The 55234-nt window shown below is 70.9% G+C and carries 59 protein-coding genes and 1 tRNA gene (2 of these 60 running past the window's edge); 19 read left to right on the forward strand and 41 right to left on the reverse strand.

Features of this window, described 5'->3' with window-relative positions; genetic code table 11:
* The 5 genes from APR04_RS12360 to APR04_RS12380 all read right to left on the reverse strand — a co-directional run.
* Nucleotides 1-2341 carry the 5' portion of an FAD-binding and (Fe-S)-binding domain-containing protein gene (locus APR04_RS12360; RefSeq protein WP_253870981.1) on the reverse strand. 575 nt of this gene lie to the left of the window's left edge, so the window shows 2341 of its 2916 coding nt (coding positions 1-2341); the start codon lies at nt 2339-2341; its stop codon lies off the left edge, out of view.
* A 379-nt stretch (nt 2342-2720) separates the two neighbouring features.
* On the reverse strand, nt 2721-3164 hold the full coding sequence (locus tag APR04_RS12365) for an OsmC family peroxiredoxin (RefSeq protein ID WP_253870675.1): 444 nt from the start codon (nt 3162-3164) through the stop codon (nt 2721-2723).
* A gap of 75 nt (nt 3165-3239) precedes the next feature.
* Nucleotides 3240-4175, reverse strand: a complete 936-nt coding sequence (locus APR04_RS12370; protein WP_253870677.1) for a hypothetical protein — start codon at nt 4173-4175, stop codon at nt 3240-3242.
* Between the two features lie 55 nt (nt 4176-4230).
* Nucleotides 4231-4785, reverse strand: coding sequence for an RNA polymerase sigma factor (locus APR04_RS12375; RefSeq protein WP_253870679.1), 555 nt, complete (start codon nt 4783-4785; stop codon nt 4231-4233).
* Nucleotides 4786-4916: 131 nt separating this feature from the next.
* The gene (locus APR04_RS12380; protein WP_253870681.1) at nt 4917-6584 is read right to left on the reverse strand and encodes a glycosyl hydrolase family 18 protein; all 1668 of its coding nucleotides are present in this window, start codon (nt 6582-6584) and stop codon (nt 4917-4919) included.
* A gap of 454 nt (nt 6585-7038) precedes the next feature.
* Here APR04_RS12380 and APR04_RS12385 point away from each other — a divergent pair, with 454 nt between their 5' ends.
* The gene (locus APR04_RS12385) at nt 7039-9102 is read left to right on the forward strand and encodes a helix-turn-helix transcriptional regulator (protein WP_253870683.1); all 2064 of its coding nucleotides are present in this window, start codon (nt 7039-7041) and stop codon (nt 9100-9102) included.
* A 54-nt stretch (nt 9103-9156) separates the two neighbouring features.
* Here the strand turns inward: APR04_RS12385 and dtd are convergent, their stop codons facing one another.
* The 8 genes from dtd to APR04_RS12425 form a co-directional block, all read right to left on the reverse strand.
* Nucleotides 9157-9582: a D-aminoacyl-tRNA deacylase gene (gene dtd, locus APR04_RS12390; protein WP_253870685.1), complete on the reverse strand. Its 426-nt coding sequence runs from the start codon at nt 9580-9582 to the stop codon at nt 9157-9159.
* Entirely contained in the window at nt 9579-10673 is a 1095-nt protein-coding gene (locus APR04_RS12395) for an asparaginase (protein ID WP_372496106.1), read from the reverse strand. The genes dtd and APR04_RS12395 overlap by 4 nt, the downstream gene beginning before the upstream one ends.
* A complete protein-coding gene (locus APR04_RS12400) occupies nt 10667-11002 on the reverse strand; it encodes a DUF2516 family protein (RefSeq protein WP_253870687.1) in 336 nt (111 codons plus the stop codon). The genes APR04_RS12395 and APR04_RS12400 overlap by 7 nt, the downstream gene beginning before the upstream one ends.
* Before the next feature lie 22 nt (nt 11003-11024).
* Nucleotides 11025-11996 carry a permease prefix domain 1-containing protein gene (locus APR04_RS12405; protein WP_253870689.1) on the reverse strand — a complete coding sequence of 324 codons (972 nt, stop codon included), beginning with the start codon at nt 11994-11996 and terminating at the stop codon, nt 11025-11027.
* Nucleotides 11993-12370 carry a PadR family transcriptional regulator gene (locus APR04_RS12410; RefSeq protein WP_253870983.1) on the reverse strand — a complete coding sequence of 126 codons (378 nt, stop codon included), beginning with the start codon at nt 12368-12370 and terminating at the stop codon, nt 11993-11995. The genes APR04_RS12405 and APR04_RS12410 overlap by 4 nt, the downstream gene beginning before the upstream one ends.
* A gap of 469 nt (nt 12371-12839) precedes the next feature.
* The gene (locus APR04_RS12415) at nt 12840-13955 is read right to left on the reverse strand and encodes an FUSC family protein (protein ID WP_308292345.1); all 1116 of its coding nucleotides are present in this window, start codon (nt 13953-13955) and stop codon (nt 12840-12842) included.
* A 130-nt stretch (nt 13956-14085) separates the two neighbouring features.
* Nucleotides 14086-15237: a CAF17-like 4Fe-4S cluster assembly/insertion protein YgfZ gene (gene ygfZ, locus APR04_RS12420; RefSeq protein ID WP_253870691.1), complete on the reverse strand. Its 1152-nt coding sequence runs from the start codon at nt 15235-15237 to the stop codon at nt 14086-14088.
* A 101-nt stretch (nt 15238-15338) separates the two neighbouring features.
* Nucleotides 15339-15941 (reverse strand): heme-binding beta-barrel domain-containing protein, encoded by a 603-nt coding sequence (locus APR04_RS12425; RefSeq protein WP_253870693.1) that lies wholly within the window; start codon nt 15939-15941, stop codon nt 15339-15341.
* A 152-nt stretch (nt 15942-16093) separates the two neighbouring features.
* Here APR04_RS12425 and APR04_RS12430 point away from each other — a divergent pair, with 152 nt between their 5' ends.
* Nucleotides 16094-16453: a DsrE family protein gene (locus APR04_RS12430; RefSeq protein ID WP_253870695.1), complete on the forward strand. Its 360-nt coding sequence runs from the start codon at nt 16094-16096 to the stop codon at nt 16451-16453.
* A gap of 130 nt (nt 16454-16583) precedes the next feature.
* Here the strand turns inward: APR04_RS12430 and APR04_RS12435 are convergent, their stop codons facing one another.
* Both APR04_RS12435 and APR04_RS12440 read right to left on the reverse strand, forming a co-directional pair.
* Nucleotides 16584-17024, reverse strand: a complete 441-nt coding sequence (locus APR04_RS12435; protein WP_253870697.1) for a DUF4395 domain-containing protein — start codon at nt 17022-17024, stop codon at nt 16584-16586.
* Nucleotides 17021-17470, reverse strand: coding sequence for a thioredoxin family protein (locus tag APR04_RS12440; RefSeq protein ID WP_253870699.1), 450 nt, complete (start codon nt 17468-17470; stop codon nt 17021-17023). Before APR04_RS12440 ends, APR04_RS12435 begins: the two co-directional genes overlap by 4 nt.
* Before the next feature lie 216 nt (nt 17471-17686).
* Here APR04_RS12440 and APR04_RS12445 point away from each other — a divergent pair, with 216 nt between their 5' ends.
* The gene (locus tag APR04_RS12445; protein ID WP_301312420.1) at nt 17687-18346 is read left to right on the forward strand and encodes a YceI family protein; all 660 of its coding nucleotides are present in this window, start codon (nt 17687-17689) and stop codon (nt 18344-18346) included.
* Nucleotides 18347-18386: 40 nt separating this feature from the next.
* Here APR04_RS12445 and APR04_RS12450 read toward each other — a convergent pair whose 3' ends face one another.
* The gene (locus tag APR04_RS12450) at nt 18387-19127 is read right to left on the reverse strand and encodes a hypothetical protein (protein ID WP_253870703.1); all 741 of its coding nucleotides are present in this window, start codon (nt 19125-19127) and stop codon (nt 18387-18389) included.
* A 286-nt stretch (nt 19128-19413) separates the two neighbouring features.
* On the opposite strand from APR04_RS12450, the gene APR04_RS12455 reads away from it, so the two are divergent.
* Complete coding sequence (locus APR04_RS12455; RefSeq protein ID WP_253870705.1) at nt 19414-20268, forward strand: winged helix-turn-helix transcriptional regulator; 855 nt, start codon at nt 19414-19416, stop codon at nt 20266-20268.
* Nucleotides 20269-20358: 90 nt separating this feature from the next.
* The gene (locus APR04_RS12460) at nt 20359-21318 is read left to right on the forward strand and encodes an alpha/beta fold hydrolase (RefSeq protein ID WP_253870707.1); all 960 of its coding nucleotides are present in this window, start codon (nt 20359-20361) and stop codon (nt 21316-21318) included.
* Between the two features lie 58 nt (nt 21319-21376).
* On the opposite strand, the gene nth is transcribed toward APR04_RS12460, so the two are convergent.
* Nucleotides 21377-22186: an endonuclease III gene (gene nth / locus APR04_RS12465; RefSeq protein WP_301312421.1), complete on the reverse strand. Its 810-nt coding sequence runs from the start codon at nt 22184-22186 to the stop codon at nt 21377-21379.
* Nucleotides 22187-22362: 176 nt separating this feature from the next.
* On the opposite strand from nth, the gene APR04_RS12470 reads away from it, so the two are divergent.
* The 4 genes from APR04_RS12470 (at nt 22363) to APR04_RS12485 (ending at nt 26865) form a co-directional block, all read left to right on the forward strand.
* Nucleotides 22363-23895 carry an MmgE/PrpD family protein gene (locus APR04_RS12470; RefSeq protein ID WP_253870711.1) on the forward strand — a complete coding sequence of 511 codons (1533 nt, stop codon included), beginning with the start codon at nt 22363-22365 and terminating at the stop codon, nt 23893-23895.
* Complete coding sequence (gene prpB / locus APR04_RS12475; protein WP_253870712.1) at nt 23895-24800, forward strand: methylisocitrate lyase; 906 nt, start codon at nt 23895-23897, stop codon at nt 24798-24800. The genes APR04_RS12470 and prpB overlap by 1 nt, the downstream gene beginning before the upstream one ends.
* A gap of 31 nt (nt 24801-24831) precedes the next feature.
* Nucleotides 24832-25947, forward strand: coding sequence for a bifunctional 2-methylcitrate synthase/citrate synthase (locus tag APR04_RS12480; protein WP_253870714.1), 1116 nt, complete (start codon nt 24832-24834; stop codon nt 25945-25947).
* A gap of 240 nt (nt 25948-26187) precedes the next feature.
* Nucleotides 26188-26865, forward strand: a complete 678-nt coding sequence (locus APR04_RS12485; protein ID WP_119141697.1) for a Crp/Fnr family transcriptional regulator — start codon at nt 26188-26190, stop codon at nt 26863-26865.
* Between the two features lie 94 nt (nt 26866-26959).
* Here the strand turns inward: APR04_RS12485 and APR04_RS12490 are convergent, their stop codons facing one another.
* Nucleotides 26960-27898 (reverse strand): metallophosphoesterase, encoded by a 939-nt coding sequence (locus APR04_RS12490; RefSeq protein ID WP_253870716.1) that lies wholly within the window; start codon nt 27896-27898, stop codon nt 26960-26962.
* A 5-nt stretch (nt 27899-27903) separates the two neighbouring features.
* Entirely contained in the window at nt 27904-30291 is a 2388-nt protein-coding gene (locus APR04_RS12495) for a transglycosylase domain-containing protein (RefSeq protein ID WP_253870718.1), read from the reverse strand.
* A gap of 108 nt (nt 30292-30399) precedes the next feature.
* Here APR04_RS12495 and sp36 point away from each other — a divergent pair, with 108 nt between their 5' ends.
* From sp36 to APR04_RS12515, 4 genes are all read left to right on the forward strand, one after another.
* Nucleotides 30400-30567 (forward strand): Sp36 family protein, encoded by a 168-nt coding sequence (gene sp36 / locus APR04_RS12500; protein WP_253870720.1) that lies wholly within the window; start codon nt 30400-30402, stop codon nt 30565-30567.
* The gene (locus APR04_RS12505; protein ID WP_253870722.1) at nt 30564-31031 is read left to right on the forward strand and encodes a RidA family protein; all 468 of its coding nucleotides are present in this window, start codon (nt 30564-30566) and stop codon (nt 31029-31031) included. Before sp36 ends, APR04_RS12505 begins: the two co-directional genes overlap by 4 nt.
* A 132-nt stretch (nt 31032-31163) precedes the next feature.
* Nucleotides 31164-31240: transfer RNA gene (locus tag APR04_RS12510), tRNA-Pro, on the forward strand.
* A 129-nt stretch (nt 31241-31369) separates the two neighbouring features.
* On the forward strand, nt 31370-32605 hold the full coding sequence (locus APR04_RS12515) for an NAD(P)/FAD-dependent oxidoreductase (protein ID WP_253870724.1): 1236 nt from the start codon (nt 31370-31372) through the stop codon (nt 32603-32605).
* Nucleotides 32606-32633: 28 nt separating this feature from the next.
* Here the strand turns inward: APR04_RS12515 and APR04_RS12520 are convergent, their stop codons facing one another.
* A complete protein-coding gene (locus APR04_RS12520; protein WP_253870726.1) occupies nt 32634-32996 on the reverse strand; it encodes a DUF4267 domain-containing protein in 363 nt (120 codons plus the stop codon).
* Nucleotides 32997-33080: 84 nt separating this feature from the next.
* On the opposite strand from APR04_RS12520, the gene APR04_RS12525 reads away from it, so the two are divergent.
* A complete protein-coding gene (locus APR04_RS12525) occupies nt 33081-33662 on the forward strand; it encodes a TetR/AcrR family transcriptional regulator (protein ID WP_253870728.1) in 582 nt (193 codons plus the stop codon).
* Between the two features lie 106 nt (nt 33663-33768).
* On the opposite strand, the gene APR04_RS12530 is transcribed toward APR04_RS12525, so the two are convergent.
* The 12 genes from APR04_RS12530 to APR04_RS12585 form a co-directional block, all read right to left on the reverse strand.
* Nucleotides 33769-34005 carry a hypothetical protein gene (locus tag APR04_RS12530; RefSeq protein WP_253870730.1) on the reverse strand — a complete coding sequence of 79 codons (237 nt, stop codon included), beginning with the start codon at nt 34003-34005 and terminating at the stop codon, nt 33769-33771.
* A 611-nt stretch (nt 34006-34616) separates the two neighbouring features.
* Entirely contained in the window at nt 34617-35726 is a 1110-nt protein-coding gene (locus APR04_RS12535; protein WP_253870732.1) for a 3-deoxy-7-phosphoheptulonate synthase, read from the reverse strand.
* Nucleotides 35727-36070: 344 nt separating this feature from the next.
* Nucleotides 36071-36802 (reverse strand): glutamine amidotransferase, encoded by a 732-nt coding sequence (locus tag APR04_RS12540; protein ID WP_253870734.1) that lies wholly within the window; start codon nt 36800-36802, stop codon nt 36071-36073.
* Between the two features lie 19 nt (nt 36803-36821).
* A complete protein-coding gene (locus APR04_RS12545) occupies nt 36822-37754 on the reverse strand; it encodes a bile acid:sodium symporter family protein (RefSeq protein ID WP_253870736.1) in 933 nt (310 codons plus the stop codon).
* A 184-nt stretch (nt 37755-37938) separates the two neighbouring features.
* A complete protein-coding gene (locus APR04_RS12550; protein ID WP_253870738.1) occupies nt 37939-38745 on the reverse strand; it encodes a hypothetical protein in 807 nt (268 codons plus the stop codon).
* An 11-nt stretch (nt 38746-38756) separates the two neighbouring features.
* On the reverse strand, nt 38757-39545 hold the full coding sequence (locus APR04_RS12555) for a hypothetical protein (RefSeq protein WP_253870740.1): 789 nt from the start codon (nt 39543-39545) through the stop codon (nt 38757-38759).
* Entirely contained in the window at nt 39542-40492 is a 951-nt protein-coding gene (locus APR04_RS12560) for an ATP-binding cassette domain-containing protein (RefSeq protein ID WP_253870742.1), read from the reverse strand. Before APR04_RS12560 ends, APR04_RS12555 begins: the two co-directional genes overlap by 4 nt.
* A complete protein-coding gene (locus APR04_RS12565; RefSeq protein WP_253870744.1) occupies nt 40489-40881 on the reverse strand; it encodes a GntR family transcriptional regulator in 393 nt (130 codons plus the stop codon). Before APR04_RS12565 ends, APR04_RS12560 begins: the two co-directional genes overlap by 4 nt.
* Before the next feature lie 148 nt (nt 40882-41029).
* Nucleotides 41030-42136 carry an aspartate-semialdehyde dehydrogenase gene (locus tag APR04_RS12570; RefSeq protein ID WP_253870746.1) on the reverse strand — a complete coding sequence of 369 codons (1107 nt, stop codon included), beginning with the start codon at nt 42134-42136 and terminating at the stop codon, nt 41030-41032.
* A gap of 1 nt (nt 42137) precedes the next feature.
* Nucleotides 42138-43424 carry an aspartate kinase gene (locus tag APR04_RS12575; protein WP_253870748.1) on the reverse strand — a complete coding sequence of 429 codons (1287 nt, stop codon included), beginning with the start codon at nt 43422-43424 and terminating at the stop codon, nt 42138-42140.
* Between the two features lie 117 nt (nt 43425-43541).
* The gene (locus APR04_RS12580) at nt 43542-44312 is read right to left on the reverse strand and encodes a TSUP family transporter (protein WP_253870750.1); all 771 of its coding nucleotides are present in this window, start codon (nt 44310-44312) and stop codon (nt 43542-43544) included.
* Between the two features lie 63 nt (nt 44313-44375).
* Nucleotides 44376-45119, reverse strand: a complete 744-nt coding sequence (locus APR04_RS12585; RefSeq protein WP_253870752.1) for a YqjF family protein — start codon at nt 45117-45119, stop codon at nt 44376-44378.
* Between the two features lie 60 nt (nt 45120-45179).
* On the opposite strand from APR04_RS12585, the gene recR reads away from it, so the two are divergent.
* Genes recR through APR04_RS12600 form a run of 3 tightly spaced genes read left to right on the forward strand, consistent with a single transcriptional unit; the run spans nt 45180 to nt 46884 of the window.
* Complete coding sequence (gene recR, locus APR04_RS12590) at nt 45180-45785, forward strand: recombination mediator RecR (RefSeq protein WP_253870754.1); 606 nt, start codon at nt 45180-45182, stop codon at nt 45783-45785.
* 11 nt (nt 45786-45796) lie between these two features.
* Nucleotides 45797-46366 (forward strand): DUF5063 domain-containing protein, encoded by a 570-nt coding sequence (locus APR04_RS12595; RefSeq protein WP_253870756.1) that lies wholly within the window; start codon nt 45797-45799, stop codon nt 46364-46366.
* Nucleotides 46367-46410: 44 nt separating this feature from the next.
* Nucleotides 46411-46884 (forward strand): nitroreductase family deazaflavin-dependent oxidoreductase, encoded by a 474-nt coding sequence (locus APR04_RS12600; RefSeq protein ID WP_253870758.1) that lies wholly within the window; start codon nt 46411-46413, stop codon nt 46882-46884.
* Between the two features lie 16 nt (nt 46885-46900).
* Here the strand turns inward: APR04_RS12600 and APR04_RS12605 are convergent, their stop codons facing one another.
* The 4 genes from APR04_RS12605 to APR04_RS12620 all read right to left on the reverse strand — a co-directional run bounded on the left by APR04_RS12605 (nt 46901) and on the right by APR04_RS12620 (nt 50374).
* On the reverse strand, nt 46901-48349 hold the full coding sequence (locus tag APR04_RS12605) for a serine hydrolase domain-containing protein (RefSeq protein WP_253870760.1): 1449 nt from the start codon (nt 48347-48349) through the stop codon (nt 46901-46903).
* An 81-nt stretch (nt 48350-48430) separates the two neighbouring features.
* Entirely contained in the window at nt 48431-49246 is an 816-nt protein-coding gene (locus tag APR04_RS12610) for a nucleotidyltransferase domain-containing protein (protein ID WP_253870762.1), read from the reverse strand.
* A gap of 115 nt (nt 49247-49361) precedes the next feature.
* Nucleotides 49362-49811 carry a GNAT family N-acetyltransferase gene (locus APR04_RS12615; protein WP_253870764.1) on the reverse strand — a complete coding sequence of 150 codons (450 nt, stop codon included), beginning with the start codon at nt 49809-49811 and terminating at the stop codon, nt 49362-49364.
* 59 nt (nt 49812-49870) lie between these two features.
* The gene (locus tag APR04_RS12620; protein ID WP_253870766.1) at nt 49871-50374 is read right to left on the reverse strand and encodes a MarR family transcriptional regulator; all 504 of its coding nucleotides are present in this window, start codon (nt 50372-50374) and stop codon (nt 49871-49873) included.
* Between the two features lie 69 nt (nt 50375-50443).
* Between APR04_RS12620 and APR04_RS12625 the strand changes: the two genes are divergently transcribed.
* Entirely contained in the window at nt 50444-50998 is a 555-nt protein-coding gene (locus tag APR04_RS12625) for a hypothetical protein (RefSeq protein WP_253870767.1), read from the forward strand.
* On the opposite strand, the gene ybiA is transcribed toward APR04_RS12625, so the two are convergent.
* From ybiA to APR04_RS12640, 3 genes are read right to left on the reverse strand one after another with little or no spacing between them, the layout of a single operon-like run.
* The gene (ybiA, locus tag APR04_RS12630; RefSeq protein WP_253870769.1) at nt 50946-51524 is read right to left on the reverse strand and encodes a riboflavin biosynthesis intermediates N-glycosidase; all 579 of its coding nucleotides are present in this window, start codon (nt 51522-51524) and stop codon (nt 50946-50948) included. The two genes, APR04_RS12625 and ybiA, sit on opposite strands and share 53 nt — an antisense overlap.
* 39 nt (nt 51525-51563) lie before the next feature.
* A complete protein-coding gene (locus tag APR04_RS12635) occupies nt 51564-51956 on the reverse strand; it encodes a VOC family protein (RefSeq protein ID WP_253870771.1) in 393 nt (130 codons plus the stop codon).
* On the reverse strand, nt 51953-52468 hold the full coding sequence (locus APR04_RS12640; protein ID WP_253870773.1) for a MarR family winged helix-turn-helix transcriptional regulator: 516 nt from the start codon (nt 52466-52468) through the stop codon (nt 51953-51955). The genes APR04_RS12635 and APR04_RS12640 overlap by 4 nt, the downstream gene beginning before the upstream one ends.
* Nucleotides 52469-52544: 76 nt before the next feature.
* Here APR04_RS12640 and APR04_RS12645 point away from each other — a divergent pair, with 76 nt between their 5' ends.
* Nucleotides 52545-52721 (forward strand): hypothetical protein, encoded by a 177-nt coding sequence (locus APR04_RS12645; protein WP_253870775.1) that lies wholly within the window; start codon nt 52545-52547, stop codon nt 52719-52721.
* Nucleotides 52722-52725: 4 nt separating this feature from the next.
* On the opposite strand, the gene APR04_RS12650 is transcribed toward APR04_RS12645, so the two are convergent.
* Together APR04_RS12650 and APR04_RS12655 are read right to left on the reverse strand one after the other, a co-directional pair.
* The gene (locus tag APR04_RS12650; protein WP_253870777.1) at nt 52726-53151 is read right to left on the reverse strand and encodes an NUDIX hydrolase; all 426 of its coding nucleotides are present in this window, start codon (nt 53149-53151) and stop codon (nt 52726-52728) included.
* Nucleotides 53148-55234, reverse strand: the 3' portion of a protein-coding gene (locus APR04_RS12655; RefSeq protein ID WP_253870779.1) for a DNA polymerase III subunit gamma and tau. Its footprint extends 511 nt past the window's final position; the window shows 2087 of its 2598 coding nt (coding positions 512-2598); its start codon lies off the right edge, out of view — the gene reads right to left on this strand; the stop codon is at nt 53148-53150. Before APR04_RS12655 ends, APR04_RS12650 begins: the two co-directional genes overlap by 4 nt.

A 55234-nucleotide genomic window follows, 5' to 3' on the forward strand; every position in this document is an offset into this window, starting at 1 on the left:
AGGTGAGGCCGCAGCAGGCCTGCTCGTCGGGCACGATCACCGAGAACCCCGCCGCCGTCAGCACCTTCACGGCCGCCTGCGGCACCGTGGGCGAGAGGGCGTCGCTGAACGAGTCGGTCCAGAGCACGACCTTCGGCTTGGTCGCGAGCCGGGCCGCCGTCTCGCCCTCGCGCCCGGGCACGCCAAGCCCCTCCTCGTCCGTGACGGGCAGGCCGGGGACGCCGTGCGTCGCGCCGCCGCGCGCCCACCACTGCCGGAACGGGACCTCGGCGAACTTCGGCATCGACCGGCGCGTGTCCATGCCGCCCGCCCGCAGCACCGCCTTGCCGATCCACCTCACGCCCAGCAGGCCGTTGACCAGCTCGGGGACCGCACCGGCGAGGCGGGCCCAGCGCGGCAGCCAGCCGAGGGCGTAGTGGTCGACGGGACGCAGCTTGCCGCGGTAGGTCCGGTACAGGACCTCCGACTTGTACTGCGCCATGTCGACGCCTGCCGGGCAGTCGCTCGAGCACGCCTTGCACGACAGGCACAGGTCGAGCGACTCCCGCACCTCCGGCGCAGCGAGGCCACCGACGAGGGTCCCGTTCACCGCCTCCTGCAGCACACGGGCCCGTCCACGGGTGACGTCCTTCTCGTCCTTCGTCGCCTGGTAGCTCGGGCACATGAAGCCGCCCGACGCCGAGGTGTCCGCCCGGCACTTGCCGACGCCCACGCAGCGGTGCACCGCCGTGGACAGGTCGTTGTGGTCGTGCGCGAACGAGAATCCCTCGTACCCGGACTTGCGCCGGACACCATGGCCAGAGCCCTTTCCGGCCAGCGGCAGCATGGTGCGCACCGGGGCGGCCTGGGGGCGGCGCAGGTCCGCGTCCACGGCCCGCGGCCGCACGACGACGCCCGGGTTCAGCAGGTCCTCCGGGTCGAACAGGGCCTTGAACCGTTCCATCAGCGCGATGGCGTCGGGCGAGTAGATGAGGGGCAGCAGCTCGGACCGGGCACGACCGTCACCGTGCTCGCCGGACAACGACCCGCCGTAGCTCGCGACGAGCTGCGCCGCCTCGATCATGAAGGTGCGCAGCACCGACCCCGACGTCTCCAGCGGGATGTCGATCCTGAGGTGCACGCAGCCGTCGCCGAAGTGCCCGTAGGGCAGGCCGTCCACGCCGTAGCGGTCCATGAGCGCCTGCAGGTCGCGCAGGTACGGCCCCAGCTTCTCCGGCGGCACTGCCGAGTCCTCCCAGCCGGGCCACGCCTGCTCGCCGGCGGGCGTGCGGCCGGCGAGCCCGGCGCCGTCAGCCCGGATCTGCCACATCTTGGTGGCGTCCGGCCCGGCGGGAAGGACCAGGGAGTCCAGTGCCGTCGACGACGCGACGATCGCGTCCGCGCGCCCCAGCGCCTCGGCCTGGGACGAGCCGCCGACCTCGATCATCAGCCAGCCCGAGACGCCCCGGGCACCGGCACCGGGCAGCGGGGGCACCGAGCCGTCGCCCTTGGCGCGCCGCACGACGTCGACCAGGCGGGCGTCCATGCCCTCTATCGCGAGGGGCTTGTGGTCAAGGAGGCGCGGGACGTCGTCGGCGGCCGTGGCCATGTCGGGGTACGCCAGGACGACGAGCGTGGGTGCGCCCGGCGTCTCCACCAGCTTGAGCTCCGCCTCCAGCACCGTGACGAGCGTGCCCTCAGTGCCGACGAGGGCACGAGCGAGGTTCGATCCGTTCTCGGGGAGCAGGTGTTCGAGCGAGTAGCCGGACACCTGCCGGCCGAACCGGCCGAACTCCGTACGGATCAGCGCGAGGCTGTCCCGGACCAGCTCCTTGAGCCCAGGCACGTCGGCGAACTCGGGGTCGCCGGAGCCGGCGGTGAACCGCCTGCCGGCGCCGTCGACGACGTCGAGCGACACCACGTTGTCGGCGGTGCGCCCGTACGCGACAGCGTGGGGGCCGCAGGCGTTGTTGCCGATCATGCCGCCGAGCGTTGCGCGGTTCTGCGTGCTGGGATCCGGGCCGAACCGCAGGCCGTGGACCTTGGCCTCCGTCTGGAGGGTGGACATGATGGTGCCCGGCTGGACCCGCGCCGTGCGGTGCTCCGGGTCGATGCTCAGCACCCGGTCGAGGTTTCGTCCCAGGTCGAGGACGACGCCCGGGCCCACAGAGTTGCCGGCGACCGAGGTGCCCGCACCACGCGCCGTGATCGGGACCTTGAGCTCGCGCAGCACCTCGAGCGCCGCGACGACGTCGTCCGTGCTCGTCGGGAAGAGCACACCCTGCGGGACGACCCGGTAGTTGGACGCGTCCGTCGAGTACTCGGCGCGGCGGCGGGTGCTGGTGTCGACGGCGCCGTCCATAGCGGTCCGCAGCGCGTCGGCCACCGCCTCGCGGGCGGCCTCGGCCGCGTGGTCCGCCTCCCGGCGCGCGGCCTTGCGCCGCTCCTCGCTCTCGGCGCGGCTGCGTTCCATCTCCTCGGCGGCGCGGGCCTCGGCCTTCTCGCGCGCGGCGCGGGTGGCCTCGGCGTCGTCGGCCGTGTGGCCCGTCGAGCCGTGCGCAACGCGTTCGTCGTCGTTCATACCGTTCCGGGACGGGGAATCGTTGGTCTGCGATGGCACGCCGCGATTCTCGCACCACGAGCCGCCGGATCGCGCACCCGTCCGGCCCCGTCGTCGAGTGCTGGGTATCTGTCGGGCTCCGGTCGCGAGCTCCACGAACACCCAGCACCCGACGCGGTGGTCAGCCCTCGAAGGTGACGGTCAGCGTGATCTCGCCCACGCCGGTCAGCGCCTTGGAGATCGGGCAGCCGACCTTGGCGGCCTCGGCAGCTGCCTTGAAGCCGGCCTCGTCGACGCCGGTGGCGAACCCGCGCACGGTCAGCGCGCTCTTGCTGATGTAGAGGCCGCCGGCCGGATCCGGCCCGAGGGTCACCTCAGCGGTGACCTCGATCTGCTCGGGTGTGCCACCGGCAGCGCCCAGCTCGTTGGTGAACGCCATCGTGAAGCAGGACGAGTGCGACGCCGCGAGCAGCTCCTCGGGGCTGGTGACGCCGTTGGCGTCGTCGGCGGCGCGGGCCGGGAACGACACGTCGTACGTGCCGACGCCCGACGACGACATCTCGACCTGTCCCGACCCTTCCTTGAAGGTGCCGTTCCAGGCGGTGCGGGCGGTACGTGCTGGCATGTTGCACTCCTTGACTGACGAGAAGAAATCTCGGACGGGTCCTGCCTTCTCGACACTACCGGGCAAGCGCCCACGTCACGGCGCGAGGTCGAGCAGCTCCTCGTCGACGGCCATGACGGTCCAGCTGTTGCCGTCGGCGTCCGCGAGATCGTAGGCGGGGACGAGCAGCTCGGTGCCGTCGGACACGGTGTAGCGCACCTCCGTGAGCGTCGCCGTGACGATGGTCACGTCCTCGACGGGCCAGGCGATCGGCCCGCCGGGCTCCGGCACGCTGCGAGGCCCGGTCCCCGGTGAGGGCTGAGCCTGTCGAGGCAGGCCCAGCGCCGCACCGGCGAACCGCGGATCGCCCAGCCGCGCGACGGCCTCCGCCTCACTGACGACCGGGTACGAGCCGAGGGCCTCGGGCGGGGAGCCCGTCCTGGCGACGCGTACCTGCGCGGTGGTCGGCGCGTCCGACAGCGCGGCACCCGCGTGGAACACGAACCCCGTAGCCGTCGACAGGTCGCCGGTCGCGTCGAGCGGCTCCACCCCGGACTTGGACTCGGCTTCGGCCTCGGGATCGGCCTCGGGATCGGCTTCGGGATCGGCCTCGGGATCGGCCTGGTCCGGCGCCCCGAGAAGCGACGGCGTCTCATCGCTGGACTCGACCGCCATGTCCGCGGTCGACGGTGCCCCCAGGCCGTTCTCTCCGGCTACGTAGCCACCACCACCCGCCGCGACGATCCCGGCCACGGCTGCCGCGACCAGCCACGGCGTCCGACGCCGGTGCCGCCGAACCGCCAGGTCGTCCGGCTGCTCGCGCTCTGCCGGTCCTTGCCCGGCCTGCTCAGCGCCGGCCTGCTCTGTGCCTGCCTGCTCTGTGCCTGCCTGCTCTGTGCCTGCCTGCTCCGCGATCAGCGCGTCGACCTTGGCCCGGAGCACGCCCTGGGCCGGATCCGGCGCACGCCTCGCGGGGTCCGCCGCCACCAGGCGGTCGAACGCCGGGTCCTCCAGCCGCTCGTGCTCGTTCATCGCCGTCCCTCCGTGCCGTGCTCGGCTACGCACCGCGCACACCCCTTACATGTGCTCATGCGTCCACCGCTTGCTCCTGGCCGTCCCACGCGTCGCGGAGCCGGGCCCGGGCGCGGGACAGCGCGGCGTCGGCCCCACCACGGGAGACGCCGAGCACCTGGGCGAGCTCGTCACCCGACAGACCGTCCCAGGCGACCAGCAGCAGGATGCGCCGGTCGCGCGGGGTCAGCCGGGACAGGACCTGGCGCACGGCGTCGTCGGCCGCTGCGAAGGTCGCGGGGTCCACGTCGTCCGGCTCGTCCGGGACGACGGCGACAGGGAGCGCCCGCATCTTGCGCCGATGGTTCGCCAGGACGTAGCCGGCGGTCCGGTACATCCACGGCAGCTCGGCGCCGTCCGGCACGTCGTCGCGACGGCGCCACGCTGTGGCGAGCACCTCGGCGGCAAGGTCCTCGGCGTCGGAGGCCCGACCGCCGTCGGGCAGCCGGCGGACGAAGTACGAGTAGAGAGCGCGCGAGTGCGCTTGGAAGAGCGCGCTGAACCAGGCGTCGTCGTGCCGCGGCCAGGTGTGCGGCGGCTCGTCCTGCGGGGCGCCGGGGCTGTCGTCCACACCCCCACTCTGTCGCGAACGGGTCCCCGCTTGCACGCGGCGCCACGTTGTGGTCGGTAAAAAGTCAGGTGGTCGGCACCCCCGGGGTGCCGACCACCTGACGTTCTACCGACCACGCGATGTCGCCCCGATCAGCAGGCGCCCTGGTCCTCCCATACTCCCCATTCGCCGGTGGTGCCCGGTGTCTCGTTCGTCGTCCACCACTTGGCACGCCACTCGTGCTCGTTGTGCGACACCGTGTCGCCACCCACGTAGACCTCCGAAGCGCTCCAGGCGTCCGAGGCGCACACATCGCCCGGCGGGTCTGTCGGCGGGTCGGTCGGCGGGTCGGTCGGCGGGTCGGTCGGGCCGTCGTCCTCGACGGGGCCCGGCGTGCCGGAGCCGAGCACACGCTGCAGGGCTCCGGTGAGCGTGCCGGACCGGTCACCCGACAGGTCCCACCACATGGCTCCGCCCAGGCCCTGCGCCCGGATGTAGTCGGCCTTGGCGGTCACGGACTGCTCGTTGTCGTACGACCACCAGGTGTTGCCGTCGTGCCGCCAGGCGGCCCCGAGCTCGGCGTCGTAGTACCCGGTGCCGGCGTTCTTGATGACGTCGTAGTCGTTGATGCCCGCCTCCCACTGGCCGGAGGCCGGCCCGGTCGCGGTGCCCCACGCCTCGGACGACGAAGCACCCGTCCAGCCGCGCCCGTACATCGCGAGGCCGAGGCCGAGCTGCGCCGGGTCGATCCCTGCGTCCGTGTACGACCGCACCGCGAGGTCCACGCTGAACTGCCGGGCGGGCTCCCGCGGGTCCGCGGGGTCGTGGTAGAGGTTGCCCTGATGGCCCGTGAGCGCCGGGTCCCAGGCGCCGTGCAGGTCGTAGCCCTGGACGTTGCCGAAGTCGAGGTAGTCGAAGATCTCGGGGTCGTTCCAGCCGCCCGCCTCGATGTCCGCTGGGTTGGCGGGCAGGAACGCGGAGAGCTCGTAGTCCTTGCCCGTCGTCGCGCCGAGCGCGTCGAGCTGCTCCCGGAACTCCGCGAGCAGGAGCTTGAAGTTGCGCGCGTCGTTCACGGGGTCGACGTGGTTGCCCTCGGCGCCGTTCGGCGAGCCGGGCCACTCCCAGTCGATGTCGAACCCGTCGAAGACGCCTGCGGCGGCACCTGCGCCGCCGCGGCCGTCGATGACCGGCAGGTTGCCCTTGATGAACATGTCGATGCAGCTCGACACGAGCTTCTCGCGCGAGGCGTCCGTCTTGGCCGCGAGCGAGAAGTTCTTGGACCAGGTCCACCCGCCCATCGACATCATGACCTTGAGGTCCGGGTGCTTCGCCTTGAGCTGCTTGAGCTGGTTGAACGACCCTGCCAGCGGCTGGTCCCACGTGTCGGCGGTGCCCGACACCGAGTTGGCGGCCGTGTAGCCCATGCCGTAGTCGGCCCAGGCGTCGCCGGCGCCGTCGGAGCCGTTGGGCCCGGGGCTCTGTGCCTTGTTGGCCTCGAAGCACTCGAGGTTCTGGTGGTGGATGTTCGCGAAGGCGTAGTTGATGTGGGTCAGCTCGTCCGCCACGCCGGACGTGTCGAGCTGCTTGACCTGGTAGCCGCGCCCGTACACGCCCCATTGCGTGAAGTAGCCGACGCTGCGGAAGCCGTTGATGGCAGAGGAGCTCGCTGCGGTAGCCGGCTCCGCCTCTGCCGCGTTCGCCGCGCGCAGGCCGACGCCCGCCACGGCGGCGGAGGCGACCACGGCGAGCGCCGCCACCCCCGCGAGGATTCTCCTGGTCGTCCTGCTGGCGCCTGACGCCGGTTCGTACGTCGAGTCCATCGTCTTCCCTCTCTGTTCCGGTCGCGCTGCTCCAGAAACGGTGTTCCGCTAAAAGTAAGGAAACCTGCGTTAATGGGAAATAAGGGAATTCCACACGATGGGACTACGTAGTGGAACCACCTGGTACCGCACGAGGTTGTTTCGGCCCGGCCGTGAGGGCACCGAAACAACGTCGTGCGGTATCAGGTACATCGATCGTCCGGCGGGGCAGGATGGCAGGTCGATCGGTGTATCGCAGCAAAAGTCGTGGGCCCAGGTTGATGCGGGTGAAACATGAGGAGGCCATACTTGCGAGCACCGTGAACGAATCCGGGGAGGGTCAACGATGACCGCGCTGCCGCTGCAAGTCGTTTTTCCACTCTCTCTCGGTGACCGCACCGTGGCGCCCGACGTCGCGTGTGAGCTCAGCCGAGTGGTGGGTGACGAACCTGGATGTGTAGACCAGACAGCCCGGATGCTCGACGACGAGCATCTGCTCGGGACGGCTCTGATGCCGGACCCGCTACCCGCCGCGCGCGCGGTCCGCGAAGCCGTTGGCCCGCTCGGGCTCGACGACGACGCGCGCCGCGTGCTGCTCGTCGCCGCCGTCGCCGTGGTGGACCGCACCGAGGTGCTGCTCGCCGCGTCGGGCACCGACATCGACACGCTCATGGCCGGTCCGGCCGGGCACCACCTGCATCTCGTGGGAGGCCGGTTCCGGTTCCACCATCCACGCGTCCGCTCGGTGGTGCACGACGACGCCGACCTGGCCACCCGCACCGCCGCCCACGTCGCCCTTGCGGATGTGCACCGCAAGGCCGACGAGCCGCTCATCGCGATATGGCACACGGCCCTGAGCACGCTCGCCGGTGATCCCCTGCTCGCCGACGGCCTGGTCGAGCTCGCCGAGCAGCACCTCGCCCGCGGCGACGTGCACCGTGCGCACGAGGTCGCCCGCGAGGCCGCGAGCCACGGCACCGGCGCGGTGCGAGCACGCGCCTTCGCGGTCGCCGGTCGGGCGGCGCTGTGGGCGGGGCACGTGCACGACGCCGTCGTGCACCTCCGCCGCGCCACCCACCCGGCCGACACCGGCTCGTCCGCCATCGGCGTGCCCGACGCCGCGCGCCCGCTCGGGATCGCGCTCGCGCTCCTGGACGGCCGGCCCGACGCCGTCCTGCCCGACGACGCCAGTGGTGTCGACCGTGCGGCGATCGCCGCGGCGCGCACGACGATCCGCCTGCTCGACGGCGCCCCCGGCGAGGCCGCCACCCTCCTGTCCGAGGTCGCGGAGCTGGCCCCCGCCCGCCCGGCCGGCCGGTGGTTCGACGGCCCCGACGAGGCGATGAGCCCGCTCGCGGAGGCGCACCTGCGCGTGGCGCAGTCCTACCTCGCGCTGCGCCTCGGCGACATCACCGAGGCCGCCTCCGTGCTCGACGACGCCGTCGAACGCCTCCCCGTGGCCCTCGCGTTCGGCGGGCTCGGGATCGCGCTCGCGCGACGCCTCGACCTGGTCCGCGACGGACACCTCAGCCGGCCGACGGCGGCGCTCGAGGCGGCGGTGCCGGGGCAGGTCGCGCCCGTCGTGCGTGCGGCCACGCTCGGCGACCGGGCCCAGACCGCCGTGTTCGACGGGCGCTGGGTCGAGGCCGCCACGCTGCTCGGGCTCGCGGCCGAGCGGGGCGGCGACGACCTGCACCGCCTCTGGCTGCCCACGTCCGACCCGGTGGAGCTGCTGGTGCTCGCCGGGCAGGACCGGGCGGCCCGGCGCTCCTACGAGCGCCTGCGGCTCCGCGCCCTGCCGCCGGTCGGGCCGGAGTCCGGGAACGGGTTCTCCGGCGGGCCGGTGCGCCGTCGTCGGCTCGACCTGGCGCGCGCCGAGCTGGCCCTCGCCGATGCCTCCGGCGTCAACCGGGCACGGGAACGGGCCGTCGAGGCCTCGCTCCGCGTGGGCTCCACGTTCGAGCGCGGGCTCACGGAGCTGGTCGCCGCCCGGGCCTTGGCCCGCCTCGGCCTGCCCGTGGATGCCGCTGCGCACCTGCTCGGTGCGCACGAGCTGTTCGAGGAGTCCGGGGCGAAGGCCTGGGAGCATGTCGCCGAGCAGGCCCTCAGGACGCCGGACTTCGTGCCGACGGGCGCGGGACGTGCCGCGCCGCGTGCCGGCGGCACGGCCCTCCGGAGGGCGACGCCGGGCGAGCCCGACGAGACGACCACCCAGGCGCGCTCGACCAGCCGCTCGACCGGCCGCTCGGCCGGCGAGACCCGGACGACCGGCGAGACTGCCGGGCGGGCGCCGGGCGAGTCGACGGGAGGGGCTGCCTCCGACACCGGGCAGGAGGAGCCGTGCGTGCAGTGGAACGGCCTGCTCACCGAGCGCGAGCTCGACGTGGCGAGGCTCGTGGTGCAGGGCCGGACCAACCGGCAGGTCGCCGCGAACCTCTACGTGTCGGTCCGCACCGTGGAGGTGCACCTGGGACGGGTCTTCCGCAAGCTCGGGGTGCGCTCCCGCACTGAGCTGGCGGTCCTGGCGCTGCGCGGCTGAGCCGCTCGGCAGCAGCGTTGCCCAGCAGCGTTGCCCGGAGGCGTTGCCGAGGGCTCAGGCCTCGAGAAGGATCGTCACCGGGCCGTCGTTCACGAGCTCCACCTGCATGTCCGCACCGAACCGTCCGGTCTCGACAGTCAGCCCACGCTCCCGGAGCGCGGTGACGACGGCGTCCACGAGGGGCTCGGCGACCGGTCCTGGTGCGGCCTGGTTCCACGTCGGGCGGCGCCCCTTGCGGGCGTCGCCGTAGAGCGTGAACTGGCTGACGACGAGCACCGGCGCGCCGACGTCGGCGACCGACTTCTCGTCGTGCAGGATCCGCAGGTCGGCGATCTCGCGGGCGATCGTCTCGACCTGGGCGGGGCCGTCGTCGTGCGTCACACCGACCAGAGCCAGGATCCCGGGCTTGTCGATGGCGCCCACCACCTCGCCGTCGACTATCACCGACGCGCGGGTGACGCGCTGGAGCACCGCCCTCATCGGCGGCCCTCGGTGTAGGCGTCGGCGAAGACCGCCCGGACCTCCCCGACCGGCCGTCCGCCGCCGAGCACCGGCACGCGACCCAGACCGTCGAGCCCACCCGGGTACACCCCCGGCAGACCGGCAGCACCCGCCGCGCGCAGGGCGGCGGCGAGGATGGCCGGACGCGACCGGGCGGAGCCGTCGAGCACCTTGAACGCGATGGCCGAGCCGTCGGGCAGGCCGGCGGCGTAGACGCCCTCGGCGCCGTCCTTCGCGACGAGGCCCGGCACCGCCTGCATGGCGAGCGTGGCGTCGCGGCCTGTGCCGCCCACCATGTCGGGGTGCGCGGAGACCGCGCGACCGACGCGTGCCTCGTGCGAACGGAGGTCGACGGTGGGCGCGGCGCTCAGGACCGAGAACGCGCGTGCCAGGCCGAGCAGCGTGGTGGAGAACAGGGGCGCGCCGCAACCGTCCACGGTGGCGTGCATGACCACCTCGGCGTCGCCGGTCAGGTCGAGGATGGTCGCCCGGACCGCACGCTGCAGCGGATGCTCGGACGACAGGTAGGTCTCGATGTCCCAGCCCTGCGTGAGGCAGGTGGCGAGCATCGCGGCGTGCTTGCCCGAGCAGTTCTGCGCCAGCGGCGCCGGACCCGGCCCGCCGGCCAGCGGCGCCATGTGCCACTCGAGCGCGGCCGGCGGGTAGAGCGGCAGGTCGGGCGTGTTCCGCAGGGCGTCGGGCCCCAGGCCTCGGGACGCGAGGATCTGCAGCACGCCCTCCAGGTGGAACCGCTCGCCGTTGTGGCTCGCGGCGGCCAGCGCCAGCAGGCGGTCCGGCAGCTCCAGGCCGGCACGCAGCATCGCGACGAGCTGCAGCGGCTTGAGCGACGACCGGGCCCAGATCGGCGTGGTCGGGTTGCCCACCTGGATCACCGGCCGGCCGGCCGGGTCGAGCACCACGAGGTGCCCCAGGTGCACCGACTCCACGAGGTCGCCGCGGATCACCTCGGCGAGCGGTGCGGCGTCGTCGAGCACGCCGCCCGACGCTGTGCTGCCCGGCCGGGACATCGACGACGCCGCCGGCCCGGCCGGCATGGGCGCCGTCACCAGCCGCTCTGCGGGCCGCGCGGCTTGTTGCCCGTGCCGTACGGCTGGAGGCGGGGCCGCACGCTCACCCAGTAGATGATCGCCGGCGCCACCGCGATGATGTTGAGGAAGGAGCCGAACATGAACCCGCCCGCCATCCAGCCCTGGGGCAGGCCGAGGAAGCCGAGAGCCGCTGCGAAGCCCAGGATCGCCAGCCAGCCGGCCTTGGGCACGCGCCCTCCGGCCCGGAAGCCCTTGTCGGGCCGACGCACGGCGTCGATGAACGCGACGACCTGCACGACGAAGACCACGAGCGCGAGCGCTGCCATGACGAACCACTGCAAGAATCCCACGGCGCGAGCCTACGGCACGGACTCAGTCCTGACGGGTGTGCTTGGCGCCGAACAGCATCGTGGCGAGCATCAGCATGAACGCGGCCACGCCGAGCAGGGCGGGAAGCAGCGCCCACAGCCAGCTCACCGTGAATCCGACCGCGAGGAACGCCGCGGCGGTCAGAGTCCACACGATGGTCGCGTAGATGCCGAACCGGGCGGCCGCCGCGGGGTCCTTCTCGAAACGGTCACCGGCCTGCGCATGCTCCCGCGCCTGCTCCAGGACCCACGGCTTGTGCCGGTTCGTCTGGGTGGCGACGAGGTAGGCGAGCCAGCCGCCGCCGACGACGAACAGGGGTACCGCGGTCTGGAAGGCCGAGGCAGGGCGCGCGAACACTCCGTAGTACTCGAACCCCGCAACCAGACCGGTCAGCAGGATTGCCGCCGCCGCTCCGTACGCGACAGCCCGTCGGCGTGGCATCGGGTAGTTCGTGGCCGTCTCTCGCATGAGTGACGCCGCGACGATCCAGCCGACGGCGGGTCCGGACAGGAACGGCGCGACGAGCAGCAGCACCAGGTGTTCCGGGGCGTCACCGTCTATTCGGTCTGCGTTGCCTACCAGGAATGCGGTGGCCGCGACGAGCGGGACGAGAGCGAGCACGGCCACTACCGAGGCGACCACGATGCCGGCGGCGTCCCTGCGCGCTACGGGCTCCCGGCGCCGCTCGGCAGCTGCCGCAGCCGCGTTGGCGACGGCAGGGCTGGGCATCGCGGGCGCACCCGCTCCCCCGTCCGCCGTCTGACCGGACGCCTCCTCGACGAGCGCACGCACGTCGCCGAGCTCGTCGACCGCCCGCCGGGCAGCCTCGTCGGGGGCGACGCCACCCGTGGTCAGCTCCGCGACGCGGTCCAGGAGGTTCGCGCGGATCTCCTCCTTGAGGTCCTGCACGTCGGCGGTGGCCGGGAGACCCACGAAGGCTTCGTCCAGCAGTCGATGCACCGATGTGTTCGTCATCGAGAACCTTTCAGGTCAAGGAGGGAGTCGATGGTGCGCCGCGTGACCACCCATGCGTCCACGTTGCGCCGGTACACGGCCCGGCCCGCGTCGGTGATGCGGTAGTACTTGCGCCGCCCGCCCTGGGACTCGTCGCCCCAGTAGCCCTCGACCAGACCGTCCTTCACGAGCCGCCGGTAGGCCGCGTAGAGGGTGGCCTCCTTGATCTCGTAATCGCCGCCGGTCGCGTCGCGGATCACCTTGTAGATCTCGAACCCGTAGCGGTCCCGGCCGCGCAGCACGCCGAGCACGATCGTGTCCGTGTGGCCGCGCAGGAGATCGGCGGCGAAGGCATCCGCTCCGCCGTCCGACGTCGACCCGCTCGCCTGTTGCATCACATCAGGAACTGTATCTGATCAACTACTACATCACAACGAAACTGCCACGGCCGGGGCCGACTGCAGAGTTAGTTGCGGACCCACCAGCCGACTGCAGAGTTGGTAGCGGATAGGTGGCCTGTACCCGCAACCAAGTCTGCAGTGAGCTCTCGGGGGCACTACCAAGTCTGCAGTCGGGGCGCTGCCGCTGGCCGAAGACGCGGTAGCCCCCGCCTGTCCGCCCCCCACCCCGCGCGCCGCGCGCCGCGCGCCGAGTGCCGCGCGCCGAGTGCAGAGTTGGTCGCGGGCACAGCCGGCGAACGCAGACTTCGTTGCGGATACAGGGCCGCTAGCCGCTACTAACTCTGCAGTCGGCAGTTGTGCCCGCGACCAACTCTGCACTCGGCGTCCGGGCCGGCCTGGGTGGGTGGCCTGGCGGCGCCCACAACTCCAGCAACCACAGCTCCAGCAGTCACAGCTCCAGCAGTCACAGCTCCGGCAGCGCGTCTCGTGCCTCACCCGGGGAGGCACCGGCGGCCTCCAGCGTGTCGACGATGGGCGACCGCAGCAGCATGACCAGCGACTGCACCTGCCAGTCCCCCTCGCCGACGGTTCGCGGGTCCGCCTGCGCAGCCACGATGGTCAGGGCCTCGCGCCCGCGCGAACCGTCGCCCCCTGATCCGACGTCGGAGGCGAGCTGCCGCACGGCCGACGCGAAGCCCTCGACCAGCCCTGCCACCGGATCGACGTCGTGGTCGCCCTCGAGCACCGGGACGACCCGGCGGGCGAGGACCCGCACCGACCGCATCGTCCGGTCGACGAGCACCGCTTGTCCCTCCAGCCGCGCCAGCTCGCCGCGGTGCATCCGCCCCACGGAGATCCGGGCCAGCTCGCGTGCGGCGCGGGCGCCCTCCTGCCACTCCGCGAGCACGGGCTCGGAGGCTCGGCCACGCACCAGGGCGGCGCCGACGTCGTCCACGTCGCGCGAGCGCATGCCGCGGGCGAGCGTCTCGAGGGTCTCTGCGAGCTCCGTCACCGCCTGCTCGGCGAGCGCGCGCGGGCGTCGTCGGGTGTCGCCGGGCGTGAGCAGCGCGACGAGCAGGGCGATAGCGCCACCGATCAGCGCGTCCGTCCACCGCCCGATCGGCCCGCCCGACACGGACGGCAGGCCCACCACGATGATCGCCTGCGCGCCGGCCTGGATCACCAGGAGAGCACCTCGGTCGATGAACCGCGCCGCGATGGCGGCGATGAACAGCACCACGGTGAGCTGCCACCAGCCCGAGCCGATGAGGTGCACCAGCAGGTCGCCCATGCCGACGCCGACGGCGACCCCCACGGCCATCTCGGCCACCCGGCGCACGTCGCGCAGCGCGGTGAACCCGAGGCAGACCCAGGCGGCGACCGGCGCGAAGAACGGCATCTCGTGGCCGAGCACGTAGTGCGCGACGGCGTACGCGATGCCGGCGGCGAGCGACGCCTGCGCGATCGGGAGCAGACCGGCCCGTGCGCGCGTCCAGCCCTGGCGCAGCCGGGTGCGCAGCACCAGCGTGCGCATGGCCTTGCGCCACATGTCGTCCGCCGAGCCGGGCAATGAGGTCACGGAGGCATCTTCGCATCCGCCCGACCGTCGAACACGAGGCGCTGTCAGAACCTCCAGCACGTCAGACGTACGGGTCAGCCGAGTGACCCGTACGTCCGACACGTACGTGTGCGTCTGACAGGTATGCCGGTCAGATCAGGCTGCCCGGCCCACGCAGGCCGCGGGTGAGCGGGCCGTGCGCCTCGGGGCGGTCTACCGACATACCGTCGCCTGGGACCACCGTCTCCTGCGCCGCGGACACCTCGATGACCTGGCCAGAGATCTCGCCGAACACCATGAGCTCGACGTCCTCCGGCACGTTGCGCTTGAGCACCGCGAGGCCGATCGGCCCCAGCTCGTGGTGGCGGGCCATCGAGGTGAGGGTGCCGACGACCTTCCCCGCTCCGCCGTCCGACGCCGGGAGACGCACCTCGGCGCCCGGCTCGGGAAGCAGGTGCTGCGAGCCGTCGAGGTGCAGCATCACCAGCCGGCGGGGCGGCCGACCGAGGTTGTGCACGCGGGCGACCGTCTCCTGGCCCCGGTAGCAGCCCTTGCTGATGTGGACAGAGGTGCGCAGCCAGTCCAGCTCGTGCGGGATCGTACGGCCGTCGACCTCGCGCGCGTATCGCGGGCGCCAGGCCTCGACGCGGAGCGCCTCCGTGGCCCAGGTACCGGCGAGCGGCCAGCCGGCCGCCTCACGAGCCGCGACCTCGGACTCCAGGTCTGCGCGAGGCACCAGCACGAGCCGCCACGGGCGCTCCGCGCCGGGGTGCTCGGACTCGGGCGGACCGTAGCGCGTTCCGCCACCGACGACGTGGGGCCAGGCGTCGTGCCAGGTCACCGGTTCGCCCTCGATGCCGTCGGCCGCGACGGGCTCGCCGATCGCCGCCCACTCATCGGTGGCGTCCGTGACCTCGACGCGACGCGTGAACCTCATGCGGTCGAGCCAGCCGGCCAGACCGGGCGCCGACTCGCGCTCCGTGATCAGCCACGTGGCATCGCCGTCGTCCACGACGCCCGCGGCATGCTCGATGTGGCCCTGCGGTGACAGGACGAGCAGCTCGGTGCTCGTCCGCGGGGCCAGGTCCTCCAGCTGCTGCGAGGTGATCGAGTGCAGCCAGGTCAGCCGGTCCGGTCCCGCGACCCGCACGACCCCCAGGTGCGACTGGTCGACCACGGCGCCACCGCGCGACAGCGCACGCTGCTCGGCGGTCGGGTCGCCGTAGTGCCAGGCAATCCCGGCGTCGGGCCCGGCAGCGGCGACCGCTCCATGGCGGCTCAACAGGGGGCTCACGTAATCCATGCTCACCTCAGGTGCAGCGTTGGGGGCGGGCGAGGCATTCCCCGCCCGCACGACGTGTCAGGCGCTCAGGCCACCGGAGTGACCCATGGGTCCGACACGGCTCATTGCCGATCCAGCTCCGCCGACGCGTACGAGCGCAGCGGCTCGCCGAACGCCGCGAGCTCCTCCACCCACAGCAGCCGGCCCTCGACCAGTCCGTACAGCCGCTTCGACGCCCGCACCTCGGACGCCGTCGACGTACGCGCTATCGCGTCCGACGCCAGGTCGATCCGCCCGTTGCCGGCCGCGCCGATGTAGACGGTGATGCGCCCCGAGGCGTCGGCAACGAGGACCTCGAGTGCCTGCTTGTCGTCCTCCAGGCCGTCGGGGCGGTCGGTGGACACGCGCCAGTAGCCCGTCTCGGTGGACCAGACGGTCCCGGCGGCTGCGACGTCGGCTGGGGCGGCGGCCTCCGTCGGGTCCGGCACCGGGGCCGGCCATTCGCCGTCGCCGGGCAGCGCGTCCGGGACCACGTCCTCCAGCACCCGCAGCGTGGACTCGAACCGCAGGTACGGGCCGCCGTCGTGGTCGAGGACCAGGTCCTGCACGAACGCCTTCTTGCCGATGCCCGGGTACTCGATCACGCCCTCGCCGCGCCACCGGCCCACCAGCCAGGCCAGCGGGTACACCTCGGGCGAGAGGCCGTCAGGGAACGCGAACGTCATCAGCGCTGGCCGGTGTACAGCTTGTAGACGACGTAGCCGGCGAACCAGGTGACGGCGACGGCGACGGCCACGATGAGGCCGGTGAAGATGAGCTCAAGGGCATGGATCGACATGGTGTCGATCCTAACGGTCCAGCGCCTACAGTCAGCGGCATGCGCGAGCTCGTGATCAAGACCACTGCAGGCCTGGACCGGCCCGAGGCCACCAACCAGGCATTCACCGTCGCCGCCGCGGCCGTGGCGGCGGGAGCCGAGGTGAGCCTCTGGCTCACCGGCGAGTCGGCGTGGTTCGCGCTGCCGGGCCGCGGCGCCGACCTCACGCTCGAGCACGCGACGCCGCTGCCCGACCTCCTGGAGGTCGTCCTGGCCGCCGGGACCGTCACGCTCTGCACCCAGTGCGCCGCGCGCCGCGGCATCACCGAGGCGGACGTGCTGCCCGGGGTCCGGATCGCAGGATCTGCCCTGTTCACCGAGGAGATCCTGCGCGAAGGGGCCCAGGCCCTGGTCTATTGAGCCCGGCTGGGCCCGGTTCGAGAGGTCGGTAAGACGTCAGGTGATCGGCAGCCCGAGCTGCCGATCGCCTGACGTCTTACCGACTACGCGACCCGACTACGCGATCCGAGATCGCGATCCGAGATCGCGCTCAGGCGCGGACCAGGCCCGCCCGGCGCATCAGCAGGTACATCTCGCACCCGAGGCAGAGCCCGACGACGGCGTTGAGCGCCGCGGCGACGAATGCCACCGCTGCCGCGATCGGCACCGCAGGAAGCACACCGAAGAACCCGAGGAGCACGCCCACCGCGGTGACGAAGAGACCGACCCCCTGCGCGAAGCGCGGCGGGCGACGGTCCTCCAGCTCACCGGGCGGGCTCAGGCGCGGGCGCACGAACTTCTTGAACAGCATGCCCTGCCACGAACCCTCGGCACCGCGCAGCGTGCCGAGCACGAAGCTCAGCATGATGAACGTCAGCAGCCACAGTCCGGCGGTGCTCGCGCCGAGCAGCACCACGGCTGCCAGCAGCACCGCCGTGATGCTTGCCCCTACGCGCGGTCCGCGCGGGTCGATCCCCTTGCTCACACTCATGACTGCCCTTCCCCGTCCGCTTCGGCCACCGCGGCCGGGATCCGGCTCAGCGCCTGGCGTGCCTGGGTGTCGGACACCACACCGCTCATGCGGGCGACCTCCTGCCCACCGCCGTCGACCACGAGCACGGTGGGCGTACGGAGCACGCCAAGGCTGCGCACGAGGTCGAGGTGGTCGTCCACGAGGAGCTCACGGTGCCCGACGTCGGCCGCCGACCTGGTGAGCCCGCCGAGCACCCGGGAAGTGGACCGGCAGGCGGCACACACCTCTGCCGAGAACTGCACGAAGGTCACCCGGTCCGCGAGCGCGATCCCGGACGACGCCCAGTCGACTCCGACGGGCGTTTCCCTGGGCGCGCGCACGGCCCCTTGACGTGCCGACCACCACACTCCGAGTGCGGCAGTACCCAGCACGAGCACGACGAGCGCTATCACCTGTCCCAGCATTTAGCCCACGATGCCGTGAGTTGCTCATCTGGACAAGCCCTCACCTGCAATGACGCCTGTCACAGTGCGCGTTCTGACTCTCTCGCACGGTCGGACGCGTGCTTTCCTTGGCACGACACCCGGCCCAGCAGTATTTCTCGTGCCGAAATGCCGACCTGCCGGTGCCGCTCCGATGGTAGCGTGCATGCATCCGCATATATGGGAGAATTTGCTAAGATGGAAGTTTTGCCAACTCGCACCTGGAATGGAATCACCATCCCAGCGGCCGGTGTATACCAGATCGACCAGAACCACAAGCGGCTCGGCTTTCTTGCGATGCACATGATGGTCAGCCCCGTACGGGGGGAGTTCGCCGAGGGCGAGGCGTCCGTCGTCGTCGCAGAGGATCCGCTCGCTTCCCAGGTCACCTGCACCATCCAGGCCGCGTCGATCGACACGCACGTCGCCGACCGCGACGCCCACCTGTCCGGCCCGGACTTCCTGGACGCCGAGAACCACCCGGCCATCGAGTTCCGCAGCACCGGCTTCCGGATGCGGACCCAGGTGGACCCGATCTTCTCGTGGGCGCGGCTCAAGGCGGGCACCGCGGGCCGGGCCCCGCACGACCCGCTGCAGCCTGACGGCTCGTTCACGAAGTTCGTCATGGACGGCCTGCTCACGGTCCGCGGCGTCACGCGCCCGGTCTCGCTCGAGTGCGAGTTCGGCGGCGTGGGCCACGACCCCTACGGCCAGGACATCTTCGGCTTCCACGGCAGCTGTGACATCGATCGCGAGGAGTGGGGTCTGCTCTGGAACGTCGCGCTCGAGGCCGGCGGCGTCCTGGTCGCCAAGAAGGTCCGCATAGAGATCGCCGGCGAGATGATCCGTCAGTCCTGAGCGGCCCGACGGCGTCGTGGTCACCGCGGTCGTCGACGCGTCAGAGGATGACCATCCGGCCCACGACGAACACGAAGATGCCGCACACCGCCACGGGTAGCGCGCTCGCAGAGAGCCCCGCCAGCCGGGCACCACGAGCCGGCAGCCGTTCCAGCAGCAGGTGCAGCGCACCCACGACGACGCCCGAGACCAGCCCGCACCAGAGGCCGCTCACGGTGTCGATGTTCGGCAGCAGCGTCCCGACCCCGCCGCCCACCACCACGGCGGCGACGGCGGAGATCCCCAGCGCCACCCAGCCACGCACCGGCAGCGCCGACACGGCGGCGGCGACCGCCAGCGCGACCGCGCTGGTCACGACCAGGTCCGCACCGGCGTCGGACCGCGCGGCGGCGATCCAGCCGGAGGTCGCGATGGCGGCGACCACGCCAGCCACCGTGCCCGACACCGACTCGGTGAGCTGTGGCCGCCCGTCGCGGCGCAGCATCTGCGCGATGAAGGCGAGCACCACCGCGCCGGCCAGGACCGTCGGCAGGTGCCGTAGCACCGGCTCGCCCTGGGTGAAGTAGGTGGCGACCGCTCCGCCGATGCCGCAAAGAGCCACGACCACGCGGGTGCTTCCGGACGCGGGCAGCCGGAGCAGCGACGGCCAGCCCAGCGCGACGAGAACCACCAGGACCACTACCGCCGCCACGAGGGGCAACGGCCGGGGCTGGACGTAGGACGCTGCGGCGACGAGGGCTGCGAGCGCAGCGGTCGTCACGGCGCGGGTGGAGACGGACACACCCAGAGTTTTCCAGAGTCTGCCCAAGTTCCTTCAATCGCAGCACGTCCGGTATCCGAACAGCGGACCGAGGGAGACGAGAGACACTCGCGTCATGCGTGCGTCACGGGTCCTGACCGGCATGGTGGTACCCAGGAAAAGGGCGTGTAACATGCACGCAACAAGCAACAGGGCAGACTTCCGCAGAGCCAGTTGAGTGCCAGTTGGACGCGACGGGACGTCTCGCTACAGCGAGACCCGAGCCAGGGACGGTTGCAGGACGCCGGTTCCGAGAGGAGGTGCGTCAGTGGCAGAGCTGTTGATCCTCACACCCGCTACCGGCGGGTCTGCCGATATCTTGCCCGCACTAGGACTGCTGTCCCATCGGGTGCGAGTGCTGCCGATGGAGCCGTCGGCGCTGGTGGACGCGCCGGACGCGGACGTCGTCCTGCTCGACGCCCGGCGCGACCTGGTCGCCGCCCGGACAACCTGCCGGCTGCTGCACGCCACCGGACTCACGGTGCCGCTCGTGCTGATCCTCACCGAGGGCGGCCTCACGGTCGTTACCCACGAGTGGGGTGCCGATGACCTGCTCCTGGAGTCCGCCTCGCCCGCCGAGGTCGAGGCTCGCCTGCGCCTGGTGATCGAGCGCTCGGCGCGCGGCCCGGCCGAGGAGTCGCAGCAGGAGATCTCCGCGGGTGAGCTCGCCATCGACGCCGGCGGGTACACCGCCCGGCTGCGCGGTCGCCCCATCGACCTCACCTACAAGGAGTTCGAGCTCCTCAAGTACCTGGTGCAGCACCCGGGCCGCGTGTTCACGCGCGCGCAGCTGCTGCAGGAGGTCTGGGGCTACGACTACTACGGGGGTACGCGGACCGTCGACGTCCACGTGCGCAGGCTGCGGGCCAAGCTCGGTCCCGAGCACGAGCAGCTCATCGGCACGGTGCGGAACGTCGGTTACCGGTTCGACCCGCCCAAGGAGCAGCGTCCGGCCGAGGAGCCGCCACCTCCCCCGGCGCCGGCCAGCCTGCCGGACCACGCTTCAGCCGCCGGCGCCCCGGCCACCACCGACGCCGTCGGCTCCCCCGGGCAGAACGCGGGCTCCACGGACGACCCGAACGCTGGGCCCGCCGGCAAGCGGGTCGCGCAGAGGGGCCACTGAGGCTGCGCACGGGCGGAGCACCCGGCCGCAGCGAAAGGAGGGCATCCGAGCATCGCGCAGACCCGCTGCCGAGCGCGTAAGTTCGTGATCGTGACCGCTCTCTCGGCTCGACCGGCCGTCCGCACGGCAGCCACCAGCGACTACACGTGTGCCTTGGTCGAGGGCGCGTGGCAGCACGAGTTCGTCTCGTCGGGCGGTTCCCGCTTCCACGTGGCGGTCGCCGGCAGCGAGAGCCGCTCCGCGCCGCTGATCATGCTGCTGCACGGCTACCCACAGTTCTGGTGGGCGTGGCGGGCGCAGATCCCCGCCCTGGCCGACGCCGGCTACCGCGTCGCGGCGATGGACGTGCGCGGTGTGGGCGGGTCGGACAAGCCGCCGTCGGGCTACGGGGTGCCGGCACGGGCGGCGGACGTCGCGGGTGTCGTCCGCTCCCTCGGCCGAGAGCGCGCGGTGATGGTGGGGCACGGCACGGGCGGCACGCTCGCCTGGGCCCTGGGGGCCCTGCACCGCAGCACGACGGCGGCCGTCGCCGTGCTCGCCAGCCCGCACCCTGCCCGGGTCCGCCTGCGCAGCCACGCCGCGTTCACGTCGGCGGCCTTGCGCGAGCTGGCGTACCTGCAGCTGCCGACCCTGCCTGAGCGCGCGCTGACCCACGGTGACCTGGTGAGACGCACACTGACGCTGGGCGCCGCCGCCCCGCTGCCCGACGACGTAGTGGAGCTGTACCGGTCCGTGATGCGTATCCCGTTCGCCGCGCACTCCGCCGCGGAGGCGTTGCGCTGGGCCGTGCGGTCCGCACCGCGGATGGACGGGCGCCGGTTCGGCGCCGCGCTGCGCCGTCCACTCGATGTTCCCGCCCTGCAGCTGCAGGGCGGCCTGGACGGCATCGTACGACCCGAGCGGTCCGACCTCGATGCCGTCGCCCTGGCGCCCGACCTGCGCTACGAGCTGATCCCGGGCGCCGGCCATCTGCTCCCGGAGGAGGCCCCGGACCGGGTGAACGAGATCCTGCTGGACTGGCTGGCCCGCGTGAGCCCGGTGCCGCGGTAGGACCGGCCGCTAGGACCGGCCGCTAGGACCGGCCGCTAGGACCGGCCGCGGGCGAGGGCTACTTGGGCGCGACGATGGGCAGGCCCGCCGAGGCCGAGCGGTCCGGCGCCGGGCGCACCAGCTTCGCCGCCTTGTCGGGGTCGGTCTCGCCCGCCCCGTAGGACGGGCACAGGTCCGCGATGCTGCAGGCCCCGCAGGCGGGGTTGCGCGAGATGCACACCCGCCGCCCGTGCCAGACGAGGTGATGGCTGAGCTTGGTCCAGTCCTTCTTGGGGAACAGCTCGCCCACCTCCGCCTCGACCTTCACCGGGTCTTCCTCCGTGGTGAGGCCCAGCCGCCGTGCCACGCGCCCGAAGTGCGTGTCCACCGTGATTCCCGGTACGCCGAACGCGTTGCCGAGCACCACGTTCGCCGTCTTTCGCCCGACGCCCGGCAGCGTGATCAGGTCCTTCAGCCGGCCGGGGACCTTGCCGTCGAACCGCTCGACGAGCGCCTGGCCGAGGCCGGTCACGGCCCGCGCCTTGGCCCGGAAGAAACCGAGCGGCCGCAGGATCTCCTCGAGCTCGTCCGGGTCCGCCTCCGCGTACGCCTGCGCGTCCGGGTACATGACGAACAGCTCCGGCGTGGTCTGGTTGACGCGGACGTCGGTGGTCTGCGCACTGAGCACCGTCGCGATCAGCAGCTCCAGCGGCGTCGTGAAGTCCAGCTCGGCCCTGGCGTCCGGATAGGTCTCCGCGAGCCGGCGGTTGACCCGCCGGGCCCTGCGCACGAGTGCCAGCTGGTTCTCCTGCGGATTGCCGGCGGCCTTTTCGGGTTCGCGTTCCCTGACAGTTGTCACATCGGTCACACTAGCGAGCCTTGCTGACATTCGGCTGTCGAGCTCCGCCGCCCGGTTTGGCGCCGTGTACCCGGGACGCGGAGTATGAGAAGGTCGAGGGCGCACACGCCGTCCACGAGCCGTGCTGTCGCACCCGATGCCCCACCCCACGGTCCGGGCAGCACCCGGACCTCACGACGGTCCACGTGAATCGAGGAAGAATCACCATGCCGTACACGCACCACCTGCGCGTCTACCCGTCCGCCGAGCCGCTGAAGCGCACCGACCAGCTCGCCTGGAAGCTCGCGGAGCTCGCCACGGACAACGTCGAGCCCACGGCAGAGGTCACCGACATGGTGATCAACCGCGTGATCGACAACGCCGCCGTGGCGGCCGCCAGCCTCACGCGTGGCCCGGCGGTCGCCGCCCGGTCGCAGGCCCAGGCGCACCCGTACTCGCCCGGCTCGACGGTGTTCGGCCTCGCCCCCGAGGCGACGAGCAGCCCGGAGTGGGCCGCGTGGGCCAACGGCGTGGCCGTGCGCGAGCTCGACTTCCACGACACGTTCCTCGCGGCCGAGTACTCGCACCCGGGCGACAACATCCCGCCGATCCTCGCGGTGGCCCAGCACGCGGGCTGTACCGGCAAGGACCTGATCCGCGGCATCGTGACGGGCTACGAGATCCAGGTCGACCTGGTCCGCACGATCAGCCTGCACAAGCACAAGATCGACCACGTGGCCCACCTCGGCCCGTCGGCCGCCGCAGGCATCGGCACGCTGCTCGGGCTGGACACCGAGACGGTGTTCCAGGCCATCGGCCAGGCGCTGCACACCACCACCGCGACGCGGCAGAGCCGCAAGGGCCAGATCTCGACGTGGAAGGCGCACGCCCCGGCCTTCGCGGGCAAGCTCGCGATCGAGGCAGTGGACCGCACCATGCGCGGCCAGACCTCTCCAGAGCCCATCTACGAGGGTGAGGACGGCGTCGTCGCCTGGCTCCTGGACGGGCCCGACGCCGCCTACGACGTCGTGCTGCCCGCGATCGGCGAGCCGCGCACCGGCATCCTCGACACGTACACCAAGGAGCACTCCGCGGAGTACCAGGCACAGGCCATCATCGACATGGCCCGCGCGCTCGGCAACGAGCGGCCGGAGCTGCGCGACCCCGCGAACGTCCAGGGCATCGTGCTGCACACCAGCCACCACACGCACCACGTGATCGGCTCGGGCGCGAACGACCCGCAGAAGTACGACCCGACGGCGTCGCGCGAGACCCTGGACCACTCGGTCCCGTACATCTTCACGGTCGCGCTGCAGGACGGCGGCTGGCACCACGTCGACTCGTACGCCCCGGAGCGCGCCCAGCGCCCCGACACGGTCGGGCTGTGGCGCAAGGTCACCACCGCCGAGGACCCGGAGTGGACACGCCGCTACCACTCGACCGACCCTGCCGAGAAGGCCTTCGGCGGCCGCGTCGAGATCACGCTCTCCTCGGGCGAGGTCGCGAGCAGGGAGATCGCCGTCGCCGACGCCCACCCCCTTGGTGCCCGCCCGTTCGCCCGCGCGAACTACGTCGCCAAGTTCCGCACCCTGGCGGCAGGCATCCTGGAGGACGCCGAGATCGAGCGCTTCCTCGGCCTGGCCGAGCGGCTGCCCGAGCTCACGCCAGCCGAGGTCCGCGAGCTCACGATCGTCGCGGCGCCCGGTGTGCTGGACACGGTCCAGGCCCCGACGGGCCTCTTCGAGCTCGGGCGGGCCTGATGCTCTACTCCCACCTCACGCCTGCGGCCAAGCGCCGCGCCTTCCGCGAGGCCCTCGCAGGCCCGGACATCCTGCGGCTCCCGGGTGCGTTCAACCCGCTGAGCGCCAAGCTGATCCAGGACAAGGGGTTCGACGGCGTCTACGTCTCCGGCGCCGTGCTCTCCGCGGACCTCGGACTGCCCGACATCGGCCTGACCACGCTGACCGAGGTGGCCGGCCGGGCCGGGCAGATCGCCCGCGTCACCGACCTGCCCGTGCTGGCAGACGCCGACACCGGGTTCGGCGAGCCCATGAACGTGGCCCGCACGGTCCAGACCATGGAGGACGCCGGTGTGGCCGGCATCCACATCGAGGACCAGGTCAACCCCAAGCGGTGCGGACACCTGGACGGCAAGGAGGTCGTCGGGCTCGACGACGCCGTCCGGCGCATCCGGGCCGCCGTCGACGGCCGCCGCGACCCCGACTTCCTGATCATGGCGCGCACCGACGTCCGCGGCACCGAGCCGGGCGAGCGTGGGCTCAAGCTCGCGATCGACCGCGCCAAGGCCCTGGTCGACGCCGGGGCCGACGCGATCTTCCCCGAGGCGATGAAGGACCTGTCCGAGTTCGAGGCCGTCGCCTCGGCCCTCGACGTTCCCGTGCTGGCCAACATGACCGAGTTCGGCAAGTCCGAGCTCTTCACCGCCAAGCAGCTGCACGACGCCGGGGCGCGGCTCGTGATCTACCCCGTCACCCTGCTGCGCATCGCGATGGGTGCCGCGGAGCGGGCGCTGGACCACATCTCGGCGTCGGGCACCCAGGATGCCCTGGTACCCGAGATGCAGACCCGCGCACGGCTCTACGAGCTCACCGACTACGCGGCCTACAACCACTTCGACAGAGACGTCTTCACCTACAAGCCCTGACCTCGAAACGCCAGGACACGAAGGAGTGCGCATGACCGAGACCACGGAGATCCGCAAGGGTCTGGCCGGCGTCGTCGCTGACACGTCGGCGATCTCGAAGGTCAACCCCGAGACCAACTCGCTCCTGTACCGGGGTTACCCGGTCCAGGAGCTGGCAGCGAAGAAGACCTTCGAGGAGGTCGCCTACCTGCTGTGGCACGGCGAGCTGCCGACGCCCGCACAGCTCACCGAGCAGACGGCGGCCGAGCGCGTGCACCGCGAGCTGCCGGACAACGTGCGCGACGCGATCCTCGAGCTGCCCACCGACTGCCACCCCATGGACGTGTGCCGCACCGCGGTCTCGATCCTGGGTGCCCACGACCCGCAGGCCGAGGACTCCTCGGTCGAGGCGGAGCTCGCCAAGTCGCTGCGCCTGTGGGCGGTCCTGCCCGCCGTCGTCGCGCTGGACCAGCGCCGGCGCCGCGGCCAGGAGATCGTGCACCCGCGCGAGGACCTCGGCTACTCCGCGAACTTCCTGTGGATGACGTTCGGCGAGGAGGCGGAGCCCGCCGTCGTGCAGGCCTTCGAGGCCTCGATGGTGCTGTACGCGGAGCACTCGTTCAACGCGTCCACGTTCACCGCGCGCGTCATCACCTCGACGCTCGCCGACCTGCACTCTGCCGTGACGGGCGCCGTCGGCGCGCTCAAGGGGGCGCTGCACGGCGGCGCCAACGAGGCGGTGCAGGCGACGTTCGAGGAGATCGGCACGGCCGACAAGGCAGAGGCCTGGCTCGAGGACGCCCTGACGAACAAGAAGAAGATCATGGGGTTCGGCCACCGGGTCTACAAGAACGGCGACTCGCGTGTGCCGACCATGCGGGCGGTCCTCGGCGACCTCGCGGAGCACTACGGCCAGACCGAGGTGCTCGACCTCTACGACACCCTCGAGAACGCCATGGGCGCGGCCAAGAACATCAAGCCGAACCTCGACTACCCGGCGGGCCCGGCCTACCACCTGATCGGGTTCGACACGAACATCTTCACGCCGCTGTTCGTGGCCTCCCGCATCACGGGCTGGACCGCGCACATCATGGAGCAGCGCGCCGCGAACGCGCTGATCCGGCCGGTCTGCGAGTACGTGGGGCCGGAGCAGCGCGAGGTTCCCTGAGGGTACGTCGGACGCCCGTTCCAAACCCCCAGGTGACACCCCCTAGGATTTATGGACGGGCGTCCTACTTCGCACCGAGCAAAGCCGACATCCCGCCTGAGGCGGACGATCGCGTTGGGCTGCACGCCACGCGGACGCCACGAGAGACACCGATAACCCGGCAATCTCGTGACATTGAGGCAGACTGAGAGGTGGAAAAGACTGATGGACGAAAGTCCCCGACACGTGAGGACACCACTGGTGGACGACGAAGTCGTACTCTCTGCCCCCCTCTTCGCGGACATGGAAGGCGAAGAGACCCGCGCGCTCTTCGAGTCCATGGTGCCCGTGGAGCTGGTCCGGGGTGACGTGCTCTTTCGCGAGGGCGAGCCGGGCGACCGGCTCTATGTCATCGCGCAGGGCAAGATCAAGCTGGGTCGCCGGTCGAGTGATGGCCGCGAGAACCTGCTGTCGATCCTCGGCCCGGGCGAGATGTTCGGTGAGCTCTCCCTGTTCGACCCGGGACCCCGCACCGCTTCGGCCTCGTCCGTGTCGGACTCCGTGGTCTACGAGCTGCGGCACGACTCGCTCGTGCGCTGGATCGCCGACCACCCGGGCGTCGCCACCCAGCTCCTCGGCGCGCTCGCACGCCGCCTCCGCCGCACCAACGAGACCCTCGCGGATCTCGTGTTCTCGGACGTCCCTGGCCGCGTGGCCAAGGCTCTGCTGGACCTGTCGACCCGGTTCGGCGAGCCCAACGACGACGGCATCCGCGTGGCGCACGACCTCACGCAGGAAGAGCTGGCGCAGCTCGTCGGCGCCTCGCGCGAGACCGTGAACAAGGCCCTGGCCGACTTCGCGACCCGCGGCTGGGTGCGCCGCGAGGGCCGGGCCGTGGTCCTGCTGGACCTGGACAGGCTGGAACGCAGGGCGCGCTGAGCTGTCGGTGCACGCATGATCGGTAGATAGTCAGGTGGTCGGCACCTCGGGGTGCCGACCACCTGACTATTTACCGATCATCCGCAGCGTGCGTTCAGGCGACCCGCGCCGTCAGCGTCATCAGCGTCGCCTCTGGGCGGCATGCGAAGCGGACCTGCGCGTACGGCGACGTCCCGGCGCCCGCCGAGACGTGCAGCCACGTCGACTTCTCGCCGCCCTCACGGTCCGGCCGCTCGCCGGGCCAGCCGTGCAGCCCGGAGGCCCGGACCCTGTCCAGGTCGCAGTTCGTCACGAGCGCCCCGTAGAACGGCAGGCGGAGCTGCCCGCCGTGCGTGTGGCCCGCGATGATGGCGTTGACGCCGTCGTCCTTCAGCTGGTTCAGGACCCGCTGGTACGGCGCGTGGACGACGCCGAGGCGCAGTACCGCGTCCTCCTCACCGGGCACACGACCCGGCTCCGGCATCAGGTCGAGCTCGAGGTGCGGGTCGTCCATGCCGACCAGGCCCACGGTGCGCCCGTCGCGCAGCTCCACGAGGCCCCGGTGGTTGTCCAGGTCCACCCAGCCGGCGTCGGTGAATGCCTTGGCGAGCGATGTCGTGGGCAGCGGCACCTTGTCCTCGCGCTCCACGCGAGCGTCCGGCAGCAGGTACCGGGCCGGGTTCTTGAACGTCGGGGCGTAATAGTCGTTCGACCCCATGACGAACGCCCCGGGGACGTCCATCAGCTGCCCGAGGACGTCGAGCAGCGGGGCCAGTGACTGCGCGTGCCCGAAGTTGTCGCCCGTGTTGATCACCAGGTCAGGCTCGAGCGCGGCCAGTGACCGCACCCAGGCCTGCTTGGCGCGCTGACCCGGCGTGAGATGCAGGTCCGAGACGTGGAGCACCCGGATCGGCCGCTGCCCCGGGGGCAGCACCGGCACGGTCACCCGCCGCACGCGGAAGAGCTTGGTCTCCACGTGCGCGTATGCCAACCCGGCGGCGGCAACGCCCCCAGCGATCCCGAGAACCTTGCCGACGTTACCCAGGGTACCCATGCAGATCAGTTGTTCCCGTTGCCGTTGCCGCCGCCGTTGCCGTTCCCGTTGCCGTTCCCGTTCCCGTTCCCGTTCTCACCGAAGTCCGAGCTTCCGCCGTCGGAGTCACCGAAATCAAGCTCATCCAAGTCCGACTCACCAGAGCCCGAGTCTCCGGAGCCACCGTCGCCCGACTCCGACTCCGACCCCGAGTCCGACCTCGGCGGAGTGGCCCTCTGACCGACCAGCTTGGGATCGGGTTCAGGGAAGCTCTTGACCGGCAGGCCCTCGATGGCCTGGTCCATGTAGGTCTTCCACGTGGGTGCCGCGACCTCGCCGCCATAGAGGTACTCGTGGAACTCGCCGTTCACGGTGATGTCGAAGTGCTCGAAGTCACCCTCTGACTCACCGACCCACACGGAGGTCGACAGGTTCGGCGTGTACCCGGTGAACCAGCTCTGGTACGCACCGTTGGTGGTACCCGTCTTACCGGCCACAGCACGTCCATCCTTGAGACCGCCCAGCTCCCACGCGGTGCCCCAGGGGTCCCGGTTGAAGACCTTGGTCATTGCGTAGGCCACCGTGTTCGCCACGTTGGGCTCGACAGTCTGCTTGCAGTCCCCCTGAGGCACGTCCATGTCCTCGCCGGCCCGGTCCTTGACGGCGAGGATCGCGATCGGCTTGCAGTACGTCCCGCCACTGGCGTAGGTCGCGTACGCAGAGGCCATACCCAGCGGGGACGTCGACTGAGTACCGAGCACCATCGAGGGGAGAACCTCGATGTCCCGCGCGGTGGCCTCGCCCTCGATCGGTCCACCACCGTCAATCGACGCATGCTGGGTGGGCCGGAAACCGACGTCGTACGCGGACTGCCGGATGTCGCACAGGTCGAGCTGCTGCGACATGCGGGCGTACACGGAGTTCACGGACTGGAACGTACCCTGGAGCACGCTCATGCTGGTGCTCTCCGCGGTCTCGGCGTTCCGCACCGTCCAGTCCTCACCGGCCAGGGACGCACCCTCACAATTGCCCCTGAACGACGATTGCGGAAGCGTCACCGTCGTAGCGCTGATCCTTTCGTTCAGCGTGTGTCCGCTGCGCAGCCATTCGGTGAGCACGAACGGCTTGTAGTTCGAGCCGGCCTGAAAGCCTCGCGAGTTGCCGTGGGAGTAGTCCGCCGAGTAGTTCTGTGCGGTGTGCCGCGGCGCCGGGTTGCTGCTCGCGTCGTACGGGATGTTCTGCGCCATCGCCAGGATCTTGCCGGTCCCTGGCTCGACCGAGGTGATCGCCGCCTCGAGACCGCTGGGGTCATCAGCGGGAATCTCACCGGTGATGGTCTGCTCGGCGGCCCGCTGCTTCTTGATGTCGAGCGTCGTGATGATCTTGAGGCCACCGCGGTAGAGCAGGTCCTGACGGTCGCTCCGCGTCTTCCCGAACTCGCGGCTGGCCATGACCTCCTTGATCACGTAGTCGCAGAAGAACGCGGCGCCCTCGGCGGAGTCACACCCGACGTCGAGCGGCTGGACATCGAGGCTGTCCTCCAGCTCCGTGTCGAACGCCTTGTCCCGCTCCTCGGTCGTGATGTAGCCGAGCTGCCACATCTTGCCGATCACGAGATCCCGACGCTTTGCGGCATCCTCGGGGTTCTGCACCGGGTCGAACGCGTTCGGGGACTTGGTGATACCGGCGATCGTCGCCGCCTCGACCACCGACAGGTCGCTCGACGACTTGTTGAAGTAGTGCCGCGATGCGGTCTCGACCCCGTACACGCTCCGGCCGAACTGCGCGATGTTGAGGTAGCCCTGGAGGATCTCGTCCTTGGACATCTGCTTCTCGATCGCGATGGCGAGCTTCGCCTCGCGGAGCTTTCGCGTGAGCGAGCCCTCGCTGGCCTCCAGCACGCCGAACGTGTCGCCCGACCGGTCAGCCTCTTCGATGAGCACGTTCTTCACGTACTGCTGTGTGAGGGTGGAGGCACCCTCGGTGGCGCCGCCGCCGAAGTTCTTGACCGCGGCGCGCGAGATGCCCTCAGGGTCCACGCCACCATGGGTGTAGAAGCGCTCGTCCTCGATGGAGATCACGGCGTTCTTCATGTGGTCCGCCACCTTGTCGAGCGGCACGATGATGCGGTTCTGCGCATAGAACGTGGCCAGCTTCGTCTTGCCGTCGCTCGCGTAGATCTGCGACTGCTCCGACAGCGGCCCAGGCACCAGCTCGGCGGGCACCTCCTCGAACACCTCGACGCCCGTGTCGACGGCAGTATCAACGCCCGATGCCAGTGGGATCACCAGTCCGGCCGCGATCACGCCGCCGGCGCCGGCGGTGAGCACGAATGCGAGAAGGAGTCCGATGAGCTGCGCTGCGGGAATGGTTCGAGTGACCCGACGCGGCTCGCGGGAATTCGGCAAGGCCATGACTCCAGGTTACGGGGTGCCCCCGACACGGCGCGCCGAAACTCGACCGGCCGTTGTGCAGGTCTCGTGCGGAATCGCCGTCGTCGATCGCGGGCTAGCATCGGAGCCATGGCAACGAAGTGGGAGTACGCGACGATCCCCCTCCTCATTCACAACACCAAGGCGATCCTCGATCAGTGGGGCTCGGACGGCTGGGAGCTCGTGCAGGTGGTCCCCGGACCCGACGGCACCGGTCTGGTCGCCTACCTGAAGCGACCAGCGGGCGGTGACGCATGAGTCACGAGCAGCGCCTCGCCGAGCTGGGCATCACGCTCCCCGAGGTAGCGGCCCCGGTCGCTGCGTACGTCCCGGCGGTGCAGACCGGACGCTACGTCTACACCTCCGGCCAGCTGCCCTTCACCGAGGGCGCTCTGCCGGCCACCGGCAAGGTCGGCGAGGGCGAGAACCTGATCTCCCCCGAAGACGCAGCGATCTACGCACGTACCTGCGCTCTCAACGCGCTCGCCGCCGTCCGGTCGGTCACGGGCTCGCTCGACGCGATCACGCGCATCGTGAAGGTCGTCGGATTCGTCGCGAGCGACCCGGCGTTCACCGGCCAGCCCGCGGTCATCAACGGCGCCAGCTCGGTGCTCGGCGAGATCTTCGGCGACGCGGGCGTGCACGCCCGCTCCGCCGTCGGCGTGGCGGTTCTTCCGCTGGACTCACCGGTCGAGGTAGAGCTCGTCGTCGAGCTCGCGTAGTGCCTACGCAGCGGCCTGGAACGGGCGTGATCGGACCCACTGAAGGATCCGGTTTCGTTCCGGGCCCTGCGTCGGCTATTCTGAGCAGGCTTCCGCGGAAAGGCTTCTTGCCTGTCCTGCGGTGGACTCCATCGGGGTGTGGCGCAGCTTGGTAGCGCGCTTCGTTCGGGACGAAGAGGTCGCAGGTTCAAATCCTGTCACCCCGACCATGGAAGAGGCCCTCTGGTCAGCAGAAATGCTGAGCTGGAGGGCCTTTTGCGTTGCTGTCGCCGGGCGCCCGTGCCCGCCTTCCCCTCCGGTGCGAGACTTAGGGCCATACCCAGCATGGGAGGCACCCGATGGATCCGTACGTCCTCGTAGGTGGCGGGCTGACGACCGCCCGTGCCGCTGAAGCGCTGCGCACCGGCGGTTATGACGGCGATCTGGTGGTGGTGACCACCGAACCGCACCACCCGTACGAGCGCCCGCCGCTGAGCAAGGACTATCTGCGCGGCGAGTCGGAGCGCGACGTCGTCTTCCCGCTCGACGAGAGCTGGTACCGCGAGCACGACGTCGTGGTTCGCACCGGCGAGACGGTGGTCGGGCTGGATCCGGCAGGCCACGTCCTCACGCTGTCCGACGGCGCCACGCTCGCCTACGCGAAGGCGCTGCTCGCCCCCGGCTCCGCGCCGCGAACCCTCGACCTGCCCGGCGGCGACCTCGCCGGCGTGCACTACCTGCGCACCATCGACGACTCCGACCGCATCTCCAGCAGGCTGCTCGAAGCGTCGCTGGAGGGCGTGGGCAGGATCGTGGTGATCGGTGACGGGTGGATCGGGCTGGAGGTGGCGGCGTCAGCCCGGTCGCTCGGGCTGGACGTCACGGTCGTGGGCGACGGCCCGCATCCGCTCGGCCGCGTGCTCGGGCCCGAGATGAGTGACTTCTACGCGGGCGTCCACACCGAGCACGAGGCCCGCCTGGTCCGCGACGCGTCGGTCCTGGCGATCCGTGGTACCGACGGTCGCGTCACAGGCGTCGACCTGGCGGACGGCACGCATCTCGGGGCCGACGTCGTGGTGATCGGCGTCGGTGCCACACCGAACGTAGGCCTCGCAGAGGCCGCGGGTCTGGATCTCCGGCCCGCCGCGCAGGGTGGCGGGATCGTCGTCGACGGAACCCTGGCGACGTCGGCCCCCGACGTCTTTGCCGGGGGCGACGTGGCCAGCGTCCCTTCCCCGCACTACGGACGTCCGCTCCGGGTGGAGCACTGGGCGGTCGCGCAGGAGACCGGCGCGCACGCCGGCCGCGCCATGCTCGGTGCCGCCGATCCGTACGACAAGCTGCCGTACTTCTACAGCGACCAGTACGACGTCGGCATGGAGTACACCGGCTGGGTGGACGTCCAGGCGGGATATGACGACGTGGTGGTCTCCGGCGACGCCGGCAAGCGAGAGTTCGTGGCGTTCTGGCGTGTCGACGGGCTGGTCGTGGCCGGCATGGCCGTGAACGTGTGGGAACAGATGGAGCGCGTGGAGGAACTGATCAGGTCTCGGAGGAAGGTGTCGACGGCGGAGCTGGAGGGCTTCGTAGGCTGACTGAGCCGGCACCCTCAGACCGTGCGTCTCAGACGGCGAACAGCAGACCTGCGCTGACCAGCATGACAACCGCGGTGGCGAAGTGGATCCCGAAGGCGACCGCCTTAGTACCACCGTGACGCAGCACGATCACGGTGTCGCCAAGCGGCGCCAACGTCACTGCGAGCATGAACCACGCCCCGGCGTGGGCGCCCGCGAAGAACAGGACCGCCAAGCCCGCGACACCGAAGGTGGCGTCCCGAATCCCCTTGATCTCGAGGTAGGCGCGGTCCTGGGTGGCGGGCACACCATAGCCAGCGGCGGCGCGGTATGGCCTGCGCAGGAAGCCCACCCCGATGTACACGATGAACAGGTTGAGGACCACGGCCAGGGCGTACGCAACGACGGTCATGCCATCTCCTTTCTAGCGCTGATAGGTTGCGTAGTCACGCTAGCAGGTCAGGGGCAGATCGGCTAGCAGCGCTAGGATCGGAGCATGACGATTCAGACGCGCCGGGAGCGCGAGCGGGCGCAGCGTGAGCAGCAGATCGTCGCGGCAGCCCGCGAGCTGGCAGAGACGGAGGGCTGGGAGGCGGTAACGACCCGCCGGCTCGCCGCCGAGATCGAGTACAGCCAGCCCGTCCTGTACAGCCACTTCAAGGGCAAGACCGCCATCATGACGGCGGTCGCCGTTCAGGGCTTCGAGGAGCTGGCCGACGAGGTGCGCGTCGCACGAATCGCTGCCCACGGAACCCGCGAAGCTGTCGCCGCGGTCGCAACCGCCTACACGGGTTTCGCCCGAAAGCGCCCCGCGCTCTACGACGCGATGTTCACCCATGCGGTCGACTTGCCGTTTGCGAGACCCGACACCCCCGTCCATCTGCGCAACGGGTTCGACGAGATTCTGCAGGCTGTCCAGCCCTTGGCCGCGGACGACGACCCCGGCATCCTCGCCGAAACCTTCTGGGCGAGCCTGCACGGCCTGGCCATGCTCGAGCGCAGCGGCCGCCTCCCTGCCGACCTGCACGGTGCCCGGTTGGATCTACTGATCAGCCGCTTCGCACCGGCAGCCACCTGACTGAACCTGCGGCGTCAGCCGCGAGACTGCGACGAACTGGCCGACGGCCGTATGTCGCTCAACGACGAACGCGCTCCCTCGTGCCGTGGGCCGTGCTGACCAGCGTTCAGGCCTCGCACGCCTCCTGGAGAGCCGTACCGAGGCGGTCGCTGCTATACCGCCCACGTAGAGCACCCCCCGGTGGGATGACGACGGCGCTCTGGGTGCCGTCGGGAACGCCACCGTCTGCCGGGCGGGCGGCAAACATGATGTCGTCACGCTGCTCATCGGGCACGGGCTGGAGCCGGTGGACGTCCAGGTCCGTGCTGATCACCGTGACCGGCCAGGACGAAGGGTTTCTCACGGTTTGCCCCACAACCACGTCGTCGTCGGTGCCGAATATCGTCCCGTAGTCCGCAGGGGAAGACAGTCCAGGAGCTGCATGCCGAGGGAGCAGGCGGACGAGCCCGTCTCGATCCCGCCCGAGGCGGGCGATGCCTTGCCGCGCGCCGAGGTCCACGAACAGCGCCACGATGAGTGTGACGGGATCCAGCTGCTACCACGCCGGCGCGGTGCCCCTGTCTCCGCTGCTTCGGCCGGGTCCACCGCTTCGACGCTGGTCATGCGCTGAGAGTAGAACCTAGGTGCTGCCGCCGCCCGCAAAGGGCTGATGAGTGAGACTCCATAGGAGCCGTGCGAACGCAAGCGTAGAACGTCTGCTATCGCGAGCATAGAAGCCCTGCTAACACCAGCGTAGAGTGCCTGCTAACGGCAGCGTAGAGGCGTGATCGAATATCAGCGGCGGCTCCTGGACAACCCGTTGAGGCTCGAGGAGTGGTACCGCTGTCCTTGCTCGGTCACTGATCCAGCCACACACCGAGCGCTCCGCTGGCCGAGCTTGTCGAGACCAGGTCTTGACAAGCTCGACCAGCGGAGGCACAAGCCCGACCAGCGAGAGGTCCGATCAGCGGAGCGTCAGCCCCGACGCTCCCGGACGGCCTTGGCCAGGTCACGAAGAAGGTCCTCCGTGGTGTCCCAGTCCATGCACTTGTCGGTGACCGACTGGCCGTAGACCAGCTCGGACAGCGGAGCAGGCTTCTGTGCGCCGGCCTCGATGAAGCTCTCCATCATGAGGCCCGTGATGCCGCGCTCGCCGTCCGCGATGCGGTTCGCGATCTCGTGAACGACCCCGGCCTGGCGCACGTGGTCCTTGCCCGAGTTGCCGTGGCTCGCGTCCACGATCACGCCGTTCTCGACGGAGCCGCCCAGACCGGAGGACCGCGCCACGCGCAGCGCGGCCGCGACGTCCTCGGAAGAGTAGTTGGGGCCCGAACGCCCGCCGCGCAGGATCACGTGGCAGTCCGGGTTGCCGGTCGTCTCGACCGCTGCGGCACGCCCTTCGCCGTCGGCCCCGAAGAAGGTGTGCTCGCTCGCGGCGGTGACGCAGCCGTCCACGGCGATCTGCACGTCGCCGTCAGTCGCGTTCTTGAACCCGACGGGCATCGAGAGGCCCGAGGCGAGCTGCCGGTGCACCTGCGACTCCACGTTGCGGGCGCCGATCGCGCCCCAGGTCACGGCGTCGGCGATGTACTGAGGGCTGGTCGGCTCGAGGAACTCGGCCCCGGCGGGCACACCGGCGTCCAGCACACCGAGGAGCACCTCGCGGGCGAGGTTCAGGCCGTGCCGCACGTCGTGCGATCCGTCCAGGTGCGGGTCGTTGATGAGGCCCTTCCATCCGACCGTGGTCCGCGGCTTCTCGAAGTACACCCGCATGACGACGACCAGGTCGTCCGACAGCTCACGCCGGAGCGTGGCGAGCCGGGCGGCGTAGTCGAGCGCGGCGGCCGGGTCGTGCACCGAGCACGGCCCGACGATCGTCAGCAGCCGGTCGTCGTCGCCGGCCAGGACGTCGCGCACCTCGCGGCGGGACGTCGTGACGAGGTCGCTGCGGGCGGTGCCGAGCGGCATCGACTCCAGCAGGCTGTTCGGCGCTGGGAGCGGGTCGAGAGCGCGAATGCGCAGGTCGGAGGTGCGGGTACCGAGGTCGGATGTCTCGGTGCTGGGTTCCGCAGGCGTGATGCTCATCGGGATCGGGGCTCCTGGTAGGCGGGTCTGGTTCGAGGAACCGGACGGCCCGCCACCGACTCCTGGTCCGGAGCGGCCCGTCTGGCAAAGACGAAGGGCCTGGACGCGATCGGCGTCCGAGGCCCTGGCTCCGGGTGGAAAGTTGGTCAGGCGTGCGCCCGCCGAGCTCCACCAGGAGCCGACGTAAAGCGCCAATACCAACGGATGTCCACGGCCAAAACGGTAGCCCGACCCCAGCGGGCTGTCCACCGAGTTCCAGGATGCGGTCCATCACAGTCGGGTGTGGCCGCCCTGCCCTGTGCCTGCCGACCCCGCCCGACCCAACCACCGCCCGCGCGGCCCGCCTACCGGGCGTAGCGCTCCACGAATGCCCGCAGGATTCGCATCGGCTCGGCGACGGTCACCGCGATGACCCGCTCGCGCACCAGCTCGGCCTCCTCGCGGGGAAAGTAGCCGTAGTCGCGGTAGACGACGATCCGCTGCTGCATCCCCGCGACGTCCAGCTCCGGGTGGAACTGCGTGGCGTACAGGTTCTGCTTGATCCGGAACATCTGGACCGGGCAGTCGGCCGACGACGCGAGCAGCACCGCATGGTCCGGCAGCTTGCGCACTGCCTCCTTGTGGCCCACGTACGCAGGGAACGTCGGCAGCACCCCCGCGAGCAGCGGGTCCGACGCCGCGTCCGGTGTCAGCTCCACGACGACCGGGCCCACCGGCTCCCCGTACGTCCCGTCGATCACCGCACCCTGGTGGGCACCCAGCGTGCCGACGCCGTAGCAGGCGCCGAGGAACGGGAAGTCGCGGGCGACCAGCTCGTCGAGCAGCGCGGCGAGCTCCGCCTCGACGCGGAGCTGCACCGGGCCCTTCTTCTCCGCGGGGTCCGAGGAGTTGAACGGCCCGCCGCCGACGAGCACACCCGAGTAGTCGTCGAGGTTCACCGGCGGCAAGGGGTCCCGCTCGAGGCGCACCCGGTGCAGCTGGTCCGGTTCGAGCCCGCCGTACTGGCAGAACGCCGCGTACTCGCCGTCCGCGGCGATGTCTTCTCCGCGCGTCGCCAGCAGCAGGAACGGCTTCATGACAAGAGAGTAGGGGAGATCAGCGCGTCTCGGAACGTCGAGCCCACCACGTCGCCAGACCGGCCCCGGACAGGTTGTGCCACACGGAGAACAGCGCGGCCGGCAGCGCGGCGGCAGGCGTGAAGTGGCTGGCCGCGAGGCTCGCGGCGAGACCGGAGTTCTGCATGCCCACCTCGACGCTCACCGCGCGGCGAGCCGCCCGGTCCAGCCCTGCCACCCTCGCGGCGCCGTACCCGAGCAGGAGCCCGAGCAGGTTGTGCGTGATGACGGCGAGCGCCAGCAGCAGCCCGGTCGAGAGCACGGTCTCGGCGTTGGCGGCCACCACCCCGAGCACCACCACGACGATGCCGCCCACGGAGACCAGTGGCAGGTACGGCAGCAGCTTCTCGACGAACTTCCCGGCGACGGCACGCACCACCAGGCCTGCGAGCACCGGGACGAGCACCACCTGGACGATCGAGCCGAACAGGTCCATGAACCCGACGTCGAGGGTCTCGTCGGCGAGCCACAGGATGAGCACAGGGGTGAGGAACGGCGCGAGCACGGTGGAGATGGCGGTCATCGTCACGGACAGTGCGGTGTCACCCTTGCCGAGGTACACGATGACGTTGGAGGCCGTGCCACCCGGTGCCGACCCGACGAGGATCATGCCGAGCAGCGCCATGCCGGTGAGGCCGTAGACGCCGCTGACGCCCCACGCGAGCAGCGGCATGATCAGGAACTGCGCGGCGACCCCGATCAGCACCGCCAACGGCCGCTTGGCGACGAGGGCGAAGTCGCTGCCCCGCAGGGTCAGGCCCATGCCGAACATGATGATCCCGAGGAACAGCGGGATGTGTGCGGCGAGCGGTGCGAGCTGGGCCGGCGCGAGCAGGCCCGCCACTCCGCCCAGCAGCACAAGTACGGCGAACCAGCGTCCGGCCAGCTCTGCGATCTTCCGCAACGTTCCCATGTGTTCCTCTCCCGGGTGTCGGCCTCGACATCGGCCGGGTCACGATAGACCCGGCCCGGCCGAGGCCTGGGCCGGGTCCCGTCAGGTGGTCACTCCCAGCGGAAGAGCTTCATGTCCTGGGAGCTCCTTCGTCGGTGAGGCCGGTCGGACCCGGTGGGTCGGCACGGCTCAGGCTCGGCACGGCTCAGGCAGAGCGCACGGGAACGGCCCGCAGGAGGGCGTAGAGCGCGACCGCGGCCAGGGCGACCGCGAGAGCTCCTCCGCCGACGCCGAGCAGAGTGGTCATGAGGCCCTCGGACATGGGCACTACCGCGTGCTCGATGTCGGGCCTGAGCTCGACGTTGGCGAGCGTCCCCACCACACCGGTCCGGGTCGCGAGGTCGACGAGCACGGCAGGAATCCCGAGCGGGACGATCAGGAGCGTGCCCCAGGCCCCTGCACGCAGGAAGCCGGCCCCGATGCACGCGCCGTACAGGATGTACGTGGTGATCACGAAGGCCTCGGCGACCGCGGTGCCGAGCACCTCGACGGGCGATTCGAACGGGAGCCCTCCGAGGCGGTTCCAGGTCATCCCGAGCGACTCGCTCAGCAGACGCTCGCCCAGCAGGGCGAGGGTGGTCACGACGCCGAAGCCTGCACCGACGACGAGGGCACCGCGAACCACACCCCCGAACAGGGACCGCCGGCTGCCCCCGGCGGCCAGGTGGAGCACCAGGAGCGCGATCGGAACGACGGTGCCGAGCCAGATCATCGTCCAGCGGGCGGCGCCGAGCGTGGTGTCGAGCGCACTGATCGCCAGGTCCCCGCCCGTCACGGCGTGACCGACGCTGATCCCGACGGCGTACAGCGCATAGACGGCCCAGAACCAGATCCCGACGACGGCACCGGTCCTGCTGAGCTTCCTACCGACGGCGGCGACGCCGCGCCGGTAGGCGGCCCGGTCGAGCTCGATGCGGCTCATCGTGGTCTCCTCGATGGTCGGTGTTGTCATCGTCATCCCCCTCAGACCTGTGGCCGCAGCTGGACCGAGCGCAGCGGCAGGCTGAACAGCCAGGCCGCCAGCGCGATCGCGACCAGGCCGCCGGCCACGCTCAGCAGGACGCCCGGGCCGCCGCCGAGCAGGACCTCCGGGCCGGCGACAAGGGTCGTGACCCCGGTGTGCGTCGCCAGGTCGACCAGCGCCGCCGGGACGAGCGCGGCGACGATGTACGCAGTACCCCGCACCATGCCGAGGCGGTGGTAGCCCGCCGAGATCGCGGCGCCCACCAGGTAGTACGTGGCGACGACGAACGATTCGGTCAGCATCGTCAGCGCGATGCCCGCCCAGCCGTCCACCGGCAGCCCGTAGGTACGCGACCAGCTCTGGTCCAGCGCCCCGAACAACGCGCGTTCACCGACCAGGTAGATCGCGGTCACCGGGCCGAACATCGCGCCGCTGACGAGTGCGCCCCGGACGGTCCCCGTCGCGAGCGCCCCGCGTGTGCCGCCGGCTGCGACGTGGAGTCGCAGATACGCGGAGGGGACGATCATCCCCAGCACCATCATGAACCAGCGGGACGGCCCGCCCAGCTGGGCGTCGAGGATGCCTACGTCGAGGCCCGAGCCGAACCACGTCATGCCGACGATGATCGCGGCGGCCACTGCCACGAAGATCGCCCAGTACAGCCCGCCGACCGTGCGCACGATGCGGATCGTGACACCGGCCGCCCGCCGTGCGGCGCGCCGCTCGGCCTCACGGACCAGCACGTCCCTGCCTGCACCGACGGCGACCCGGGCCGTCGCGACGCTCATGAGGGCACGCCCCGTGGATCGGTGAGGCGGACGAACAGGTCCTGGACCGGCACGGCCCCTACCTCGACCCCCGCCGCACTGGCGGCCGCCAGCTCGTCGTCGTCGAGCGCCCCCTCCAGCGTGACCTGCACGGTCGCGCCGAGCTGCTGGCGGTGCAGCACGCGGCGACCCTCCGCGAGCCGCCCGACGGCGTCCTTGGCGCCCGTGAGACTGAACCCGCGCGCCCGCATCTGGTCCGCGGACTCCGCCAGGAGCACGCGCCCGCCGTCGATGACCATGACGTCCTCGAACAGCCGCTCGACCTCCTCGACCAGGTGGCTCGAGAGCAGGATGGTGCGCGGGTGCGCCGCGTAGTCGGCGAGAAGCTCGTCGTAGAACGCGTACCGGGTCGGGGCGTCCATGCCGAGGTAGACCTCGTCGAAGATCGTGAGCGGTGCGCGCGTGGCCAGGCCGATGGTGGCCCCGACCGCCGACCGCTTCCCGCGCGACAGGGCGGACGGCTTCTTGCGGAGATCGACCTCGAACACGTCGAGCAGGCGTTCCGCCGTCTCGGCGCTCCAGTCCGGCCGCATGTCGGCGTAGTACTTCAGCGAGGTCGAGACCTTGTCGTCGTTGATCAGGTCGCCGCTCTCCCGCACGAGCTGCGTACCCGAGGTGATCCACGAGTTCTCCCACGGGTCTTCTTCCGCGCCCTCCGGCCCGACGACGACGGTGCCGCCCGTCGGACGGGTGAACGCCGCCAGCAGCGAGAGCATCGTGGTCTTGCCCGCACCGTTGCGGCCGAGCACCCCCGTGATGGTCCCCGGCCGGATCGTGACCGTCGCGCCGTCGAGCGCGGTGCTGGCCTCGTCCTTGACCACGGTGCCGTTCGCCAGCATCCTGCGGTTCTTGCCGAACTGGACGACGACGTCGTCCAGCCGGGCGCCGAAAGGTGCGGTCGACGTCATGACTCCTCCTTGGTGTGCGGGTCGCTGGTTCGCTCGCCCTCGGCGCCGAGGACGTAGGCGACTATCTCGTCGGTGGTGATCCCGAGGATGTCCGCCTGCTGCAGGACCGGAGCCAGGACGTCCTCGAAGTAGTGCTTCCGGTGGTCGGCGAGCAGCGCCTGACGGGCACCGGGCGCTACGAACATGCCGACGCCGCGGCGCTTGTAGAGGACGCCCTCGTCGACCAGCCCGGAGAACGCCTTGGCCGCCGTCGCGGGGTTGATCCGGAAAGTGGTCGCGAACTGGGTGGTGGACATCACCTGCTCCTCCTCGCCGAGCTCGCCGGCGAGCACCTGGGCGCGGATCCAGGTTGCGATCTGCACATAGATGGGCTCGGGTCCGTCGAACATGTCTCGTCCTGACGTTCAGTGGTTCGTTGCTTGACTAATGAACCATAGAACTTGCTCCGGACGCAAGTCCTTTCGGGTACGACAGAGGGGCGGGGCCGCGTGCGTGCGCACGCTGCCCCGCCCCTCCTGGCGGTGATCGCCGACCGGGTTACGTGTCGGCGGGCTCCGCTGCGTCGAGCGTGTGCAGCTCGGCCAGGTCGGCCGCGATCAGCTCGGCGATCTGGATGGCGTTCAGCGCTGCCCCCTTGCGGAGGTTGTCGTTGCTGACGAACAGGACCAGGCCGCGACCGTCCGGCACCGACTGGTCCGTGCGGATGCGCCCCACCAGGGACGGGTCGATGCCGGCCGCCGCGAGCGGCGTCGGGACGTCGGCCAGCTGGACGCCGGGAGCGTCGGCCAGCAGCTTGCGGGCCTCGTCCGGGGTGATCGCCCGCTCGAACTCCGCGTGGATCGACAGCGAGTGACCGGTGAACACCGGCACGCGCACGCAGGTGCCGGCAACGGCCAGGTCGGGCAGGCCGAGGATCTTGCGGGACTCGTTGCGGAGCTTCTGCTCCTCGTCGGTCTCGCCCGAGCCGTCGTCGACCAGGTTGCCGGCCAGCGGGAGCACGTTGAAGGCGATGGGCGCGACGTACGCCTTGGGATCGGGCAGGTCCACGGACCTGCCGTCGTGCACAAGACCTTCGAGGTCCTGCCCTGCGCCGGAGCGCACCTGGCCGGCCAGCTCGTCCACCCCGGCCAGCCCGGAACCGGACACTGCCTGGTAGGTCGCGACGCGCAGCCGCTCCAGCCCTGCCGCCTTCGCCAGCGGCGAGAGCACCGGCATCGCGGCCATCGTGGTGCAGTTCGGGTTGGCGACGATGCCCTTGACCGCCTCCTCGACGGCCTCAGGGTTCACCTCGGAGACGACGAGCGGGACCTCGGGGTCGAGCCGCCAGGCCGACGAGTTGTCGACGACGACCGCGCCCGCCTCGGCAAACCGTGGCGCGTGCTCGCGCGACGTGCCACCACCCGCGGAGAAGAGGGCGATGTCGATGTCGGCGAGATCATCGGTGGCGGTCGCCGCGACGTCCTCCACCGGGACGTCCACCCCGGCGAACGGGAGCGTGGTGCCCGCTGAACGGGCCGACGCGAAGAACCGCACCGACGCAACGGGGAAGTCCCGCTCCTCCAGCAGGCGGCGCAGCACGGCACCCACCTGACCGGTAGCGCCGACGACGGCGACGTGCACGCCCTGATCAGAGATCTCGGCCATGTCAGAGCCCCGTTCCCGCGTAGACGACAGCCTCACCGTCGGTGCCGTCGAGCCCGAAGGCGGTGTGCACGGCGCGCACCGCGTCGTCCAACGAGTCCGCGCGCGTCACCACCGAGATCCGGATCTCCGAGGTGGAGATCATCTCGATGTTGATCCCCGCGTCCCGCAGCGCGGCGAAGAGCCGGGCCGAGACGCCCGGGTGCGACTTCATACCGGCGCCGACCAGCGACAGCTTGCCGATCTGGTCGTCGAACTGGAGCGAGTGGAAGCCGAGCTCCGTCTGCACAGCGGTGAGGGCGGCCATGACAGCAGGCCCGTCGGAGCCCGGCAGCGTGAAGGAGATGTCGGTCAGGCCGGTGGACGCCCCCGACACGTTCTGCACGATCATGTCGATGTTCGCACCGGTCCGGGCCACGACCTCGAAGATGCGCGAGGCAGAGCCCGGCACGTCCGGGACATCCACGACGGTGATCTTGGACTCGGAACGGTCGTGCGCCACACCGGAGATGATCGCGGCTTCCATGGTGCTCTCCTTCAACTTCTGGGGCTTCATTTCCTTGGAGCTCACGCGCGTGCCCTCGTGGGCGCTGAACGAGCTGCGCACGTGCATCGGCACGTTGTACCGGCGCGCGTACTCCACGCTGCGCAGCGCGAGCACCTTGGCACCACTCGCCGCGAGCTCGAGCATCTCCTCGTAGGAGGCCCACTCGATCTTCCGGGCGTTGGGCACGATGCGCGGGTCGGCGGTGAACACGCCGTCGACGTCCGTATAGATCTCGCAGACGTCGGCGTCCAGACCGGCCGCGAGCGCTACCGCCGTCGTGTCGGAGCCGCCGCGACCGAGGGTGGTGACGTCGTTCGTCTTCTTGGTGACGCCCTGGAAGCCGGCCACGATGGCGACCTGGCCCTTGTTCAGGGTCTCGCGGATGCGATGCGGTACGACGTCGACGATCCGCGCCCTGCCGTGCACCGCGTCGGTGATGAGACCGGCTTGCTGGCCCGTGTAGGACTTGGCCCGCACACCGAGGTTGTTGATCGCCATCGCCAGGAGCGACATGGAGATGCGCTCGCCCGCGGTGAGGAGGATGTCGAGCTCCCTCTTGGGCGGGAGCGGGGTGATCTGCTGCGCGAGGTCGAGAAGCTCGTCGGTGGTGTCGCCCATGGCGCTCACCACCACGACCACGTCGTTGCCCGCTCTCTTCGCTTCGGCGATCCGCTTCGCGACGCGCTTCACGCTGCGTGCGTCCCCGAGCGAGGATCCGCCGTACTTCTGCACGACAAGTGCCATGCGCCTGCCTTCCGTTGCCGGCCTCCGTCTGTCTCAACGGCCCGCCGGGTGGTTGGGTTTGCGGGTCGATGGTACGTGCATGGCGATCCCAGGGGTAGTGCGTCCCACGTCGTGGGCTCAGAGGAAGACGTCCCAGCCCAGGCGGGCGATCAGGGCACCGACCACGACGACGAACACCACGCGGACGAACCTCGAGCCCTTGGCCACCGCCATCCGGGCGCCGATGTAGGCACCGATGAGGTTGGCAACACCCAGCCCGAGGCCGAGGCTCCAGATGACGGCGCCGCTCGGCACGAAGAAGATCAGGGCGCCCGCGTTGGTCGCGAAGTTCACGATCTTCGCGATGGCCGACGCCGGGAGGAACGAGTACCCGAGGGCACTGACGAGGCTGATGACCAGGAACGTGCCAGTACCCGGGCCGAGGAGCCCGTCGTACGCGCCGATGAGCAGGCCGATCAGGGCGGCGATCCGCTTGTGCCCGTTGCCGACCCAGCGCAGGTCGTCGTGCTGGCCGACGTTCGGCTTGAGCAGCGTCCAGGCCAGCACGCCGACGAGCACCACGAGGATGATCGGCTTGAAGAGCTGCTCCGGGATGTGGGAGGCGCCGATCGCGCCGCCGAACGCACCGGCCAGTGCGGCGAGGGCCATCGGGCCGGCGGTGTGCAGGTCGGGCTGAACCCGCCGGTAGAAGGTGATGGCACTGGTGGAGGTGCCCATGATGCTGCCGAGCTTGTTGGTCGCAAGGGCCTGCACCGGGCTGATCCCCGGCACGAGCAGCAGGGCGGGCAGCTGGATCAGGCCGCCACCGCCCACGACGGCGTCGACCCACCCGGCGGCGAGGCCGGCGAGCAGGAGGAGGACGATGGTGAGCAGATCGAGTTCGGGCACGGACGTATTGTGCGCGATCCGCGCCGTTCGGCGGGTCCGGTCTCGGTCAGGCGGAGCCGGCGCTCACAGGCGCGTGCCGCGGCGGACGGTGACCGGGGAGCCGTCGGCGATGAACGCCGAGACCGGTTCGGCGGCGAGGCTCTCGACGAACTGCCGGCCGTACACCTGCTCGACGTCGCACTCGAGGGCGGGGTCGCGGGCCTGCCAGACGCGCCAGCTCGGGTGCTCGACGCGGTACTCGACCGAGCCACCGCCGCGCTGCGCGGCATATCCCCAGTAGTGCTCGGTGATGAACTCCTCCTGGGAGCCTTCGACGAGCGGCTGTGCGCTGCCCTCGGTGGTGGCCCGGACGTGGTGCCAGTCGCCGGCGTCGCGCCACGAGTACTCCACCACGCCGTCCGGGGTCTCGCGGTCGTCCCGCAGCCCGATCCGGTGCCGCATCGGTCGCGCCACGTACTTTTCGCCGTAGACGGCTCTGGCGACGGTGGCCAGTGCCCAGCGGGGCACGATCTCCTTGACGAAGACGACACCGCGCCGCCAGCCGTCGTCCGCGCGGCGGCGCACGTAGAACCGCAGGTTGATCTCGTCGAAGTCGCGGTGGAACGGGACAGGGACGCCGAGCACGCGAGTGTCGAGGAACTGGAACCCGACGACGCTCACGACGTGCCGGCCGGACCAGGTGTCGAGCTCGACACCGCGCGGGACGAGCGGCCGCAGGATCGCGGGATCGATCTCGTAGCTGAGCATCACCAACCGGCGCCACTGTGCCGAGAGGAACTTCCCGGTCCGCGCCTCGGAACCTGTCACGCCGGGGAACGTACCAGCCCTCGACACGCGTGTCGGTGCCGACCCGTAGGCTGACCTCTTGTGTACGAAGGCGCGGTCCAAGACCTGATCGACGAGCTCGGCCGGCTTCCCGGCGTCGGGCCCAAGAGCGCGCAACGCATCGCGTTCCACCTGCTCGCGAGCGACAACGACGAGGTAAAGCGGCTGGTCCATGCGCTCACCGAGGTGAAGCTGCGCGTCCAGTTCTGTGCGCTCTGCGGCAACGTCGCCGAGGCGGAGCGCTGCCGCGTGTGCCTCGACCCGCGGCGCAGCGACGATGTGATCTGCGTCGTGGAGGAGCCGAAGGACGTGGTCGCCATCGAGCGCACCCGTGAGTTCCGCGGCCGCTACCACGTGCTCGGCGGAGCCATCAATCCCATCGAGAACGTCGGCCCGGACGACCTGCGCATCAGCGAGCTCCTGGCCCGGCTGGCCGACGGGACGGTGCAGGAGGTCATCCTCGCCACCGACCCCAACGTCGAGGGAGAGGCCACGGCGACCTATCTTTCCCGACTGATGGCTCACATGGGTATCACTGTCTCGCGGCTGGCCTCGGGTCTCCCCGTGGGTGGAGACTTGGAGTACGCGGACGAGGTGACGCTCGGCCGCGCGTTCGAAGGCCGCCGTGTCATCGGCAACGACAAGTAGGTGGGATCACGATGAGTGAGATAACCCCCGGGTCGGACCTCAGCGAGGTCGCAGACCAGGTGTCCACACAGGCACGGACGTTCCTGTCGACGGTGACCCAGGTGGCGTCCGGGGGTATGCCGGGAGCTGAGCTCTCGCTGCTCGTCCTCGCGTCGTCCGACCTGCTGGCCGCGGGAGCGCGCCTCGCCGCGATCGTGGATGTCGTGCCAAAGGAACGCTACGAGCCCGACGCCGGCCCGGACACCGACCTCGACCCGCTGCGCGAGGCCCTGTCCAAGATGTTCGACGGGTTCGACGACTACACCGAGGTGGTGGACCCGGTGCTGAGCGACGACGTCGGTCAGGCGTCCCTGTCCGGTGACCTCGCGTGCGTCGCCGAGGCGCTGGCCAAGGGCCTGCAGCACTTCGACACCGGCCACGAGCTCGAGGCCCTGTGGTGGTGGCAGTTCTCCTACTTCTCGCTGTGGGGCGAGCGCGCGGCGTCCGCACTACGGGTGCTGCAGGGGCTGCTGGCGCACGTGCGCCTCGACGTGGAGGACGACGTAGCCGCCGAGGCGGAGTACGACGCTCTGCACTCCTGAGGACTGACGTCGCACGTTGGCCCGAGCACACCTACGTTAGGCACATGGCTACCACCATGCCCCCGTGGCTGAAGACGGTTTTCGGCGCACCGAATGCCCTGTACCGGCACGGGATGGGAGGGATGCTCGGCAAGCGGTTCCTCCAGCTCACGCACGTAGGCCGCCGGACAGGGGTCGAGCACACCGTCGTGCTGGAGGTGCTCCGCTACGACCGGAGCAACGGCGAGGCCGTGGTGGTCTGTGGGTTCGGGGAGAGCGCCCAGTGGCTCCTGAACATCGGCGCGAACGGGGATGCCAGGGTCAGCTTCGGGCGTACCCCACACCGTGCGGAGGTCCGTCTGCTCGATACCGACGAGGCGGTCGACGTGCTGCGCCACTACGAGCGACGCTACGGCATCCTCCAACCGGTGCTGCGCAAGCTGCTCAGCAAGCTCGCCGGGTTCGACTACCGCGGCACGGAAGAGGACCGCCGTCTGCTGGTCGAGAAGCTGCCGCTGATGGCCTTCCGCCCGGCCTGACTGCCCGCTGCCGAGGTCAGGTCCGGCGCACCCTGCCCCGGACGTCCAGCAGGCCGCGCTCGCCGAAGGCGACGTTCCGGTCGATCGTCACGGCCACCTCCTCGCGGGAGAACCGCAGCTCCAGGCGCCACTCGAACGGGGTGCCGAGAAACATTATCCGGCCGCGCAGCGTCGACTCGTCGGTCCAGGCGGCGGCGGTCGCGACGTCGGCCGGTGCGCCACGGAGCGAACAGGTTCCTGGGCTCCACTCGCCGTGTCCGAACCGCGCGAAGTGGTCAAGCCCACCGATCGTGAAGGCCACCTCGGTCCGGCCGTACGCGTCGCGGCCCAGCCTGAGCGCACTGACGTCACGCGGGTTCGGCTCGAGCTCGTAGGTCACGCCCCGCAGCGACTGCTCGATCGGCGACGACGGGGCCCCGTCCGGGGTGGCCAGTGCGAGCCCGGACGGGACCACGGTGTCCGGCCCGGCGAGGGGCACCTCCTCGGCGGCCGACCGACCGGCCCAGGCGTCGTCGGGCAGGAGCGTGTCCCACACCGCGTCGAGGACCGACTGCAGGTCCGACAGGCCCGACGTCATGGTGATGACCAGGTCCTTATCCGGCCAGACGAGGATGTACTGCCCGAACGCACCGTCGGCCCGGTAGGCACCGTGCCGGCACTGCCAGAACTGGTAGCCGTAGCCCTGGTTCCACTCGGGCCATTCGTGGGGGCCGCTCGGGACCTGCTTCGACGTCGCCGCCGCTACCCACTCGGCCGGGACGAGCTGCTGCCCCTCCCACACCCCACCCTGCAGGCAGAGCTGTCCGAACGCCGCCATCTCCTCCGTGGTGATCGACAGCCCGAACCCGCCGGTGTCGATGCCGTCCGGGTCCTGCTCCCACGCGGCGTGCGTGATGCCGAGCGGCACCAGCAGACGCGGCGTCAGGTAGTCGAGCAGCCGCTCCCCCGTGAGCCGGTGCAGGATCGCCGACAGCAGGTAGGTCGCACCCGTGTTGTACAGGAAGTGCGTGCCCGGCTCGTGCTCCACGGGCTGCGCCAGGATCGCACGGGCCCAGCGGGAGCCCGGCAGGGAGATCGTGCGGCCGATGCCCTCCATGGTCGAGGCGCTGTGGCCCGTCGTCATGGTCAGCAGGTCCCGCACCCGCATCGCTCGCAGGAACTCGCCCGGGTCGGCAGGGGCGTCGTCCGGCAGGAGGTCGAGCACGTGATCGTCCACGGTGAGGAGCCCTTCGTGGACCGCCATCCCGACTGCCGTCGCCGTGAAACTCTTGCTCACCGAGAACATCGTGTGCGGGCGGTCGGCGGTGTGCGGATGCCACCAGCTCTCGGCGATCACGCGGCCGTGCCGCAGCACCAGCAGGCTGTGCACGTCCTCGAGGCGATCCAGGTGGTCGACGAGTCCCCGCACCGCTGCGGGGTCGACCCCCTCGGCCTGTGGGGTGGAGCGGGGCAGGATCCGCGACATGCTCCAGACACGTCCTCTCGCTCGGCGACGGGACATTGTTCCGCACCCCGCCCGACGGCGAGAGCTTGGCCCGCCATGCGGTCAGGACGGCACGCCGACCAGACGTCGGAACGCGTCCTCGGCAAGCGCCCAGGCTCGGGCACGGGACTCGTCCGCTTCCGGCGTCCTCGGCTCCGGCAGGTCCGCCTCGGCGCGGCACAGCTCCGCCTCGACGAACGCCAGGAGGATGTCGGGCACCACCAGCGCGCCCATCTCACGCGTACGCGACTTGTGACCGATCAGCTCGTCGACGGCCATCCTGACGTCCTCGGGCACCGCGGCCTCGGCCACGAGCGTCGGCAGGTCCATCGGGGGAAGCGTCGAGTCGTCCCGCACGCGCATCCAGCGCAGCGTGACCGCCGGACGCAGCGCGTAGAAGAACTTCTTCGCCACACCGCTCGTGGCGAGCAGGGCCAGGTTGTTCCTGGCCACGTGCACGTAGTGCCTCGTCAGCGCGTGCCGGTCCACCACGTCGTCGGCGAGCGCCACCAGCTCGTCGCGAAGGACGGCGTCACCGCGGTACACGATCGGCGAGCGCAGCCACTCTCCCACCGTGGCGTTTCCCTTGACCATCAGCCCGAACGCCTTGCGCACGTCCCAGCCGTTGAGGTCGAAGACTCTGTCCAGCGGCGTCTCGATCACGTCACGCCGCGGGCGCAGGCCCAGGTAGTCCGCCACGGGGCGCGCGTACAGGAAGCGGCAGTCGTAGTCCGAGTCCGGCGACGGGAATCCCCACGCTCGGCTTCCGCTCTCGATGGCCCACACGATGCTGACGCCCTGCTCCTCCTCGACACGGTCCAGGCGCGCGTCGATGGCACGGACGACGTCCGGGTCCATCGAGTCGGGGATGTTGCGCATCCACGGAAGGTAGCGGCTGGACGACGGCAGTGTCGCGGTCTTTCCGTGGCCGGCGCTGGGCTCCACCCAGGCGGCGAAGGGGTTCCCCTCCTGGTGTCCGCTCCTGGTGTCCGCGTCAGAGCAGCAGCTCTCCCGCCACCTGGTCGAACACGATGTTCCCTGTCTTGCGGAAACCGCAGCGCAGATAGAACTCCTCGGGCCCGTCCGGCCCCGGGACCCAGAGAACGGTGATGCGGTCGAGCCCGCGCCGCCTGGCCTCAGCGGCTACCTGCTCGACGGCGAACCGGCCGACCCCGCGCATGCGCGCTGCACGGGCCACGTTGAGGCGCCAGATCCCGGCTCGGAACTCCGCGATCTGCTCGTCCGGGCTCCAGTTCGCCATGACGAAACCGACCACCTCGTCGCCGTCGAGGACCACTCTGGGCCATGCGGTGGGATTGACGTAGGCCTCGGCGACCGACCATGCGACCGGTGACACCGGTTCCACGTCGTCTGCCTGAGGGGGCAGCCGGAGCGCCGCCGGAAGATTGTCTACGGTGAGCTCCGCGAGCTGCAGGTCTGCCATACCCCAACACTTCCACGAGCCACTGACACTGCGGGACCGACCGGCGCCCCTGCCGGGACCTATGGCCGCGCCCGCTCCGGACCCTGACTCGTACGGACTTGCGCCGCCTGCTCCCGCATGGTCGCGGTGGTCAGACTCACCCAGCGCGCAACGACCGTCAGCTCGTCGACGGAGAACTGCTCAGTCACCCCGGCCATGGCCACCTGCATCTCCACCAGAGCCTTCTGCACCTGCGGTGACGCGGGGGCCGTCGCCTCGATCACGAGCTGCCGCCGGTCCGTCTCGTGCCGCGCCCGTCGGGCGTAGCCCGCGCGCTCCAGCCTGTCCACGAGTCCGGTCACGGCGCCGGCGGTGAGCCCCGTCCGGTCGGCAAGCTCCCGCGCGGACATCGGCCCGTCGCGGCGGATCACACCGAGAGCCTTGTGGTCCGCCGCCGAAAGTCCCATCAAGGCGCCGAGCGCCTCGTGGAACATCACGACGGCGTCGCTCAGCTCTGTGCCGAGCCGGGCTCCGGCAGCAGCAGCGTCGGTGTCCGGCGCCGCAGCGGGAGGAGGTGTTGACATTCCTCCATTGTGCACCGCACCATACTGTTTAGTTCACCGAACTGTTTAGTCGACTAAACGGAGGATCGGATGCCGACCCGCACCGCGACCGCACGGCCAGGCGCCTGGGCCGAGGCTGTCGAGATACTCGCCGCCGCCTGGCACTTCTTCGCCCGGAACTATCCGGTCGCCCTCGCGTTCGGTGCCCTCGCCTCGGTCCAGCGCTTCCTCTCCGTGAGCGGCACCGCGGACTGGGCCGGCGGCGTGGGCGGCGAACTGTTCACCGCGGCTGCCCGCTTCCTGTTCGTCGCGTGGCTCGCGCGGGCCCTGCTGCGCGATCGGTCGGTCGAGTGGGCCGAAGCCGGAGCACGATGGTCCGCATGGATGTCACGGCGCTGGGCCACGATCCTGGCCAGCACCGGACTCCTGATCGTCTTTTTGATCGTCTTCAAGGCGATCCCGGACGCCCTGGCCGGCCGGGTGGGCGGTATCGACGAGTCCACCTGGATGTCATGGGAGCTCGCGATCAAGAACGTCACGGTCATCCCGTTCACGATGGTGTGGATGACGGTGCTGCTCGCCGCCCGGCCGCTCAGCCCCGAAGCCGCTCTCGAGCCTCCATCAGAGCGAAGCCCAGCAGGTTGAGGCCACGCCAGGCCGCCGGGTCCTCCGAGTTCTCGTTCTTGGCGCCCATCCCGATCCCCCAGATCCGGTCACGTGGACTGGCCTCTACGAGTACCCGCGAGCCGGTGCGCAGCAGGAACGTACGCATGTCCGGGTGCGCCGCAAACTTGTGCGTGCTGCCGCGGACCACGATCTCGAACCGCTCGCGCACCCAGCCGTCGTCGTCGAAGTCGCGGACGGTACGCCCGGCAGCCTTGGCGAGCGCCGGGTTCGCGGCGTCGATCGCCGCGCGCTCAGCGTCCGGGTCACCGAACAGCCGCGCCTTCTCCGCCATCATCCAGTGCTCCGCAGTGGCATAGCGCTCGCCCGCCACCTCGAAGGGCGCGGGAAACCACTGGCTCAGACAGCCCCTGCCGGCGGTCCCGTCCGGCTCGGGCCGGTGCCCCCAGAAGTGCAGGTACTTGACCGCAGCCCCACCCTCGATCAACGCCCGGAGCCCTTCCACGGAGCGGACGCGTGCGGGCTGAGACGTGACGTCGTCGGACATGTGACGGAGTGTGGCAGCAGCTACTGACACACCGGAATGTCAGTCCGCGACGACCTCGACCTCGTAGCCGTCCTCGTTCTCCAGGTAGGCGGCGTAGTGGTCGGGACCACCGGCGTGCGGATGCCGGTCGGGGAACAGGAGCGCCCAGCCGTGGTCGGGCGCCGCCGCGACGAGCTGGTCAACCTCGTCACGCGTACCGCCGTGGATGGCCAGGTGGTTGAGCCCGGGCGCACGGCGGTCGTGGACGTCTGCGGCGAGCGCCGGGCTCTGCTCGACGACGACGTAAGTGCCGTCGAGGATCCAGCTCACCCCGGCGTCCCAGCGCTGGTGCTCGGTGTAGCCGAGCGTGGTGAGGAGCCAGCCCCACGACCGCTCCGCTCGCTCGAGGGACGGGACCCACAGCTCGACGTGGTGCAGCCGGCCGCGACTCACGGAGCGGCCGCTGCGATGACCCGGGTGAGGCTGCGATGCAGCGCCTTGAGCTCCTCGGCGGACATGCCCAGCCGAGCCATGATCGCCGGCGGCACGAGCAGCGCCTGCTCGCGCAGCGCGCGACCTGGTTCCGTGAGCTCGACGGCGAGCGCCCGCTCGTCGCGCGGATCCCGACGTCGTGTCACGTAGCCAATCGCCTCGAGCCGCTTGAGCAGGGGCGACAGCGTGCCGGGATCGAGCTGCAGCAGCCCGCTGAGCTGCTTGACCGAGAGCGGCGACCCCTCCCAGAGCGCAAGCAGGACCAGGTATTGCGGATGGGTGATGCCCATCGGATCGAGCAGCGGCCGGTACAGCGCGATGACGCTGCGTGAGGCGACGGCGAGGGCGAAGCAGACCTGACGGTCGAGGGCCAGGAGGTCTTCGCTCGCCGCCGCGCCGCCGTCGGCCGGGGCCTCCCTCTGGGCACTCTCGCCGGACTGCGCCGGGGCGTCGGGCCGTGATGTGACGGTCATGTGGCTCCTCTCGATGTTGACCAGACTAACAGTTTGCAGGCAAACTATTTGTACACCAAGCAAATGGAGGAACGGCATGCCGAACAATGACGGCCTGACCCTGGGGTACCGCGTCAGATGGCGGCTCACCTGGCTGCTTCTGCACGTGGCAGGGCCCGCCGAGCAGGCCGACGACACCGATCCCCGGCGCCGGATGGAACGCGAGCGCGCCGCCCGCGTTGCGCGGTATCAGGCAGGGCAGGCCGACCGATGAGCGCTCAGTGCCCGGCTGCGGTGAGCAGGTCCCGCGACAGCGGCGCGATGGGGTAGCTCGCGACCGGGTCGGCAGGATCGATCCAGACGAGCTCCTCGAGCTCTGCCTGGACGGCGATCTCGGTGCCGGGCCGCAGGCGCACGCGGTAGGCGTACGCGTCGACGACGTGGTCCGGCTCGTTCGCGGCAGGCGCCCCGAACCGGCCGAGGCTCTCGATGTCGGCTGTCTCGATCCGCACCCCGACCTCCTCCTCGAACTCCCGCACCAGCGCCGCCAAGGGCTCTTCACCAGGCTCGATCTTGCCGCCCACCTGCATGAAGGCGTGGGTGCCCCGCTTGCGGACGAGCAGATGCCGCCCGTCCGAACGTTCCACGACGGCCGCGACGATGCGGAGCGTCGTGATCGGGCCGATGGCGCCGTCCGCACTCATGCCTGGTCCACGATCTCTTCGATCACCGTTCCACCGAGCACCTGCACCACGAGCGGCACGCCGACCATCCCGGCCGACGTGATGTCCGGGTCGTCGGCGGACGGCTCGTCGTAGAAGTCAGGTCCGTCCGCCGGCGACGCAGTCCCTGGGGTGCTCGCACTCGCGGTTGCCGAGGCACCGCCACGCGGTCCGGCGGGGGCACCGTTCGCCGCTCGCGCCCGACGCTCGCTCGCCTGTCGCAGCGCCTCCCGGGCACTCCCTGCCCCCGACATCGGGGCTCCCGCAGGCGTAGGGGCCCGATCCTCGTAGACCGGCTCGGGCTCGGGCATGTCGTAGTCGGCGGGAGGCTCGGCCGTGGCCGCACCCGAGAGCCAGGCCTCGTCGGCAGCGCTCGCCGCGGAGGGTGGACGGGCGGCGGGCCGAGAGGGTTCCGGACGTCCAGGCCCGGGACCAGACGGTTCAGGCCTGGACGGCTCGGGGCGTTCAGCGACGGCGACGCTCCCCTGAGCAGCTGCCATGGCCGAGGCAGACGGCACGGAGGTCGTGGCAGCCCCGCCCGGCGGGGACACATCGGGCCAGTCGGGCGCCGGAGCGACAGCGGGCGCAGGCGTCTCACGCCGAGGCGCGTCCGACGACGGGACCGCACCGCCACCCGGCGATGACGCACCACGCGACGGACCTCCGCCCGACGTGCCACCGCCCGAGGTTCCACCTGCGGACGGTCCACCACCCCCGGACGGCCCCTCGTCGAGCGTCGCCTCGACCCGGACGCGGATGCCGAGCGTCTGATACACCGCTTCTTCCACAGCGCTGGTGTGCCGCGCGTTCGAGAAGGTGCGCGCCAGGCCGGGAGCCGCGAAGCCCAGCTTCAGCGTGTTGCCCTCAAGGGCCGCGACCTGCGCGTTCGGGCCGACGAGCGACCACGTCACGCGGGCGGCGGCGAGCGCGCCGAGCACCTCGGGCCAGCGTCGCCGGACGGTCTCCGTCGTGACACCCGGCTCGGTGCCCTGAGAGACGGCCGGAACAGCCACCGACGCGGGCGGCTCCGGCGCGGGCTCCGCTGGAGCAGGCTGCGCCGGTGCGGCTTGCTCGCCGGCCGGCTCCGGCTCCGGCTCCGGCTCTGGGGCGACGGGTGCCGGTTCGGCAGCCGTCGACGGCGCCGGTGCGACCTCACCCGTCGGCTCCGGCTCCGCTGCGGCAGCAGGACGCGCGGGAGCCGGCTCCCGCGCCGGAGCAGGAGCTGCCGGAGCCGGTTCCTGGGCGGCCGGCGGCTGGCCCGGCTCGCCCCGCTTCTTGCGCGCGTCGAGCACCGCACGTGCGGCGGCGGCGCCGGCGAGCCCGCCCGTCGTCGGCTCCCCTGCCTGTGCCCGGTCCGGAGCTGCGTCCCGGCCCTGAGCGGCCGGGGCGGGCGCGCCGGAAGCGATAGCACCGCCCCGTTCGAGCCGGTCGATGCGCGCGGCCAGCCCTGCGGCGCCGTCGTCGGCCCCGGGCAGGAGCAGGCGAGCGCACAGCAGCTCCAGGTGCAGGCGCGGCGACGTGGCGCCGGTCATCTCCGTGAGCGCCGCGTTCACCAGGTCGGCTGCCCTCGACAGCTCCGCCACCCCGAGCCGCCCGGCCTGGGTCCGCATGCGGTCGAGCTGATCGGTGGGGATGCCCCGCAGCACCGCGCTGGCCGCGTCGCCCGAGACGCCGATGACGATGAGGTCACGCAGGCGCTCCAGCACGTCCTCGACGAACCGGCGCGGCTCGTGCCCGGTCGCGATGATCTGGTCAACGACCCGGAAGATCGAGCCACCGTCACGGGCGGCGAGCGCGTCCACGACGTCGTCCAGCAGGGTCGCGTGCGTGAAGCCGAGCAGGCCGACGGCGAGGTCGTAGTCGACGACGCCGCCGGTGGCGCCCGCGATGAGCTGGTCCATCACGGACAGGGAGTCGCGGACCGAACCGCCGCCCGCCCGGGTGACCAGCGGGAGCACGCCTGCGCCCACCTCGACACCCTCGGTGCCGCACAGCAGCTCGAGGTACGGCGACAGCACGTCCGGCGGCACGAGCCGGAACGGGTAGTGATGCGTACGCGACCGGA

Origin of the sequence: Promicromonospora umidemergens (assembly GCF_024171995.1) — a bacterium.
Taxonomy (GTDB): Bacteria; Actinomycetota; Actinomycetes; order Actinomycetales; family Cellulomonadaceae; genus Promicromonospora; species Promicromonospora umidemergens.

Excerpts from the sequence above, each read along its gene's own strand:
- APR04_RS12595 (WP_253870756.1), top strand. The coding sequence starts at position 45,797 with ATGAGTGAGATAACCCCCGGGTCGGACCTCAGCGAGGTCGCAGACCAG.
- APR04_RS12640 (WP_253870773.1), bottom strand. The coding sequence starts at position 52,468 with ATGACCGTCACATCACGGCCCGACGCCCCGGCGCAGTCCGGCGAGAGT.
- APR04_RS12610 (WP_253870762.1), bottom strand. The coding sequence starts at position 49,246 with ATGCGCAACATCCCCGACTCGATGGACCCGGACGTCGTCCGTGCCATC.
- APR04_RS12565 (WP_253870744.1), bottom strand. The coding sequence starts at position 40,881 with ATGTTCGACGGACCCGAGCCCATCTATGTGCAGATCGCAACCTGGATC.
- APR04_RS12605 (WP_253870760.1), bottom strand. The coding sequence starts at position 48,349 with ATGTCGCGGATCCTGCCCCGCTCCACCCCACAGGCCGAGGGGGTCGAC.
- APR04_RS12370 (WP_253870677.1), bottom strand. The coding sequence starts at position 4,175 with ATGAACGAGCACGAGCGGCTGGAGGACCCGGCGTTCGACCGCCTGGTG.
- APR04_RS12575 (WP_253870748.1), bottom strand. The coding sequence starts at position 43,424 with ATGGCACTTGTCGTGCAGAAGTACGGCGGATCCTCGCTCGGGGACGCA.
- APR04_RS12540 (WP_253870734.1), bottom strand. The coding sequence starts at position 36,802 with ATGAAGCCGTTCCTGCTGCTGGCGACGCGCGGAGAAGACATCGCCGCG.
- APR04_RS12440 (WP_253870699.1), bottom strand. The coding sequence starts at position 17,470 with ATGCTGGGACAGGTGATAGCGCTCGTCGTGCTCGTGCTGGGTACTGCC.
- APR04_RS12620 (WP_253870766.1), bottom strand. The coding sequence starts at position 50,374 with ATGTCAACACCTCCTCCCGCTGCGGCGCCGGACACCGACGCTGCTGCT.
- ygfZ (WP_253870691.1), bottom strand. The coding sequence starts at position 15,237 with ATGGATTACGTGAGCCCCCTGTTGAGCCGCCATGGAGCGGTCGCCGCT.
- APR04_RS12550 (WP_253870738.1), bottom strand. The coding sequence starts at position 38,745 with ATGACAACACCGACCATCGAGGAGACCACGATGAGCCGCATCGAGCTC.
- APR04_RS12525 (WP_253870728.1), top strand. The coding sequence starts at position 33,081 with ATGACGATTCAGACGCGCCGGGAGCGCGAGCGGGCGCAGCGTGAGCAG.
- APR04_RS12380 (WP_253870681.1), bottom strand. The coding sequence starts at position 6,584 with ATGGACTCGACGTACGAACCGGCGTCAGGCGCCAGCAGGACGACCAGG.
- prpB (WP_253870712.1), top strand. The coding sequence starts at position 23,895 with ATGCTCTACTCCCACCTCACGCCTGCGGCCAAGCGCCGCGCCTTCCGC.
- APR04_RS12495 (WP_253870718.1), bottom strand. The coding sequence starts at position 30,291 with ATGGCCTTGCCGAATTCCCGCGAGCCGCGTCGGGTCACTCGAACCATT.
- APR04_RS12560 (WP_253870742.1), bottom strand. The coding sequence starts at position 40,492 with ATGACGTCGACCGCACCTTTCGGCGCCCGGCTGGACGACGTCGTCGTC.
- sp36 (WP_253870720.1), top strand. The coding sequence starts at position 30,400 with ATGGCAACGAAGTGGGAGTACGCGACGATCCCCCTCCTCATTCACAAC.
- APR04_RS12515 (WP_253870724.1), top strand. The coding sequence starts at position 31,370 with ATGGATCCGTACGTCCTCGTAGGTGGCGGGCTGACGACCGCCCGTGCC.
- APR04_RS12650 (WP_253870777.1), bottom strand. The coding sequence starts at position 53,151 with ATGAGTGCGGACGGCGCCATCGGCCCGATCACGACGCTCCGCATCGTC.
- APR04_RS12535 (WP_253870732.1), bottom strand. The coding sequence starts at position 35,726 with ATGAGCATCACGCCTGCGGAACCCAGCACCGAGACATCCGACCTCGGT.
- APR04_RS12625 (WP_253870767.1), top strand. The coding sequence starts at position 50,444 with ATGCCGACCCGCACCGCGACCGCACGGCCAGGCGCCTGGGCCGAGGCT.
- APR04_RS12365 (WP_253870675.1), bottom strand. The coding sequence starts at position 3,164 with ATGCCAGCACGTACCGCCCGCACCGCCTGGAACGGCACCTTCAAGGAA.
- APR04_RS12490 (WP_253870716.1), bottom strand. The coding sequence starts at position 27,898 with ATGGGTACCCTGGGTAACGTCGGCAAGGTTCTCGGGATCGCTGGGGGC.
- APR04_RS12470 (WP_253870711.1), top strand. The coding sequence starts at position 22,363 with ATGCCGTACACGCACCACCTGCGCGTCTACCCGTCCGCCGAGCCGCTG.
- APR04_RS12435 (WP_253870697.1), bottom strand. The coding sequence starts at position 17,024 with ATGAGTGTGAGCAAGGGGATCGACCCGCGCGGACCGCGCGTAGGGGCA.
- APR04_RS12555 (WP_253870740.1), bottom strand. The coding sequence starts at position 39,545 with ATGAGCGTCGCGACGGCCCGGGTCGCCGTCGGTGCAGGCAGGGACGTG.
- APR04_RS12570 (WP_253870746.1), bottom strand. The coding sequence starts at position 42,136 with ATGGCCGAGATCTCTGATCAGGGCGTGCACGTCGCCGTCGTCGGCGCT.
- APR04_RS12405 (WP_253870689.1), bottom strand. The coding sequence starts at position 11,996 with ATGACGAACACATCGGTGCATCGACTGCTGGACGAAGCCTTCGTGGGT.
- APR04_RS12600 (WP_253870758.1), top strand. The coding sequence starts at position 46,411 with ATGGCTACCACCATGCCCCCGTGGCTGAAGACGGTTTTCGGCGCACCG.
- APR04_RS12445 (WP_301312420.1), top strand. The coding sequence starts at position 17,687 with ATGGAAGTTTTGCCAACTCGCACCTGGAATGGAATCACCATCCCAGCG.
- APR04_RS12385 (WP_253870683.1), top strand. The coding sequence starts at position 7,039 with ATGCTCGACGACGAGCATCTGCTCGGGACGGCTCTGATGCCGGACCCG.
- APR04_RS12430 (WP_253870695.1), top strand. The coding sequence starts at position 16,094 with ATGCGCGAGCTCGTGATCAAGACCACTGCAGGCCTGGACCGGCCCGAG.
- APR04_RS12425 (WP_253870693.1), bottom strand. The coding sequence starts at position 15,941 with ATGACGTTCGCGTTCCCTGACGGCCTCTCGCCCGAGGTGTACCCGCTG.
- APR04_RS12480 (WP_253870714.1), top strand. The coding sequence starts at position 24,832 with ATGACCGAGACCACGGAGATCCGCAAGGGTCTGGCCGGCGTCGTCGCT.
- APR04_RS12410 (WP_253870983.1), bottom strand. The coding sequence starts at position 12,370 with ATGCAACAGGCGAGCGGGTCGACGTCGGACGGCGGAGCGGATGCCTTC.
- nth (WP_301312421.1), bottom strand. The coding sequence starts at position 22,186 with ATGTCAGCAAGGCTCGCTAGTGTGACCGATGTGACAACTGTCAGGGAA.
- APR04_RS12545 (WP_253870736.1), bottom strand. The coding sequence starts at position 37,754 with ATGGGAACGTTGCGGAAGATCGCAGAGCTGGCCGGACGCTGGTTCGCC.
- ybiA (WP_253870769.1), bottom strand. The coding sequence starts at position 51,524 with ATGTCCGACGACGTCACGTCTCAGCCCGCACGCGTCCGCTCCGTGGAA.
- APR04_RS12505 (WP_253870722.1), top strand. The coding sequence starts at position 30,564 with ATGAGTCACGAGCAGCGCCTCGCCGAGCTGGGCATCACGCTCCCCGAG.
- APR04_RS12615 (WP_253870764.1), bottom strand. The coding sequence starts at position 49,811 with ATGGCAGACCTGCAGCTCGCGGAGCTCACCGTAGACAATCTTCCGGCG.
- APR04_RS12645 (WP_253870775.1), top strand. The coding sequence starts at position 52,545 with ATGCCGAACAATGACGGCCTGACCCTGGGGTACCGCGTCAGATGGCGG.
- dtd (WP_253870685.1), bottom strand. The coding sequence starts at position 9,582 with ATGAGGGCGGTGCTCCAGCGCGTCACCCGCGCGTCGGTGATAGTCGAC.
- APR04_RS12520 (WP_253870726.1), bottom strand. The coding sequence starts at position 32,996 with ATGACCGTCGTTGCGTACGCCCTGGCCGTGGTCCTCAACCTGTTCATC.